This is a genomic window from Erythrobacter sp. QSSC1-22B, assembly GCF_001678665.1.
Taxonomy (GTDB): domain Bacteria; phylum Pseudomonadota; class Alphaproteobacteria; order Sphingomonadales; family Sphingomonadaceae; genus Qipengyuania.
This window is the reverse complement of the sequence record NZ_LZRP01000012.1, coordinates 1-56,555: the sequence shown is the minus strand read 5'-3', so window position 1 is coordinate 56,555 and position 56,555 is coordinate 1. Positions and strand designations below refer to the sequence as shown.

Here is a 56,555-nt window from a genome sequence, read left to right as displayed (position 1 = left end):
CCGACGTTTGCTAATGCTGTTGACTTGGGCAAACTTACAACGCCCCCACGTATCGCAGGCACGTGGGCTGGCGAGATCCATTTGCAAATTGCCGATTATGTTCAGCGCGGGTAGCAAGCGGGTCAAGTGAATCTGGCGGTCAGGGGTATCGCCCGAACTTCGATAGCTTTATTAATCTTAGGAAGTTATGACTACGTTGGCTGGCTGCCAACGGTGTCAGGATCGAGGCTAGCTGGCTCGCCGTAGGAAGGTTGCAATGGGGAACGATGCCAATCAGCGTGACCGGGAAGCGGCGCCGGAGCGACAGGCGGAAGATCACCGCTTATTCGATATTTTCTATTCATCGGGTGTGTTCGATGAGAGCGCATCGAACACGGATGCTTCCATCGAGGAAGTGGTGCAAAGTCTTCGACCGCAAGATCGTCTCAGCGTCGCGGCGGCAGTCCGGCAGATCGTGCGGCGGCATTCGGAAGAGGCGCTGCGGCGGATTGAAGACCGAATGCAGCTCGCGCAGGAGGTCGGACGCATAGGCTGCTTCGAGATCGACATGCGTGATGGGACCAGTGTCGGAACCCCAGCTTTCTTCGAGATCTACGGCCTTCCCGGTAATCGCGGCAGTTGGACGCAGCAGGAATGGCTATCCTTCATCCACACTGACGACCGCCCAGCGGTGATCGCACACCTGAAGAATGTCGCGCTGGGAGCAGAGAAGACCACGGTGGAATACCGAGTGGTGCGAGCCGATGGCGCGGTGCGCTGGACGGTCTCTCGAGCGCGTGTCGAAACCGGAGCCGATGGTCGTCAGATCCGCTCCTACGGCATCCAGCAAGATATTACCGAACGCAAGGTTGCTGAACTCGCTCTTGCCGAAAGTGAGGAACACCATCGTCACTTTGTAGAAGTGAACCCCGCCTGCTTCTGGACGGCAGATCCAAGCGGCAAGATCAGGGTCGCAAACGAGTCGGCTGCCGTTCGGTTCGGTATACCGGTTGGACTAAGTGCTGCTGTCGCGGGTCCACCGCTGGTTCACACCGAGGATCGCGCCCGAATACTGGCCGCATGGCAGGGTTCCTTAGCCAGCGGCGAGCCGTACGACGTCGAATACCGCATGCGATCGGGCAACGGAGCGTCTCGCTGGGTGCACGCGCGGGCTTACCCACGGCTAGACGACGCCGGGAAGGTCATAGCTTGGTATGGCGCAACGGAAGACATCCACGCAAGGAAGCTCGCTGAGCAGCGGATGGAGTGGGCGGCGACGCACGACTCGCTCACCGGCCTCGCCAATCGCTTTCATTTTCGGGATCGGCTCGATGCAGCGATCGACCGTTCGACCGGAAAAAGCCAAGTAGCGCTACTGCTACTCGACCTCGACGGCTTCAAACTCGTCAATGACAGCTACGGACATGATGTCGGAGACGAACTTCTCGTCGCGACGGCGCAGCGCCTGCGCCAAGTCGTGGGTCGACAAGGATTGGTGTCGCGGCTCGGCGGTGACGAGTTCACGGTTATGTTACCGCGGCTCAAGGTGGAGGCATCGCTTGCAGGCTTCGCAGAGCGAATGCTGCAAGTGCTCAACAGTCCCGTTCATTTACGCGATCTGGAAATCGAGATGCGCGCCAGCATCGGCGTGGCAGTCCATGCAAATGGCGCCACGGTCTCCGACTTGGTCAAGGACGCGGACCTGGCGCTGTACGCCGCCAAGGCGCAGGGACGTGGGTGCTGGGTGCGGTTTCGTCCCGAGCTGCGTGACCAGACGAGCTCAAATGGCCAACGGCCCCGCTAGCCGAAAGCCTGTTTTAACCCTCAGCGAACGTTCGGCATACCCCGGTATCTTCGTGGCCGAATCGAATGAATCACAGCTTCCCGGCAAAGCCCGTCTCATCCAGAACGGCTCGACTATGTCGCGAAGCGGCCGAAACGAGATGCTCGCGCGCTCATCTTTCATGCCCTGGACCTTTGCATCACGCCAGGGCCGGTCAGAATATGATACCAGGGAGGGTCAGATTCTAATCGATGACTTACGAGAGGCCAGGCAAACTGAAGGCTGGTACCAAAGAACCTTGGCGGAACGGATCGACAGAGAAGCTCAAGCGATCAAGAGGCTCGAGAAGGGCACGGGATCGGTAAAGGCACTGATCGCAACAATGACGGCGCTCGACTTTCATCTGACCGGATTGGGTGCTGGCAAGACGCTGCCCAAACAATTGCGCAATCGTCGGCGCAAGAGAGCCTGGTCGCTGGATCAGGCGGCCTTGCGGACGGGCCTTTGGCGGACGACCATAGCCAGTCTCGAGCGAGGAGTCGGTTCGGTCTCCAGCCTGCTGCGTCTGATGGCGGTGCTCGCGCCGAAAGAAAGGCGACGTGCTCCCGAGCGACCCTATTGGGGGCAGGGTGACAAGCAGGACCGGGATAGTCGTTTCACACCGCCCGACTTCATGGCCAGCATCTATGCAGCTTTCGGCGAAGTTGATCTTGACCCTTGCGCTCATGAGCTCAGCCCCGTCATCGCGCATCGGCGCATTCTCATGAGCGAGGGCGGTGACGGCCTGGTCGATGACTGGTCGGGCAGACTTGCGTTTGTCAATCCACCATTCTCGGAGCTGCTCAAATGGCTCCGCCGGGCGCATGATCAGTGGCAGGCCGACAATGTCGAGACGATCGTCTGCTGTCAATCGGCGTCCAATCGGGACCCCCTATCGGCGCGCAAAAAGGACCCCCTTGCGATGAAGCGGGTCGGTTGATGGTGGGCGCAGGTTTCGCGCTGCTGGCGGCGTAGGGAGGGCGCAGCCCGACCGGAGGCGTCAGCAGCGCGAAGGCGGTTTTCCGATTGGGTCAGCTGCGGTTTTTGAAGCGCCAGCTGTCATTGCCGGTCTCGACGATGTCGCAATGGTGCGTGATACGATCGAGCAGGGCGGTCGTCATCTTGGGGTCGCCGAAGACGGTGGGCCATTCGCCGAAGGCCAGGTTGGTGGTGATGATGACCGAGGTCTTCTCGTAGAGCTTGCTGATCAGGTGGAACAATAGCTGCCCACCGGAACGGGCGAACGGCAGATAGCCTAGTTCATCGAGCACCACGAGGTCGAGCCGGCTGAGCTGGTCGGCGATGGTGCCGACCTTCCCGATGCGGGCTTCTTCCTCGAGCCGGGTGACGAGATCGACCGTGTTGAAGTAGCGCCCTCGGGCACCGGCATGCACGACGCTGGCGGCAATCGCGATAGCCAGGTGGGTCTTGCCCGTCCCTGTGCCGCCGATGAGCACGATATTGCGCTGTCCTGGCAGGAACGAGCCGGCGTGCAGCGAACGAACGAGCCCTTCGTTGATCGGGCTGCCCTCGAACACGAAGGCGTCGAGGTCCTTGATTACGGGCAGCTTGGCCGCGGTCATGCGATAGCGGATCGAAGCGGCATGACGATGCGCGGCTTCGGCCCGAAGCAGGTCGGTCAGGATCTCGTGGGGCGTTCGCTTGCGCTGCAGCCCGGTGGTGACCGCCTCGTCGAAGGCCCCTGCCATGCCCTTGAGCCCGAGCGCGCGCATCGCCTCGATCATCTCATGCCGCTGCATGGAGGCCTCGCACCGTGTCGTAGCGCGCACAGTCCGCAATCGGCGGATGGCTGAGCTTGAGATCGACGACCACGTCCGAGGGGCGCTCGGATGGCGGTTCCCGGTATCTGGCCAGGATGTTGAGGATTACCTCGTCACTGGCGGCGCCGTTATCGAGCGCCTCGCGGACCGCGGTCTCGACCGCTTCCAACCCATCGGTCATCACAGTCGCCAACACGCGGACGAAGCGGCGGTCGGCCTCGTCGCCGCTGCCAAGCTTGCGCCGCAACCGCGCCAATGCCGGTGGCAGGTCCCAGCCCTGGAAGGGTGCGCCGTTCCGCAGGGCGCCGGGCTTGTTGGCCAGAACCGGCAGGTAATGCCAGGGATCATAGATCGTTCGGTCGCGGCCGAAGTGACGGGTATGCTCAGCGACGACCTCGTCGCCGAGACGCACGACGATGCGGTCGGCGTAGGCACGAACCTGGACGGCCCGCCGCGCCGCCTTGGCCATGACCGAGTAGCGGTTGCGGTCGAAGCTGATCAGGCAGGTGCCGGTCACGGCATGAGCGGTCTCGTGGAAGCCGTCGAACGGCGCCAGCATCGGCTGCAGCGCTGGCCGTTCGAGGTCCAGCGCATCGGCAACGGCAAGCTCCTTCTGCTCGGGATGCGCGTGCAACGCGGCCCAGCGAAGACACTCAGCCTCCAGCCACCCGTTGAGCTCCTCAATGCTGGCAAAGCGCAGACGGGGCTGGAAGAAGCGCCCTCGGATGGTCTGGACCTGGTGTTCGACCTGACCCTTCTCCCATCCCGCCGCCGGTGAGCAGGCGGTCGGCTCAACCATATAATGATCGGCCATGACGAGGAACCGGCGGTTGAACACCCGTTCCTTGCCGACGAACACGGTGGTGACCGCGGTCTTCATGTTATCATAGATGCCACGCAGGGGAACGCCGCCAAAGAAGGCAAAGCCGCGGGCATGGGCGTCAAACACCATCTCCTGCGTCTCGCGCGGATAGGCCCGGACGTAGACCGCCCGCGATGCGCACAGCCGCATGTGCGCCACCTTCACCCGCATCGGCTTGCCCGCAATCTCCACATCCTCGTGGCTCCAGTCGAACTGGTATGCCTCGCCAGGCTTGAACATGAGCGGGATGAAGGCTGGCGCGCCGTCGCCCGCATCCTTGCGGCGCGCTTCCTCCCAGCGCCGGGCATAGCGCCGGACCGCGTCGTAGGAACCCTCAAACCCCTCCCGGCGCAGCAGGTCATGGATCCGCGTCATCCGCAGCCGATCGCGCCGGTGCCGGGCCTCGTTCTGCGTCAGCAGCGTATCGAGCCGCTCCTGGAACGGCCCAAGCCGAGGCAGCGGCTGAACCGTGCGGTGATAATCGAATGCGCCTTCCGGCGCCCGGATCGCCTTACGCACCACCTTGCGGGATAACCGCAGATCGCGAGCGATCGCCTTGATCGCCTTCCCGCTCGCGTGCTTCCGCCGAATCCGAACAATCGTCTCCACAACCAACATCCCGATCTCACCACCTGGAAAACCAGGCAGTCTGCCACACCATCAGAATGAGGGGTCCCTTTTAGACGCCGATCACCCCGTTACAGGGGTCCCTTTTGCACGCCGGTCCACACTTCAAATCAACATCGATATGATCGCGGTGAGCGCCGCTGGCCATGATGCGATATGGCGCGGCCTGAGGGAGTACGGGCCGCACTCGTTGCTCAAATCGTTTGCCGCCTGACAGGATAAGCAATGGACTACATCGACGTTGCTCATGTGCAGCAACGTGGTTTATTTCTGATCTTGGCGAACGGAAATTCGGGCGTCACATCACTAACCCGTGAACAGGTTTATCAGAAGGGTGACGACAGTGCCGCCGACCAAACTGGCGAATATCGTTGCGACATAAATCTGCCTCATCGCGTTGGGTGCCAGCGTATGTTCCCACTCTGAATGGCCAGTATTAGGGTCGAGCTTGAGCACTGGCGGGGGAATCTGCCGGCGTTCTTTCGCCACCATCCTGGCCAACTTGAGCGTCTGCCGAGTGATCTCTGCATCGCCCCGCAATTCGCTGAGATACACATGCAGGTTCCCTGCTTCACGCCTGATCACGTTCAATGAGACCTCCAAATCTTTTATGGATTTGGTGAGAGTGCTCGCAATGACGAAGGGGCTCGCCGGATCCTGTAAAAGGACTTTCGTCAGCATGTGGACAATGATTGCGGCAAGGACGATCACCGAGTCACTTTCGTCAACATGCCCCACGATACCCTCCATCATGTTCTCTTCGAGAGGAGTGATGGGCTGGTCGAACAGGTCGGTCCAAAGGTCATTGAGCACGATCATGATTGCAACCTTTCCAGGATTTTGTGGTTGAATTCTCGTAGGTCCTGCTCAAGCTTTGCAATCGAGAACAGCCCCGGGCAGGAGCGAATGGCCTCCGGCAAAGTCTTGCCGTGAGTGTAGAAGGCGGAAGCAATTTCCTTGGGCAACGTAGGGATGCGGATGACCCCTGCGCGGCTCTCTTTTTGTACCTGCGGCGCGCCCAATACGATCAAATCGTCTATTCCTGCCTTCTCGGCGAGTATTCTGTATTTGATCTTCTCATCGTCAGGTGATGCGACGAAAATGAGGGTCGCAGAAGAATGGAATCGATCGCCACGAAGGATACATGTCGCTGTAATCGCCTCGCGATAAAGCGTTTGCTCGAACTCGATAAAAGCCGGTCGACTGGCGTGTTCCAAGCGAGCGTCGAAAGCATTGTCGAAGCGGTCTGGATCATCAAAAGGAAAGCTAAGGAGGTCTTCTTTTGGCAACCCCTGAAAGGCCCGGGAGGCGTTGCCGCCAATCTGCACGAAGAGGGGATTATCCACGAACAGTGCCAGCATTGAAGCTGCAGTGCTCGCCCCGACACCACCATCATAGCGGGCGATCAGAAAGCTGGGCGCCAACTCAGATTCAGGCGCCCGATTGAGCGGAAATTTCTTGAATGGCAGCGTAGTCGCCCGCTCCCTGAGGTCGAGTAGACGAGAGTAAGCCGGGTCTTGGCGGATAATGTCAGTGCTCATAGCATGTCCTCGTCTTTAACTTCGGATAGGGAAGGGGGATCGAAGCGGACCGGCCGTGCCGGGCGTGCGTCTCCGATGGGATGGGGCGTATTGCGCTGATCGCCCTCACTGAGCTCATCCAATTCCAGATGCGGACTTACTGCGATGCCTTCCGGATGCTCATGCTCGTCTTCCAAGGGACCGACCATCTCGTTCGGGGGCGTATCGTCGGCCTGCTCCCATGCGGGAGCTAAAGGCCGCTCAATCGCCCGATCGTTCTCACTGAAGAGGGTCCCGGCAGCTGCGATTGGCTCATCATCCACGGTCGAACATCTGGTTTGGGCATCTTCTATTGGGTCAGGCTCAGTTCCCGAATGTCCGCTGGGGGAGATGTCGAAAAGCGGCTCCTCCTCGCGATCATCATCCTGAGGGTCCGACTGGTTGCGATCGATGCCAGCGACGGCATAAAAGTCGACCTCTTCGTCTTCATCATCCTCATCATCTGGGTGCCCATGCCCGTTGCGACGGCTCATATCGAACGCGTCGACATCCTCGTTCGCGTCGATTTCGCCAGACGCATCCGGGGGCGACGCGCCGGACTTTTCCGCCGTGTAAACAGGATTCCCAACTTCGTTTTGAAGAACATTAACGTCGGTGCGATGCTCGATCGCAGGCTGCCGAATGGCCACCTGATAGACCTTGGTTTCAAGCCGATCGAAGTCGTCTTCCTCTTCGATTACCGGCATCCGAACTGATCGATCTTGAACTCACGACCTTGTTCAACACAGTCCCTCATCCTGCGGAGGCGAAACAGCTCTCGCTCCTTCGATGCGCGAATGTCGGCATCCCGTTCGAACCTGTCGTATTTGACGCTCATGCGCACGCCGGCCCGCACTAGCGCGTAAAATGCTTCTTCACTGTTGAGGCTCGGGCTAAGATTTTCGGCGAGCTGCGCCAGCTTTTCAATGACCCCAGGCACCCAGTCGGCGGGCGGTTTGGTATCGGCATCGGAGCTGTCGATCAGCCTGGTAACGATATCCATTTCGATCCAGAAAGGCGTCTCTTGCCTGCCCGGAATGTCCTGTCGGCGAATGAAATTCACAAGCACATGAAGCTTGGTCAGGTCCTCCTCTTTCTCCCATTGAAAGAGCTTGCCCAGGGCCACGATGTCTTCATTTCTCACCAGCTTAAAAGCGTCGGCATAGAGGTGTGCCAAGCCATCCGGTAGCCGACCATGCGCTTCTTTGAGACGAACTGCGCCCATAGCCAGGTCAGTGCTAACCATCAGATCTCGAGGCAGAAAATCGCGCGCCTTTGCCAGCAATGCCTCTGCACTCTCATCCCCCATTTGCCACGCGAGATCGATAGCGCGGGCCTCATCCTCGCTCAGGTCTCCGGTGTACCGACCATAGAAACCTGTCCGCGCCAGGACCGGCCAAGGGTTGTTTGGGTCCTCGAATTTTGGATCTTCGTGAGACGATTTAATCAGCGCGGCCAGGACATCCATCTCACTCTGACGTCGCAGCGAGATGGCAGAAGGAGTTACGCCGCGATCGATCAAGTCGTGGATAAAGGGCTCTGCAATCCTGAAAATGCCTTCGCGATTATGTTCCTCGCGACTCTTTGGCACCAGAGTGGTGGCGTCATCCTTGTCGTTCAAAAGCTCGTATTCGAGCTCCCACTGTTTGTATAACGTGAGCGCCGTCAGAGCATGCATGATTGCCGTTTCAGCCCTCGCCTTATATTTGCGACATTGCTTCCCAACCTCTTTTTTTGCCCTTTGATAAGGCCTCATATCGAGAAGCTCGCTTCTAAAGCGAGTTCTTGCATCATGAGCACGGCGGGTTAGATTTCCGCTTTCGTCTTTCTCGAAGAGATGTTCGACAGCGCTGTTAAACGCATCGAGCCTCTGCTTACTATGAAGGAATTCCTGAGCGCACAGTTTGAGCGTATCAGCGAGCAGTTTTTCTAAGGGTGTCTGTTCCATGAGACAATTCTAGGATGGAATTTCTGTAGGCCCAAGCCGGTGAGCGAATTTTTTTGCCACTTCAATTGGAAAACAGCCTTTGCTCGATGTCAGGCGTCTCAATCCGAACGAATCGGCCAAGACCATCCTGAGAGGCGTCAAGATCCAATCCGGAGCTTTATCGGTCTTCAGTTCGAAAAGACGCCCGAACGATTTTACCAATTTCATTCGGAACTAGGGTTTTCATCCATTCCAACTGGATTTTCGAATTCCGTTCGAACCCGTTTTTTTATGCGCAATACCTCAAAGTCATCCGCAGCTGCGCAGCGAACGATTTTGATGCGCTCGTTCGGACTGGAAGTCCTCCGAGTCTAGCTCGCCCAAGGGCTCGCACGTCGGCCTGGAGGCCTCCTTGGGGTGCGGCCGGGAACCGGCCTTGGGCGGTGTCGACGACACCTTGGGCAGTGGCCATCGCTGGCAGCTGGGACCTGATATCCAAAAAAATTGATTGGAAGAACGTCTGCCGTGAACCGGCAGGGGAATGGAAAAAAGAGCAGTCCGCTCGGCAAGCCTCGCCGGTTTCACCAACAGGAGAAACCGTAATGAATTTCGAACATCTAAATCCCAACATGGAGGAGCTGGCGCAGCAGCTCGAACGGGACGATCAATACCGGGTGCTGCGAGCTGTGCCCGAACCCTATTGCATGATGCCCGGCAGCGGTTCTCCGCCCGAAGGGATATGCATCGCGATCGTCGATACGGAGACGACGGGCCTAGCCCATGATGCTGATACGATAATTGAGCTAGCGATCATGCTGGTTTTCGTCGGCGATGATGGAGAGGTCACAGGGCACTTCGGGCCCTTCAGCTGGCTCCAGGATCCGCAGCGTATTCTGGACCCGCGGATCACGCTGATCACGGGGCTGGCTTCACAGCATCTGACTGGCCAGAAAATCGACGATGAGTTTGCCTGCGGACTGCTTGAAAGAGCGGACCTGATCGTCGCGCAAAATGCGCGCTTCGATGCGGGCTTTATCGAGCGACGCTATCCGCAGCTGGCGGGCCGGGCATGGGCTTGCTCTTGCAACGAACTCGACTGGTTGATGCTCGGTTACGAGGGACGCTCCCAACAGCACCTTCTGGCGCAAGCCGGATGGTTCAGTTCGGCGCACCGAGCAGCGGCCGATGTGTGGTCCCTGTTCTGGCTTCTGACCCAGCGGCAGCGTGATCCGCGTGGTGGGGTCGAGCGCACTCATCTGGCACGGCTGATCGAGGCCGCCAGGACCACCACCGTCATGATCCAGGCTGAGCGTGCTCCTTACAGCGCAAAGGATATGCTCAAGGCGCGCGGCTATTCCTGGAATCCCGATGCCCGGTTTTGGCAGCGAGAGCTCGTGCAAGGCAAGGTCGAGCACGAGCAGGCCTGGTTCTATCGATGCGGCCTCCCGACGCCCACCCTGAGGACGATTACTGCCACCGAACGCCACCGCTGAATCCCAACCCAATCGATACCTGCAAAGGGCCCGCCACCGGCGGGCCTTTTGCGTTTCTAGGAGACTTACAAATGACCGATATGATGACTTCGCTCGAGCAGAGCCTCGAGCTCCAGGCGCGCCTGTTCGCGGAACAAAACCATGACAGCGATGGCCACGGGCAGCGCACGTTCCTTGTCGCCGATTTCGAGTACCAATATGATCGCTCTGCACATGCTGGTTACTGCGTGGCAGAAGGCGCCGGGGCCGAGGAAAAAATCCGCTGGCCATTCCACCGCATCGTTGCCGCTGCATGGATCGTGCTGCGGTTCGTTCCGGGACAGGATGTCCCCGAGATAGAAGGCCCAGTGGTGCTGTCCGCAGAGACGATGGACGAGAAGGCCATGGTCACGCAGTTCTTCGATGCGCTTGCGGAAATACCGCAGGCGATCGTCACGACGTGGGGCGGGGAGACCAAGGATTTTGCTGCTCTGCGCCGCTCAGCAGTCGAACATGATCTGGCCTTGCCGCTGCAGCTGCTTGAGCTCTCTCCGTATAGCTCTCGGCGCCTCGACCTGTGCAACGCAACCTCGGTGATGGCGGACTGCGTTCACCTGCCGGAATTTGCGGCAGCGCTCGGTATCCCAGCCAAGCCGAGCCCGAGCAAATCCATCGGCAAGCTGGTCGAGACCCAGCAATGGGATCTGGTGGCGGATCAGTGCGCCGCCGATGTGCTGTCCACGAGCGCCATCGCCATCGGTCATCTCAAGTCCATGGGCATGATCACCTGCGATCGCCCGGCCGCAATGATGGCGCTGGCAGAGCAGGCGTCTGAGACGTTGCCCAAGAGCGTGTTTTGTAGCCGCAGCTTCAAACCCTGGGCTCGCGATCGCCTGCGCGCAGCAGGCCTGCGGGGCACGGTCTACCGGTCCACCTGAGGGTGACGGATTTGATGATGAAAAAAGCAGGAGGAAAACGATTACCTAGCCACGATCGATAATGCCCCGAGACGCGTCGGGACACAACCAAATCGCGTCACTCAATCGCTCGCAGCCCGCGAGCATCCAGCAGCCGCCTGTCCATGAGGACCGAGCGGCTTTTTCATGTCTGAAAGGAATACCAAAATGCCAAAGAAGAAATCGACCGGTAGTGCGCTGGTGCCCAGCACCACGCCCACGTTCTATCCGATCGCCGACACCACGATCTCGCCGACCCAGGTCTATCGCGTCCCCAAGCGCCACCCCGCAGGTGACGGGCCGTGGGCGCGCGAAGCCGACAAGATCGCATGGATTGACAAGGCCACGGGTCTTTCCTGCACCATCCTGCGCCACAGGGACGGTAGCCTGGGCGGCTATTGCGGACTGCCCGAGACCCATCCATTGTTCGCGTTCAACCATGATGCGATTCCGGCCGCGCTTAGCATCTGCGTGCATGGTGGTTTGGACTACGGTCAGGCCTGCGAGGATGGTCCCGAAGAAACCTCGGTGTGTCATCCCTCGGGTGCGAGCCGCAAAGATCATGACCCGCTTTGGTGGTTCGGGTTCCGGTGCGACCGCAGTTTTGATTACATCCCAGGGCGCAACCCGAGGGACAATGATTTGGGTGCGGAGGCTGGCAGGACCTACAAGAGCGAGGCTTATGTCTACGGTCAGACCGTTAAGTTGGCTCACCAACTCAAGTCGATTGAAAACAGCACTGGTGAAAGCGGGGTCTCGCTCGATCTTGCTCCCAGCCCGCCCGTCGGGCTCGATCCGGAGTCGAGATAATGACCGAGGATCGCACCATCCCTTACGAGCGGCGAAAGAACCCGAACCTGCCGTGGGGCTACTGGCTCACGGCAGTCGGTGAGGTCGATGGCTGGCCACCGCTTGTCGACGACGAAGGCAACCATTGGAATAGCGTGCGGGAGGCCTTCTGGGTCTCCCGCTTGGCGATGGGACGGATCACCCAGTCATCGATCATGCACCAGGAGCTGGAGTTCATGCTGGCAATGCTCTGCGCCATCGAGCGGCGGATCATTCCCATCGAAGAGCGGGCCTTGGACTTCTTCCAAAGTTGGGATCAGTCGAGGTTCTATGGCGCTTTCCTTCATGGGCAGGCGCTTCTCGAGCCAGACCCGGGGTCCGGCCTGGACACCAAGCTCGCGCCGGAAGCCCATGCAGTCATTCTTATGCTCGCTTCCACCCGCTCGCCCGAGGATGCGCCAATGCCCATCGGATTGCCGACATTGCGTGCCTATCATGGGCTCAATGCCGGCATCAATGCGGAAACCCGCAAGACCATCATCGCGGCGCAAGAGCGGGCTGCACAGACGCTCCAATATCGGTTCCAGCGTGAGCAGATCGGTCAAGCCAGCGGCATCGTGCTGGTAGGCGATGCGCTGGGACCCAACGTCCCGCTGCGCCGCAAGCTGTGGTCGACGACCCTCCCAGACCCCTACGCTCGGGACCGGATGTATCTGTGGCTGCATGAGCGCATCGATCGCTGGCCGGTATGGGGTGAACTTGCCTATCGGCGCGGAGCGAGGGCACTCAGCGAGCACCTCATGCTAGTGAAATTTTGCGACGAACCGATCGAGCTGGGATGAGGAAGGGGCGGCTGCTGCGGCAGCCGCCCCCCCTTTTTGCATCCGCATTCGCCAAACGGCACGCCAATCGCGCTCAAGCAAGGCCCTGCCTGAGCTTTTATTAGCTGGGATCTGCGAATTTCAGTCTCGCCCCTGCCCCTCTATGGTGATCCTAATCCAAATACTGTCCCTGCATAGGACAGTATTAAGATTTGTCGTTGGTATGCCTGCAATTCCGTCCCACTAGCTCCTTGTTGTCGCTCAGGAACAAACTCGACGAGAAGATCATGGTTTTGCCTCCCTCGAAACAAAAATGCCGGTCAACGACCGTCATCAGCCGCGCTTCCGCACGAAACTTTCATCACGCAAGCAGGTTCGCGCTGCCTCATGGCGGCCACCAGTCCAGAAATGGTTGTCCCAAGGCTAACGTGAATGCCCCCGTGGCACTCAATCTGAGCGTTAATATTCAATGGAATCTGACCCAGACAGGGATCGATAATTTCGCAGCGCTGCGTAACCAGCGATTTTGCCGCTGGCTGCGAACAAGATGCAAGCAGCTAAATATCGATGTGGCTCCATATTACATCTATAGTCGCGAGAAAAACCACACTCATTGGCAAGTCCACGTGCCTACGGAACTCATCGAGGAATTCAAAGATTTGGTACCGCGATGGATCACCAGTTTGGAAAGCAAGGGGAACGGTCCTCGCAAGCGCGCGGAAAATCACGAACCTGCGCCCGCAGGCACAGTACAGATTGGGCCCGTGCGCAACAGCGTTGCCCTGCGCAAATACATGCTGAAGGGCATCAATCCGCGAGATGCTTTCCGCTACGGGATCAAGAAGCCGGAATGTCAGGGTGTTGTTTATGGGCGACGCACTGGGGTTAGCCGTACGCTAGGGATGGCAGCAAGAAAGAAGGCGGGATATCGGGCTCAGTGGCCCGTATGGAAACGCGGCAATGGTCGTGTCATTCTACAGGCCGTCGCTAAAATTCCTTAGCAAAAGTTCAACCAGCTGTAGAGCTGGCAGCTCCCTTGGGTTGGTTCAAACTTTATGGTCACACAGCACTTAGAGAGGATTAGTAATTCACCTAAAATAGTCGTCATCCAAATGCGCAAAGCGCATTTGCAATTGTCGTCATCTTAAATCTAGGCGTTCATAACGTGCGCACTCGATGATTAACTCTCGGCGCTGCTCGGTAGACCCATTCCCTTTTCCGCGAGACGGGCGAGCTCCGGATGAGTGAATTGAAAAGTGGTGTCATCGTCAATCTTGCCCGATCCGCTATCGACGCGCGTGTCGACTACTCGACTACGCGTGCTTTCGGCTCGTTCAATCCTGGACAATTGCGAGTAGGATATCCCGGTTCGTTCAGCGAGAGCCCGCAAGCTGAGACGCTCATGAAGGCGTCCGGCGCGAAGAGCCAAGCCGAGATCCTGGCGGCAATCAGGCGCATGGTGGCGAGATGGACGATCGCTCGCCCCCTTGATCGCTACCACATCCCACTCAACTTCAAACAAGCCAATTATTTTGTCCAGCGTGTCGTAGGACGGCCAGCGGCAGCCACTCTCGATCCGCGAGAGAGTTTCCCGGCTGATACCAATCAATTGAGCCATCTCCGCTTGGCTAAGTCCCCCATCGCTGCCGTGAGCCAAACGATGGCGTCGAATAATAACGCCTAGATCATGACGCAGTTCTGAGAAGCCCCTCGGGAGCAGCATTTTACTTTTTTTCAAAATAACACTCCTGCGATGTGACGCTGTTGCATAACAGGTAAAGGGCATTCCTACAAGCTGGTCTATGGACCACTTACGCCCAATTGAACCTAGATCGGTTTCGCAATCAGCACTCACTGCTCCGTCCGTTACGGAGCGTGATCACCTACAATCTACAAAAGGGGTCTCAGCGGCACATGCCCAACCGCAGGTCTTAATAAATGCCGCTAGGAGGCTTGATCAGTTCTATACTCGAGAAAAGGTCGCAATTCATTGCTATCGGGTGGTCCGCAAATATTTGGGTTCGAGACACGCTCAGTTTGTTGAGCCGAGCGCGGGCTCGGGCTCCTTCTTCAGGCTCCTGCCCCCCGGAAGCATCGGATACGACATCGACCCGAAGAGCCCTGATATTATCAAGGCCGACTTTCTGAAAACTACGCTCCCATGCGTCGGTGAAATTGTCATCATTGGCAATCCACCTTTCGGCAAAAACTCTAGCATGGCGGTGAAATTCTTCAATCACGCCGCCCGCCAGGCCAAGGTTATCGCATTCATTTTGCCGAGAACGTTTCAGAAGACGTCGATCATTAACCGCCTCGATCCCAACTTCCACATTGCTCATGAAGAGTTGGTCCAGGATAATGCATTCATTTTCGAGGGGAAACCCAAGAACGTACCCACGGTCTTTCAGATTTGGGTTCGAAAAACCGAGAAGCGCGAGAAGCTGGTGCTGCCGATCGAACATTCAGACTTTGAATTCACCACGGCGGATCGCGCTGAATTCGCCATCAAGCGCGTTGGAGTCGGTGCTGGACGCCTGCACCATGACTTTACCCTTAGTCCAAATTCACACTACTTCCTCAGAGCAAACGTTGGCGGTGCCGAGGCAACTATGGGCACCCTTGATTTCGAGGCATTTACAAAGAGAACAGCAGGAAGCCCAAGTCTCTCAAAAACTGAATTGGTCGCACTGTATACGGAGAGAAAAACGTTACAATCAGACCCCGCTTTCAAAATCTTTAGGCGATTACTGCAATGGCTTCGAGACGGTCGTCTGCATCTGAAAGACAGGGTTAAATTTTGGGCCGTTCAAGCAGGACGGGTTCACTGTCACCGGCAGCTTTGTCTTCGTCGATGCAACCGAGGCTGACGGTACGGGGATTGCCCGACGAAAAGTGCCGCTGACGCCCGAACACACCGCCGGACTGGTGGGCATGTGGGAGGAGCACGGGAAGGGACGGATCGGAATCGAAGCCTATTACACGGAAGTGCAGTCGCTGGAGAACAATCCCTATCGCACCCGCTCGCGTCCCTACCTGCATTTCGGCATTCTTGGTGTGATATCGATCGGCAGAGTCAGCCTGTTCGCCAATGCCGAGAACTTGCTCGACGTGCGCCAGACGAAAAACGATCCCCTACTGCGTCGGCAAAGGGCAGCGAGCGGCGAGTGGACGGTCGACGCTTGGGCCCCCTTGTGGGCTTCATTCTGAATGGAGGTATCCGCCTGCGGTTTGGATGACACTGATGTCAGCTTTCGGGGCGCGTAGAATATCCCCCTAATGCCCGATGATGGGCGCGAAGCCGACGCTTATCGGTTTGATAAAAGGTTGGCGCCTAGACCAACCAGCATGCTGGACCACATCGAACCCTGGGCGAACTACGCCAATCGCTCATCCACCATATCGCAGGGACGCGTGACCTTGATCGCAGCGTTTGCCGACTTGGTTCACTTCCGTTCGGGCTTCGCGAGCTATGAACTGGCGGAAATTTTTGAAGCACCTGAAGACGAGGGCGAGAACGATGCTTGCCGGGATCTTGTCCGGTTGAACGCGGAGATCCTTGCAGGGAAATTCATCGCCGGCGATATCGACACCTTCGCCAGGCCGATGAACGGCGGTGAGATTACGCCGATAAAATCCGAGAACTGGGAGATCGATGACCCCATTCCCCGATTTGCAACTGGCGCATTCAATCATGATAATTGGGCCGATCCGTTAGCGCCGCTGACGCACCGAATTTTTGTCGATAGCCAGCAGTTCGACCGTTGGCTTGCGGCGCTGAAACCGCCCGGAGTTTTGACCACGCGCCAAGTCGAAGCGATCGTTGATCCGAAGGTGCGCGCAATTCGATCAGTCGCGCGCCACATGGCTAGCAACGATGATGCGCTGAAGGACGAGAACGAGGATCGGCATCCCATCGTGGCTGATCGCGCGGGGCTCGGACCTGAACTGCTCAATGTAAAAGAGGTCGCTAAATTGATCTCGCTCAGCCGCTCTTCGGTCTACGCAAAGGTGGCCGCCGGGAAGTTTCCAACACAGCTAAAGCTGGATGAAAGTGCTCGCTGGAGCAAATCCGAGGTTATGGCCTGGATTAACGAGCAGGCTGCAAAGCGCGGAAGCTAATTGCGGCGCTTGCGCCTCGGACTCTCGATGATCTCAATGGGGGGCAGCGCCCCAGCCATGATCAGAGCCGCCCATCGCTGGGCGAGTTCTCGCCGCCGGGGCATGTAGGCAGCGCGATTGTAGCGTAACTCGCTAGCGCTCATGCCTGCCGGCGTATGGGCCAGCATCAGGTCGATGATCATCCGGTCTGCAAGAAGCCGCAAATCCTGACCGAGTTCGCGCTCCGCCTGTTCGTTCAAGATGGTTGAGAAGCTGGAGCGCCAGCCGTGAGGAACGTGCCGCCCCTTGTATCCCTCACGATTGTAGAGATAGCCAATCGCGTTCTCGCTCATCGGTTTAACGCCAGAGGTCGCGCCGGGGAACACAAAGCGAGTGCGACCGGTGAGAAGCCGCACCGCACGCAAGGCGTCCACCGCTGCCCCTGACAACGGAACCGGATGCTCGAAAGCCTCGTCGCTGCGCAGGTGCAACTCCTGCTTTATCTTCGCGGCCGGCACCACCCATGTGGCATTGTCGATATCGCTGCTGGGCTTTGCCCAGTCGACGCCCTTGATATCATCCCATTCGATATTGCGGATCATGCCTGGGCGCTGTGCAGTCAACGCTAGGAAGCGAGCGGCCAGTCGGGTCACTGGCGATGCCCCTGCTCGATCGATATCGAACATCATCGCGCGGATCGCATCCTCGCTGAGCATTGCCGGATATCGTTTGGACGGAGGAAGCGGCGCCAGAGCCTCGTTGATATCGACCGCCGGGTTTTCCAGCTTGGCGCCATGAGCATTGGCATAGCGATAGACAGCAGCCACGCGCTGCTTTGCCCGACGGGCCGTCTCGATCGCTCCGCGCTTTTCAATCTTGCGCAGCACTGCGAGGAGCAGCGGCTTGTCGATTTCGTCCAGCGGCATGGCACCGAGATCAGGGAAGATGTCGCGCTCGAGGCTGGTGATCACGTCATTCGCGTGCACCTCCTTCCAACGTGGCAACTGAAGGGCGTGCCACTGTCGTGCAGTATCTTCGAAGGTTTGTTGTCCATCACGACCAGCAACCAGGCGGGAGCGTTTCATCGAATGGCGTGGGTCCCGCCCTCCCCGCAACATCTTGCGGGCATCATCGCGTATGCTCCGTGCATCGGCCAGCGAGACGTCAGGGTAGCTACCGATTGTGAGCAGCAGTTCCTTCTTGTCGAAACGGTATTTGAAGCGCCAGCTTTTGTGGGCCTTGGTCGAGATGTGAAGGTAGAGACCGCCGCTATCTGTAAGCTTGTAAGCCTTGTCCCTCGCGCCAGCGGCGCGCACGGCTTTATCCGTAAGCATCCAATACCCCCAATCGGGATTTTTCTTACCCCCGATCTACCCCCACTTGCTTCTGGCTAGGGGTGGATCGCTCTGGACGGGATAGGACAAGGAAATGTCGGAATTGTAAAGGTTTGCACGTCGCTTTGGACTGCTCTGGACTGCCTGAAACAGGTTAGTGGCGGAGACGGAGGGATTCGAACCCTCGATACCCGGTTGGGTATGGTTCCTTAGCAGGGAACTGGTTTCAGCCACTCACCCACGTCTCCGCACAGGACGCATCACGGCTGCGAGGGGCGCGCTATAGCCAGAGGTTTGCCTGCCTTCAAGGGGCTTGGCACCGGCGGGTGCGATTAGCGTCTGGGCAACCGATGCGACTCGATTCGACCTGTTTTGGATTCGGTTCATCGCTCACTCATTGCCGCCCGGCGATGGAAGGATTCTTGTCGATTTGCCGATTTACGCCCGCAGGGAGGGGCGCATCATGACCAGACCCGCCAGCCTTGCCCGCCGCCTCACCGCAACCGCCACCGCTGCCTTGGCCGCGCTCGGACTGTTCGCCAGTCCGCTTTCTGCGCAGGTCGAGAGGGTCGACCCGAACGAGGCGTTGCAATATCCGATCGATGGCGACCTCGAAGAAGCGCCGGGCGACCAGTCGGTGTACGCCGAGCCGCAGCCAACCGCCCCCGCCACGACCTATCCGCCTACAAACGATACTGGTGCGGAAACCGCTGTGGCGCCCAACTGGAGCGAGCCTGCGCCGATCACGACAGGCACCGACTATTACGACACCGGCCCTGCGACGAACACCGCGGAAACCCCACCTGTCGTCGCCAATGCCGAGCAAACCTATCGCGAAGACGATCTGATCGGTGCCGCACAAGGAGTATTTGGCGACGGCGCGCAGGGCGTCGCCTCGCTGATCCGGCGACTGCTTGCCGATCAGGGCGAGCCCAATGCCTATATCGTGGGGCGCGAAGCGAGCGGGGCTTTCATCGTTGGTGCGCGCTACGGCTCTGGCACGCTCTTTCACAAGGTCGAAGGCGAGCGGCCTGTCTACTGGACCGGCCCGTCGATCGGTTTCGATGCCGGCGCCAATGCCGGGAGCACCTTCGTCCTCGTCTACAATCTTTATGACAGCGAGGAATTGTACGAGCGCTATCCGGCGGGTGAGGGCCAGCTCTACGCTGTCGGCGGGATGACCGCCTCCTACATGCGCAAGGGCGATGTGGTGCTTATTCCGATCCGGGTCGGGGCCGGGCTGCGGCTGGGCATCAACGCCGGTTATATGAAGTTCTCCAAGAAGCAGCGCTGGCTACCCTTCTGACAGCTGCGGGCAACAGGACGTGCTTGCCCGAGCGATAGAATCGCTGGGGGCTTGGCAGGCGTTTTCCTGTTGCCGGGTTCCATCGCTGTGGGCATGGACGCGCCATGCTCGAAAAGCTCCAGTCCCAACCCGCCGATGCGCTGCTCGCGCTGATCAAGATGCACGCCGACGACGAACGCGAGGACAAGATCGACCTCGGCGTCGGGGTCTATCGCACTGGCGACGGGGCCACTCCGGTTTTTGCCGCCATCAAGGGCGCTGAGACCAGGCTACTCGAACAGCAGGATTCCAAAAGCTATCTCGGCCCCGAAGGCGACATGGGCTTCGTCCAGGCGCTGATGCCCTATGTCTTCGGCGAGAATGCAACGATGGGCGGCCGCATTTCCGGGATGCAGACCCCGGGCGGCACTGGCGCAGTCCGCCTCGCGCTCGCACTGGCGCAGCGCGCCGGGGCGACGCGGGTTCATCTGGGCATCCCGAGCTGGCCCAACCACGCCCAGATTCTCGAGGATTTGGGTCTGGAGGTTGCCGCGTTCGACCACGCCAATGCCGATGGCAGTGCCAATCTCACCGCGCTTATCGCGGCAATCAACGGCGCTGCGCCGGGCGATCTGGTGTTGCTGCATGGCTGCTGCCACAATCCCACCGGGATCGACTACTCGCCCGAGGATTGGGGTGTCATCGCCGAGGCGCTCGAACGCAATGGCGTGCTGCCGCTGCTGGATATCGCCTATCAGGGGCTGGGCCGCGGACTGGACGAGGATGTCGCCGGAGTGCGCAGCGTGCTCGCTGCAGTGCCCGAAGCGCTGATCGCCTATAGCTGCGACAAGAATTTCGGTCTCTATCGCGACCGCGTCGGCGCGTTCTACGTGATGGCGCAGGAAGGTGGATCGCTCGACACGATCCTGTCCAATGCCAATGCGCTGGCGCGTGCAACCTGGTCGATGCCACCCGATCACGGCGGCGCGGCAGTGCGGATCGCGCTACGCGACCCCGATCTGACACAGGAATGGCGGACCGAGCTCGACTCCATGCGCGAGCGGATGCGCGAGGTACGACTGCAGTTGGCCGCGGCCGACGGGGATGCCCCGGGCCTCAATCTTGCTGCGTTGACCGATCAGCACGGGCTGTTCGGAATGCTGCCGCTGGATCGCGACCAGATCGTCGCCCTGCGCGAAGACCATGCAATCTACATGGCCGGCTCGGGCCGCATCAATATCGCCGGGCTGCACGACGGCAACATCGCCAAGTTCATCGCGGCGCTGGCAGAAGTAACGCAGCGCTGATCCGCAATCGCGGGACCGAGCGAGGCTACCCGATCCGTTTGGCGCATGGCTCGGTTGCCAGACCTAGTTCTGCAGGCTTTGCATCCGCTTGAGATAGCGCGCCAGTACATCGATCTCGAGATTGACCATACTCCCTTCGGCGAGGGTTCCCAGCGTGGTGACCTCGGCCGTATGCGGGATGATGTTGAGTGCGAAATCGCAGGTTCCATCGGGCCGGTCGCGGACATCGTTCACAGTCAGCGAGACTCCGTCGACAGTGATCGAGCCCTTGGGGGCGATAAAGGCGGCGTATTCGGCGCGCGCGCGGATTGCCAGCCGGGTCGATCCGCCTTCGGTTCGCGCCAGCTGGACCGTGCCGCAGGTATCGACATGCCCCGTCACCAGATGGCCGCCGAGTTCGTCGCCGAGCCGCAGGGCAGGCTCCAGATTGAGCTGCCGCCCCTCCTGCCACATCCCCGGAACGGAGCGCGACACGGTTTCCCCCGAGACATCGACCGCGAACCAGGCGTCTCCCGGCGTCCCACCGCGCTCGACCACGGTCAGGCAGATACCCGAACAGGCGATCGAGGCGCCGATACCGATCGTCTCGGGATCGAAGGGGCAGCCGATCGTTACCCGTCTGTCGGCCCGATCCTCGACGCTGGAAATGGTGCCAAGGGCAGTTACGATCCCGGTGAACATGGCCGTGTCTCCTTGCGCCATCTGGCGCCTCGATAGCAGATTTGCAGTTGCTTGCCGTGGTCTGGGCAAGCCGATTTCAATCGCGTTGGTAAGCTTCGCCATCCGCGCTGCCAAGCGCAGGAGAGGATGAAGCTAACGAGTCCGCGCGAACCCTTCATAGCTGTCCTGGCCGAGATTACGGCGTTCGACCACAGTCCAGCGGCCGTGCGCCTCGGCCAGATCGGCCAGACCAAGGTCCCCGATCGCGGGCATTCCTTCGCCGATCAGGATCGGTGCGCGGTAGATGTCGATCCGGTCGACCAGATCGGCAGCCAGGAAGGATGCCGCGGTCTGCCCGCCGCCCTCGATGTAGAGATAGAGCGTGTCGGGAAGCTCCGCGATGTGCTGCGTTGTGGCGATGGTCCGAACTCCGTCGATGGCGCGCGAGGTCAACACCACCGGCTCGGGACTGCAGCCTTCGAGACCGGGCAGGCGGACATCGAGCCGCGGCTTGTCCGCGCGCCAGGTTCCGCCGCCCACGAGGATCGCATCGGCGCGTGCCCGGCGTGAATGGACATGCGCGCGCGCCGCGTCGCCGGTGATCCAGCGACTCGCCAACGAGGGCAGCGCGATCTTTCCATCGAGCGACAGCGCGAGCTTGAGCGTGACATGGGGGCGACCAAAGCGAGCCCGGGTAAGGTAGCCGGCCAAGCTTTCGCGAACGAAGGCCAGGTCGACGAGTTCGGTTGCGATACCTTCATCGCGCAGCCGGGCCAGGCCGCGGCCAGCGGTGCGCGGGTCAGGGTCTTCGCAACCCGTTACCAGCCGGGCAATGCCAGCCTGCAAGAGCAGATCGGCACAGGCAGGGCCGCGATCCGAGCGGTGGGCGCAGGGTTCGAGGGTTACGTAAGCGGTTGCGCCACGAGCAGCGGCCCCGGCCTGCGCCAGCGCTATCGCTTCGGCATGGGGCCGCCCGCCCGGCTGGGTCCAGCCGCGCCCGACGACGGCGCCATCGTTGACGATTATAGCGCCCACGGCAGGGTTGGGGCGGCTCGACGGGCGTCCGCGCAACGCCAGCCGCGCGGCGGCCATCAACCAGGGAGCGTCACTCGGTTGAAGTGTCAACCGCGCTATCCGCCTGCGTATTGGTCTGTGGGTCGGTCGGGACACCAGCCTGTTCGAGCGTGCGAAGCTGCTCGGCCTCTTCGCGTGCCCGGTCTTCGTCGATCTGGCGCTCCATCGCGTCCACGTCGATCCCGCTGGCGCGGCCCAGAGCGCGGTACATATCACGCACTTCGGCCTCACGCACGGCCAGCTCGGCCTCCCAGGCGTCCTTGAGGCGCTGGTTCTCGAGGTTGGACGCGATGATTTCGGCTTCGCTGCGGCCATCGGCAAAGGTGGAGATAAAGGACACCTGCGGCGGCGTGGGCGGGCCGATCACCTGTTCCTGGGTCACCCAGTACATCAAGGTAAAGGTGCTCAGCAACGATGCCCCCAGGATCGGCCAGCGATAGGGGTTCGGGCGTTTGAATTCGCTCCAGAAATCCTGGGCGCCGCCGACCGGATTGAGACGCGATGGAATAGGCATGGAGCGCAAGATAGGGGGTCCTGCACGAAGTTACCAGTCGGCTTTGCCCGGGCTGCTGCGCAGTCGGGGGCGGTTAGCCAAAATCGGCGTAGAGACCGCGGCCGTGCGCTCTCAGCCAGCCATCGGCCGCTTCCAGATCGTCCTCGTAGATATTTCGCAGCAGGCCGTGAAACCCCGGGCTGTGGTCGAAATGGACGAGATGCGCGGTTTCATGCGCGACCACCGAACGTCGGATCGTGTCGGGGGCCTGCACCAGCCGCCAGTTGACCCGCACCACGCCGTTGCTCGAGCAACTGCCCCAGCGCCGTTGCGCGCGGGTCAGCCGCAGATCGGGCGCTTCGAGTCCGGCACGGCCGCAGTAATCGACGAGGTCTGCGCGCATCAGTCGCACCGCCTCGGCTTCGAGCCAGCGTTGCAATCGTTGTGACTGCGTGTCGCCTGGACCGCCGAGCCGGATCGCGCGTTCTCCCAGCGCAGGCTTTCGCGGGGCATCCTCGGTCCAGCGAATTTCGATCTCGTCGCCGCGATACCGGATCGTGCCGCGCGCAATCGGGTCAGACGTTTCGGGTACCTTGGCGAGCTGCGCTTCGAGCCATTCGCGGCGGACTGCGGCAAACGCCACCGCATCGGCACTGCGACACCAGCGCGGCAGGGTGATCCGAACCGCGCTGCCATCGGGCGCAAGCCGCAGCGTCAGGCGCTTGGCGCGCGGATGGCGGTTGAGCGCGATGGGCAGAGTGCGGCCCGACAATTCGATCGTCTGCGGCGCAGCGGGTTTGGCGGGGCGATGATAGTCGTCGCGCAGCCACTCGATCATGCTTGGTCGTCCCAGCGATCCCCGGCCTCATCGTCCCATTCGACCACATGGTGTTCGAGCGGACCGGCATCGATCTCGCTGACCACGCGCCCGGCTACCGAAACGCCCGCGCGGACCACCGCCTCGCGATCGCCCGAGAGCAGGTAATGCCAGTCGGGCAGCGGTCGACCTTCGGCGCGGCGGCGATAGGCGCAGGTCGATGGCAGCCAGGGGACGTTGTCGACGATCTTGAGCGTCAGCCGCAGGCAGTCTGGTACGAAGCTTTTGCGGTTGCGATAGTCGCTGCAGGTGGCGCTGGCGCAGTCGAGCAGGCGGCAGGCGACATTGGTCTCCTCGATCCGGCCGGTGTCCTCGTCCTCCATCTTGTGCAGGCAGCAGCGGCCGCAGCCGTCGCACAGGGCCTCCCATTCCGGTCGGCTGAGTTCGGCCAGTGGGCGCTCCCAGAAACGCTCCCTCAGCGCACCCATTTGTCCAGCTCCTCGGCCACCGCCTCGGGTCCCAGATCGGTCGGCAGGATCGCCAGCGGATCGCCGGTGGGGCCGAACAGGTAGGTGTAGCCCAGATGATCCATCAGATAGCCACCGCCCGGCTGCACCTCGCCCTTGGAAAAGGTGGTCCCGAAATCGCTGGCGACCTGCTTGAGAACGTCGGTTTCGCCGGTCATGCCGATCAGCCGCGGGTGGAAGCTGTCGGTGAATTCGCGCAGCACCTCGGGCGTGTCGCGTTCGGGATCGACGCTGATGAAAAGCGGTTGCACCTGCGCGCCGCGCTCCGGGCTGTCGTCCTCGAAGCGCTTCAGCCCCGCCATCGCGCGCTGCACATCGGTGGGGCAGATGTCGGGGCAATAGGCATAACCGAAATAGAGGATCCGGTACTGGCCGTCGAAATCGCTCCAGCGGACCGTCTCGCCGGTCTCGCCGGTCAGTTCGAAGGGGGCGCCGATCGCCGCGCCCTTGAGCGGCGGTTCGCCCGGATCGACGGCCGTGCCTGCGGAATCGCAGCCGGTCAGGGCAACGAGCAGGAGCAGCGGGGCGGGGAGGGCGAACGACAACGCTTTGCGGTGGGCCATGGCGTTGCAATTCATGCTCTGCTAACGCTTCCGGCACAAGGGCTGTGCCCTGTGCAAATGCGAAAAACATGCGAGGTTGGTCAGGTGAAGCTGCGGTTCGGAACGAGATACGGATTGGCAGGGGCGCTCGCCGGGGCGCTGCTGGCGGGGCCGTTGGCGGCGCAAAACTTTTCCGAGGGGTATGAATTTCTCAAGGCGGTGCAGGACCGCGAGGGCGCGACGGTCACCGAAATGCTCAACCAGCCAGGGACGGTGATCGCCAATTCGCGCGACATCACCAGCGGGCGTACGGCCATGCACATCGTTGTCGAACGCCGCGACCTGACCTGGATCCGCTTTCTACACAGCAAGGGTACCAACCCCGACATCGCCGACAAGAAGGGGATCACCCCGTTGCTGATCGCTTCCAACCTCGGTTTTCTCGAAGGGGTCGAGGCGCTGCTCGAAGCGGGCGCGCGGGTCGACCAGAGCAACGCCGCGGGCGAGACCCCGCTGATTTCGTCGATACACCGGCGCGATGTCGGCATGGTCCGGTTGCTGCTCGACAAGGGCGCGAATCCCGACCGCAACGACAATTCCGGCCGCTCGGCGCGCGACTACGCAGCGCTGATCGTTGGTGGCACCCAGATTATGGATGCCATCGCGCAAGCCGATGCGGAACGCAGCGATGACGCGCAGGCATCCTACGGACCGAGCTTCTGATGATGGCCAGCAACGCTCCTAATCACGCGGTGGACCCCAACGAGATGACGCTCGACGAACTGCGGCTGCACCTTGCGCCGTTGCTCGCCGATGCGGCGGTGTTCGACGGCTGGAACGACACTGCGCTCGCCATGGCGGCGCGGCAGGCGGGGGCGGATGTCGATGTCGCGCGGTTGGCATATGATGGCAATGCGATGGATATGATCGCTGCGTGGATCGAAACGATCGATACGGCGATGGCCGATGCGCTGCCCCCGGCGGCGCAGGCGCAAATGAAGATCCGCGAACGCATCCGCAGCCTCGTCCAGTTCCGTCTGGATGCCGTGGCGGGGCGCGAGGAAGCGCTGCGTCGCGCGATAGCGATCATGGCCATGCCGCAAAATGTCGCCAGCGCGCTTCGCACCGGCTGGCACAGCGCCGATGTCATGTGGCGTCTCGCCGGCGACACGGCGACGGATTACAACCACTACACCAAGCGCGCCACGCTTGCCTCGATTTACGGGGCGACGCTGGCGGTGTTCCTCGACGACGAGAGCGACAACAAGGCCGAGACTCGCGCCTTCCTCGACCGCCGGATCGACGGGGTGATGCGGTTCGAGAAAACCAAGGCCAAATGGCTCCATTCCGATCGCGATCGCTTCAGCGTGACCCGATTTCTCGGCCGGTTGCGCTACCCGGCGCGTTAATCCGCTATTGATAATCGTTTGCAATCGCCACCCGTCTCTGGCAGCGCGCCGCGATGACATTGGACGGACTCGAATACGACAGGCCGGCACGGATCGTCGCGGTCGCCTGGGAGCGGCTGGCGAGCGACGAGGCCAAGCGCCTGCGCGCGCTGGGTGTGGATGAGGGCGCCGAACTGGCGGTGATCCATCGCGGGGTCTTCGGCACCCGCGATCCGCTGGCCCTGCGGCTGGGCAATATGACCATCGCACTGCGCCGCTCGCACGCCCTGGCGATAGAAGTCGAACTGCTCGACGGCGCCTCGCACGAGGCAGCAGCATGAGCCGGCATCGCACCGCCGCGCTGGTCGGCAATCCCAACTCAGGCAAGAGCGCGCTGTTCAATGCACTGACCGGCGCGCGCCAGAAGATCGCGAATTATCCCGGTGTCACGGTGGAGCGCAAGGCGGGCCGACTGACTTTGCCGAGCGGCGAATCGGTCGAACTGCTCGATCTGCCCGGCTCCTATTCGCTCGATTCGGCGAGCCCCGACGAGGAAGTGACCCGCCAGGTTGTCGAAGGCAGCTTCGAGGGTGAGAAGGTCCCCGACGTTATCGTCCTCGTGCTCGATGCCGCCAATCTCGAACAGCATCTGGTGTTCGCTCAGGAAGTGCTCGAGCTCGGTCGTCCGACGGTGGTCGCGCTCAACATGGTCGATCTTGCCGAACGCGACGGGCTGACGCTCGACCCGGCGGCGCTGTCCGCCGCGCTGGGCGTTGCGGTAATTCCCACCGTCGCGGTGCGGCGTAAGGGCATCGCCGAACTGGGCCAGGCGATTGCCGAGGCGGAACGCCACGCCGATGAAGAGCTGCAACGCCCGTGGCATCTGACGCTGCCCGAGCGGCGGCTGTCGGCCAAACACATCGCGCGCGGTGCGATCCTGTCCAAATCGACCAGCCACACCGTCGCGAATGGTGTCGACCGGGTGCTGCTCAATCCCTGGGTCGGCCCGCTGATCCTGTTCGCGCTGCTGTTCGTGGTTTTCCAGGCGGTGTTCGCCTGGGCGACACCTTTCGCCGATGCACTGGAAGGCGTGGTCGGCATCTTGAGCGGCTGGGCCGGCGCGCTCCTGCCCGAAGGCCTGGTGCGCGATTTCGTGACCGAAGGCGTGCTGGCGGGCGTGGGCTCGGTGGTCGTGTTCCTCCCCCAGATCGTGATCCTGTTCTTCTTCATCCTGTTGATGGAGGCGAGCGGCTATATGGCACGCGCGGCCTTCCTGATGGACCGGATGATGGCTGGTGTGGGTCTGTCGGGGAAGAGCTTCATCCCGCTGCTCTCCAGCTTCGCCTGCGCAATTCCCGGGATCATGGCGACGCGCTCGATTTCCGATCCCAATGATCGGCTGACCACCATCCTGATCGCGCCGCTGATGACCTGTTCGGCGCGGCTTCCGGTCTATGCGGTGATCATCGCGGCGTTCATCCCCCAGACCAGCGTCGGGCCGGGCATCGGTCTGCAGGGGCTGGTGCTGTTCGTGCTCTATCTGGCGGGCATCGTCGGTGCGATGGTGGTGGCGCTGGTGCTGCGCGGCACGGTGGCCAAGGGCACAGCGAGCGGGTTCATCATGGAAATGCCGCGCTACCAGATGCCGCGGCTGCGCGATCTTGGCATCGGCTTGTGGCAGCGCGCCTGGGTGTTCCTGCGCCGCGCCGGCACGATCATCTTCGTCGCCACGATTGCACTGTGGGTGCTGCTGAGTTTCCCCGAGGCAGAGCCGGGCGAGAGCCAGCTCGACGCCAGCATCGCGGGCACGATTGCCGATGGCCTTCACCCCATCCTGGCCCCGATCGGGTTCAATCGCGAGATCAGCCTTGCCATCATCCCGGCGATGGCGGCACGCGAAGTTGCCGTCTCGGCGCTGGCCACGACCTATGCGGTCGAGGCCGAGAACGAGGATCTGGCCGCCGAGGGTGTGACCGAGCGGATTGCCGACCTGTGGACCCTGCCCACCGCGCTGGCCTTCCTCGCCTGGTTCGTCTTCGCGCCGCAATGCCTATCCACGCTCGCGGTCGCGCGACGCGAGACCAATGGCTGGAAATGGCCGATCTTCATGGTCGTCTATCTGTTTGTGCTGGCCTATGTTTTCGCGGGGCTGACCTATTGGGGCGCGGTGGCGCTGGGCTGGTAGCGCACTCGGGTCGCTGCTTCTCGGTCGCGCTGTCTTGAGTCCCCGGATCTATCCGCATTGGTGTGCCCATCCGCACTGGCGAGCGGTGGCCGCTTTCGTTAGGCCCTGACGGGAACAGACAAAGGACGCGATTCGATGGCCGGTAGCCTCAACAAAGTCATGATCATCGGAAACCTCGGGCAGGATCCCGAGATCCGCAGCTTCCAGAACGGCGGCAAGGTCGCGAACCTGCGCATCGCGACCAGCGAGCAGTGGAAGGACAAGAACACCGGCGAGCGCCAGGAGCGGACCGAGTGGCACACGGTGGCGATCTTCTCCGAAGGGCTGGTCAATGTAGTCGAGAGATTCCTCAAGAAGGGCAGCAAGGTCTTCGTCGAAGGCAAGCTGCAGACGCGCAAATGGCAGGACCAGAACGGTCAGGATCGCTATTCGACCGAGATCGTGCTGCGCGGTTTCGACGGTACGCTGACCATGCTCGATGGCCCCGGTGGCGCTGGTAGCGGTGGCGGTTCTGGCGGCGGCGGCGGACAGCGCTCGGGCGGCTATGGCCAGGGCGGCGGCCAAAGCGGCGGCCAGTCCTCGGGCGGCGGCGACAATTGGGGCAGCGGCTCGGGCGGCGGGTCCGACGGAAGCTCTGGTGGTGGAAGCTCGGGCAGCTCGGGCGGCGGCTCGAACTACGACGATCTCGACGACGACATTCCCTTTTGATTCACCTCACCTGGGATTCACTCCGCGCTGGCCGCGCTCAGTCCTGCTTGAGCGCAGCCAGCGCGGCAAAGGGCCCGCTCGGCGCCGCGTCCAGCAATCCCGCCTTCTCGCGCGTGGCCCCCGCAGCGGGACCCTCGGCATAGGGGTCGATGGCAAGGCCGAAGCTCTGTGCGATCGCCTCGCCCAGATCGAAGGACTGGCCTTCGTAATAGATGTCATCGGGTTCCGCGGCGTCGAGTTCGATCTCCTCCTCGGGATCGAATTCGGGCTGCTCGCTGGCGGGGACGAAGCGCATCGCAAGCGGTTCCTCGACCCGGTTGCGAAAAGGTTCGCCCGAGATCGCACAAAGCTGCTCGATCGCCGCAGTCAGCCGCCCCTTCGCGACCACGATCCTGCCCTCCGGCGCAAAACGCATTTCCGCCTCGATCGAGTGCACCGCCTCAATTCCGAAACGGCGCGCCAGCGCGGCGCGTTCGGTCTCGTCGGCGGTGACCTTCAGCGGCTCGCGCGGCAGGCGATCGAGCTTGACGATCCGTTCGAACTCGCCGGCGATGCTCATGGCATGGTGCCTTCGAGCAGGCGATCGGCATCGGTGGCGGCCAGCCTGGACTGCAGCGCCAGCAGGCGATCCGCGAGGAGTCCCGCCAGAGCGTCGTCCTGCAGTGTGACATTGCGCCGTGCCGCCGAGGCGAGCGCATCGGTCCGCGCACCGGGCTCCAGGCCCAGCGCGGCGCGATAGGCGCCGATCCGGCCCCCCAGCGTTTCCATCAGTCTGCCGATTTTCTTGCCGACCATCAGATCGCCCACGCCGGACTGGCGCAATTGTCCATCCATATCCTCGACGAAGAGTTCGGTAAGCAGCCCGGTCTGGGCCGCCAGCATGCGATCGTTCTCCATCCGCAGCAGCACCAGAGCGAGCGCTGCGGTGATCATGTCGAAGCGCCCTTCCAGCGTGTCGTCCACGCCGCATTGGGCATACCATTCGGGTTCGCGCGCGATTTCGACGGTGCGATGCCACAGCGGGCGCAGGGCTTCGCGCGGATCGGGACGGGTGCGGAAGAGGCGGGAAAGAAAGGTCATTGGGCTCCGGATCGGCAGAGGTTTCGTCACCGCCATGTTCAGCGGCCATGTTCAGCCGCCATGTTCAGCGGCAATTCAAGCCGCGACTCTCAATCGCGGCCCTGTAAGCCCTTCGCCTCCCATCCGAGGCTCGCGCATTGCAAGCGGGCGGATGGCGGCTTAAGGCGTGCGCACGATATATAGGAAGCGCGGCGGCTCCGGCCAAGCCACGCTACGGCAATTGGAGTTCGAGTGAGTCTCATGCGCGCAAACGGTCGCCTCGCCTGCAAGGCATTTCTGGTCGCGGGCACGGTGTTCGCCCTTTCGGCCTGCACCTCGATTCGCGAACCGCGCGGTTATATCGTCGACGGCTCGCTGCTGGAGGTGATCCAGCCCGGCATCGACAATCAGCGTTCGGTCGAGCAGACGCTCGGTCGTCCGACCTTCACCAGCCAGTATGGCGAGCCGACCTGGTATTATGTTTCCAGCACCACCGGACGCCGTCCTTTCGTGCGCCCGACGATCCAGCAGCACTCGGTGCTGGCGGTGAAATTCGACACGGCGGGCAATGTCGTCGCCTCGGATCGCAGCGGGATCGAGCAGGTCGTCTATCTTTCGCCCGAAAGCGATCAGACCCCGACACTGGGCCGCGAGCGCAGCTTCCTCGAAGATCTGTTCGGCAATATCGGCACGGTCGGTGCGCCGGGTGCCGGTGGCGGCGCCGGGCCGGGCGGCTGACGCCCTGACCTTCGGTATCGCGCTTGACCGCGCTGGCGCGCTCCCCATATCGACCGCATGGCTGACACAGATTCTCGTCACGGGCTGACCCCGTGGCATTCCACCACCATCATCGGCGTTAAGCGCGGCGGTATCACGGTCATCGCCGGGGACGGACAGGTCTCGATGGGCAACACCGTGATGAAGCCCAATGCCAAGAAGGTCCGCCGCATCGGCGCCAAGGACGATGCCGGGATCGAGACCGTGGTCGCTGGGTTCGCCGGGGCGACCGCCGATGCCTTCACGCTGTTCGAGCGGCTCGAGAAGAAGCTCGATAAGTACAACGGCCAATTGCTCCGTGCCGCGGTCGAGATGACCAAGGACTGGCGGATGGACAAATACCTTCGCAATCTCGAAGCGCTGATGATCGTGGCGGACAAGGACAACCTCCTGGTCCTGACCGGCAATGGCGATGTGCTCGAACCCGAAGGCGGGATCGCGGCGATCGGCTCGGGGGGCAATTTCGCGCTCGCTGCCGCCAAGGCGCTGTCCGATTACGAGGACGATCCCGAAAAGATCGCGCGCAAGGCGATGGCGGTGGCCGCGGATGTCTGTGTCTTCACCAACGGCAACGTGACGCTCGAGACCGTCTGAGCACTCGTCCTATTCCGCGCCTTCCCCATGGCGCGAATCCAAACGGAAAACTGTCGAATCTATGATCCAGGCTCTTACCCCCAAGGCGATCGTCGCCGCGCTCGACGAGCACATCATCGGCCAGAAGGAAGCCAAGCGCGCGGTCGCCGTCGCGCTGCGCAACCGCTGGCGCCGCCAGCAGCTCGGCCCCGAATTGCGCGACGAGGTGACGCCCAAGAACATCCTGATGATCGGCCCCACAGGCTGCGGCAAGACCGAGATCAGCCGCCGGCTGGCCAAGCTGGCGGAGGCGCCCTTCGTCAAGGTCGAGGCGACCAAGTTCACCGAGGTCGGCTATGTCGGCCGCGATGTCGAACAGATCGCCCGCGACCTGGTCGAGGAAGCGATCCGGCTCGAGAAGGAGCGCCGCCGCGAGGCAGTGCGCGAAGCCGCCAGCGAGGCGGCGATGGACCGGCTGCTCGTCGCGCTGGTTGGCGACAATGCTTCCGAAGCGACCCGCGAGGCGTTCCGCGAGCGGATCGTCCAGAACGCGATGAACGACACCGAGGTCGAGATCGAGGTGCGCGATGCACCCAGCAAGTCGATGGACATCCCCGGCATGCCGGGCGGCGTCGGGATGATCGACCTGTCCGACATGCTCGGCAAGGCGATGGGCAAATCCGCCGCCAAGCGGCGCAAGCTCAAGGTCCCCGACGCCTGGGACAAGCTGGTCGAGGAAGAGGCCGAGAAGCGCATGGACCAGGACGATGTCGCCCGCGTCGCGCTGGAAAATGCCGAGACCAACGGGATCGTTTTCCTCGACGAGATCGACAAGATCGCGGTTTCGGACGTCCGCGGCGGTTCGGTCAGCCGCGAGGGCGTCCAGCGCGATCTGCTGCCGCTGATCGAGGGCACCACTGTCGCGACCAAATACGGGCCGATGAAGACCGACCACGTGCTGTTCATTGCCTCGGGCGCCTTCCACGTCGCCAAACCGTCGGACATGCTCCCCGAACTCCAGGGTCGCCTGCCGATCCGGGTCGAGCTGCGCGCGCTGACCGAGGCCGACTTTGTTCGTATCCTGTCGGAAACCCGCGCCAATCTGGTCGAACAGTACAAGGCATTGATCGGAACCGAGGGTGTGGTCCTCGACATTCACGACGAGGCGGTGGCCGAAGTCGCCAAGATCGCCGCGCAGGTCAACGAGAGCATCGAGAACATCGGCGCACGGCGACTGCAGACGGTGATGGAGCGGCTGCTCGAGGATATCAGCTTCGAGGCCGAGGAGCACGAGGGTGAGACGATCACGGTGGACGCCGCCTATGTCCGCGAACGTCTCGACGAACTCGCGGGCGACAAGGATCTGAGCAAGTATATCCTGTAGATTGGCGCCGTGCCGCCGTTCGCCGAGCGGTTATTGCGTTTGGCAGAACGGCCGTCCACGACCATTGCGCTCGGGCCGGGGCGCGTTAGGGTGCGGTCCCATCAGACGTTCTGGAGGGGGACCCGCCATATGTTTCGCAATTTTCTCGCCGCCGGTGCAGCTACGCTTGCTCTGGCTGCCGCCATGCCCGCGTTCGCGCAGTCGCCCGGCGATGGTGCCGCCGCGCTCTCCGCTCCGGAAATCGAATTCACCGAATGGACGCTCGACAACGGTCTGCGGGTGATCGCGATCGAGGATGGCGGCACCGCGCAGGTCACCACCTCGCTGTGGTATGAAGTCGGCTCCAAGCACGATCCCGAAGGCCGCAGCGGGTTCGCGCACCTGTTCGAACACATCCTCAGCCGCAAGACCGAGAACATGCCCTACAACATGATCTACGGGCTCACCGCGGATGTCGGCGGAACGCGCAATGCTTCGACCGGCAGCGACCGGACCAATTATTACGAGACCGTCCCGGCGCAATATCTGGAGACGATGCTGTGGACCCACCGCGAGCGCATGTTCAAGCCGGTGATCGACCAGGACGTGTTCGACAAAGAGCGCGACGTCGTGAAGGAGGAACTGCGCCAGCGCGTGCTCGCTCCTCCCTACGGCCGCTTCGCGCGCTTCGTCCTTCCCGAAAACAGCTATGATGTCCTTCCCCAGCGGCGACCGGGGATCGGGTCGATCGAGGAACTCGATTCCGCGACGCTCGACGATGCCCGTGCCTTCCACCAGGCCTATTACGGACCCGATACCGCAACGCTGATTGTCGCGGGCAATTTCGAAATGGCGGGCCTGCGCGCGCTGGTTGACGAGTATTTCGGCGACATTCCCCGCCGTGCCGACCCAATCGACCTCGCCATCGCCACGCGCGAACCGCAGCGAACCAGCCCGCGAAGCTTCGTTGCCACCGCCCCCAACGTGCCGTTGCCGGTCGCTGGCACGCTGTGGAAGGCGCCGGGCTCAGGCCATCCGGATTCGGCCGCACTCGACGTGCTCGCTGCGATCATGGCACGCGGCCAGAACAGCCGTCTGTATGATTCGCTGGTCCGCAGCGGCAAGGCGGTGGACCAGTCGATGTTCTATTCCGAAAGCGAGGAAGGCGGCTCTGTCGCTGGCTTCGCGATCACCAATCCGCAAGCCGATGTCGACGAAGTCGATGGGATCCTCAAGGCCGAGTTCGAGCGAATCCGCACCCAGCCGGTGAGCGATGCCGAGCTTGCCGAGGCCAAGAGCGAATTGTTCTCCGATTCGCTCAGCCGTCGCGAGACCGCGCGGGGGCGTGCCTTTGAATTGGGCGAGGCGCTGGTCTCGACCGGCGATCCGCGCGCCGCCGACAAGCGGCTGGCAGCGATCGCGCAGGTGACTGCGGCAGACGTCATGCGCGTCGCGGCGCAGTGGCTCGACCCGCAGGCGCGTGTCGACATGCGGTATGTGGCGGGCGAGGAAAACCCGGCGGCCTATGCCAATCCGGTTCCGATGCCTGAATTTATCACTCTGCCCCCTGCCACCGGCGAGCCGCTGGCGGTGCTGCCCGATGGCGCGCGCGAGGCACCGCCTGCAGCGGGCTCGACCCCTTCGGTAGAGGCACCGCGGATTGTCGAGCGCACGCTCGCCAACGGGATCGAGGTCGTCGCCGCACAGACCGGGGATGTCCCGATCGCGACGATGACCGTGGTGGTTCCCGGTGGCTCGCAGAGCGATCCGCGCGCCAAGGCCGGGCTTGCCAACATGGCCGCGAGTCTTGCCGAGCAGGGTACCGCGACGATGAACGCGCAGGAAATTGCCCGGAGGCTCGAGAGCCTCGGCGCAAGTTTCTCCTCCAGCGCGGGTTCGGCGGGGTCGTTCTTCAGCCTGACCGCGCCGGTCGCCAATATGGAGGCCGCAGGACGGGTCCTCTCCGAGGTGATCCGCAACGCTTCCTACCCGGCCGATGCCTTTGAGCGCGAGCGCAAGCGCGGTATCGATGGCCTGCAGGTCAGCCTCAAGGATCCGGGCGAACTGGCGCGGATGGTTTCGCGTCCGGTGCTCTACGGCGATGCGCCCTACGGCAGCGTCCCCGGCGGGACGCAGGCCAGCCTCGCCGCGATCACGCGCGAGGATCTGCTGGAGCATCGCAATCGTTATTGGCACCCGGCGCGCACGCAGGTGATCGTCAGCGGCGGGATCGCGGCAGATCAGGCAGTCGCGCTGACCGAGACGTTGCTGGGCGACTGGCAGGTCGCCACTACGCCGCCCGAGGAGATCGCCAATCCGACCGGGGCGGGGGAGCCGGTGCGTACGGTGGTGGTGAACATGCCCGATGCCGGCCAGGCGGCGGTCTATGCCGGGATGCGGGCGCCTTCGCGCACCGATGACGACTATTACGCCATCGAACTGGCCAATTCGATCCTCGGCGGCGGCTCGAGCGGGCGGTTGTTCGAGGAAGTGCGGACCAAGCGTTCGATCAGCTATGGCGCGGGCAGCGGGTTGGGCAGGGATATCCTGATCGCATCCTCGCAAACGCAGAACGCGACCGCCGACGAGGTGGTCCAGGTCTTCCTCGACGAGTTCGACCGGCTGGGCAGCGAGGCGATTGCTGCGGATCTGCTCGACCGGCGACGGCTGTTCCTTGGCGGCGGCTACGCCCGCAGCCTGGAGAGCTCCGCAGGCTTTAACGCCATCGTCGCCAATCTGTTGCTCGACGGGCTCGAACCCGCCGAAGCCGCGCGCTATGCGGAACGGCTTGGCAATGTCTCGCCCGAGGCGGCGGCCAAGGCGGCGGAGGATTATGTCGGTGCGGACAAGGCGACGATCATAGTGGTCGGCAAGGCCGACGAGTTCATCGACGATCTGCGAGCGATCCGCCCCAATGTCGAAGTGATCCAAGCGGCCGATCTCGACCTGTCGCGACCAGACCTGATCGGCGCAGCGCAGTAATCAGTCGGCGGGCGTCGCGGTAGCGGGGGCGGTCGGGGCTTCGGGACGACGTTCGGCCGCCTGGCGCTGCCACATCTCGGCATAGAGACCGTCGTGGCGCAGCAATTCGCCGTGCGAGCCGGTCTCCGACACGCGTCCCTGATCGAGGACGATGATCCGGTCGGCGCCGGCGATGGTCGAGAGGCGATGCGCGATGGCGAGCGTGGTGCGGCCTTGCGACACGCGCTGCAGCGTTTCCAGGATCTCCTGCTCTGTGCGTGAATCGAGCGCGCTGGTCGCCTCGTCGAGCACCACGATCGGCGGGTTCTTGAGCAGGGTGCGGGCGATGGCGACCCGCTGCTTCTCGCCCCCCGACAGCTTGAGTCCGCGCTCGCCCACCTCGGTGTCGAACCCCGCGGGCAGGCGCTCGACAAAGGGCAGGATCGCGGCATCGCGCGCGGCCTGTTCGATCTGCTCCGCGGTGGCGCCTTCCTGACCATAGGCGATGTTGTAGCCCACGGTGTCGTTGAACAGCACGGTGTCCTGCGGGACGATGCCGATCTGCGCTCGCAGGCTGTCCTGACGGACCTTGGCAATATCCTGCCCGTCGATCAGGATGCGCCCGCTTTGCGGATCGTAGAAGCGGAACAACAGCCGCGCGATGGTGCTTTTGCCCGCGCCGGAGGGGCCGACAATGGCCAGCGTGGTCCCGGCGGGCACCTCGAAGCTCAGCCCGTGGAGGATCGTGCGATCCGCATCATAGCCGAACACGACATTGTCGAAGGTCACCGAGGGACGGTTGACCACCAGCGCCGGGGCGCCGGGCACATCCTCGACCTCGACTCCGGTATCAATCAGGTGGAACATCTGCGCCATGTCCACCAGCCCCTGGCGGATCGTGCGATAGACCACGCCGAGCAGGTCGAGCGGCCGGAAGAGCTGGAGCAGGTAGGTGTTCACGAACACCAGATCGCCCACGGTCAGATCGCCGCGGCTCCAGCCCCAGACGCTATAGGCCATCGCGCCGGCCATCAGCGCATTGGTGATAAACGCCTGGGTGATGTTGAGCAGGCCAAGCGAGGTGTCGGACTTGATCGCGGCTTCGGAATAATCATGCGCCGCCCGGGCATAGCGCTGCTCTTCCCGGTACTCGGCGCCGAAATATTTGACCGTCTCGTAGTTCAGCAGCGAGTCGACGGCGCGCGACAGCGCGGTGCCGTCGAGATCGTTCATCTCGCGGCGCAGATCGGTACGCCATTCGGTGATCCGTTGGGTGACGAAGATATAGGCCACCACCGCCACGGCCGTGGCGGCAACCAGTCCGAGCCCGAAATTGAGGTAGAAGATCACCCCCACCGCGATCAGCTCGATGAAGGTCGGGGCGATGTTGAACAGCAGGAAGTAGAGCATGGAATCGATGCTCTTGGTCCCGCGCTCGATGATCTTGGTGACCTCGCCCGTGCGGCGCGACAGGTGAAACCGCAACGACAGCCGATGGAGCCGCTGGAAGACGTCGACCGCGAGGTTGCGGGTGGCTTCCTGCCCGACGCGTTCGAACACGATGTTGCGCAGGTTGTCGAACACTGTGGCGGAGAAACGTCCCAGACCGTAGGCCAGCACCAGCGCCAGCGCGACCATCATCGCCTCGTTGCCCGGCGTCGACATGGCATCGACTGCGCCCTTGTAGGCGAAGGGCAATGCCAGCATCACGCCCTTGGCGAGCAGCACCAGCAGCAGCGCGATCGCGATCCGCACCCGCAGCTGCGGATTCTCGCGCGGCCAGAGATAGGGAAGGAACCGCCGCAGCGTCGCCCAGCTCTCGGCGTCGCGCGGGGTGCTGGAATTTATCGTATCGGGAGGCATCGCCCGCCCATTTGGGGCCGCGGCGCGCTTTGCACAAGCGGGCCTGCCCGGTCATCGCATCGCCGGGTCGCGATACGCTAAGGAGACAGGTTCCCTCTCGCGAACCCACTCGCTCGCGAACCATCGGGCAGATCGAACAGGATGCGACGCTCGGCAAAATCGATCGCCACCCGGTCGAACGCGCGCAGGCTCTGCATGCCGAGGATCAGTGCGGGCCTGTCGTCGAGGCCGAGCTGGGCGAAGACCGGGCTTTCGGCATAGCCGATTGGTACCCGCTCCATCCTCAGCCCACCGATGCGCAAGACATCCGCGACGGCCAGATCGCTGCGCAATTCGAAGCCGTGGACGTCGGTGGTGAGCAATTCGTCTTCCTGGCGCGCCCCCAGCCGACGGCGCAGCGCGGCGTTGCCGTGCGAATTGGCGGCGCCGGTATCGATGATGACCGCGGTGCGCACTCCGTCGATCCGCGCGTCGGTAATAATCATTTGCCCAAGCTTGCGTCGCGCCCTGACGACGATCTCATAGCCCGAGCAGCTGGCATCGTGGGCATCGCTCACCGAGATGCGGTTCTCGCGAAAATCCATCAGAACCCGCAGGTTCTGCAAGCTGTCGAGGCCGAGGATGCCATCGGCACCCACATGGCGGGCGTCGAGCAACGGCGCGGTCAGCCCGTCGAGCCGCCGGTTGGCGAATTCCAGCCCGTCGAGCTCGATCGTCTCGACCATGCGGCTGCTGCCCATTGCGACCAGCATTGCCTGCCCCGTGGGGACGAGTTGCAGCCGGTCGGTCACGCGCTTCGTGATTACCGTGGCCTGCGCTCCGGTGTCGATCAGGAAGCGGAACGGCCCTGCGCCGGCGATCGTGACCGGAACGGTCATCCGCAGATAACGATCGAGCGCGATGGCGAAGTCTTCGGCCGGGGTCGTATCGTCGGGGAGGGCCAATTCGAGAGGGGCCTGGTGCGCCTTTGCCTCTGCCTGTGCCCGCACCTGTGCGGGCGTCGCTAGCGACAGCGAAACAGCGAATGCAATGCCCGCCGCCCGGGGGATGAAATTCTTTCGCGCCATTACGCCTCTCCTATGCATTGGATAGACCACGCGCGGATGGCGAAAAAACGGCCAAATCGGCTTGTCGATCACACTATGCCGGGTCGCAATGCACTGGTAGATGCGCGCCACTATGATGAGAGCATCGTCTCTATGACCCTCCAGATCGTCGTGCTGGCGCATAACGAAGAACGGCTGATCTCGCTGTGTCTCGACAGTCTGCCGCTGGGCGAGGCCGGGATCGCAGTGGCGGTTGTGGTCAACGGCAGCAGCGATGGCACCGCGCAGATCGTCCGCAGCTACGCCGATCGCGGCGTTCGGCTGGTCGAATATGACCAGGGCGGCAAGGCGCGGAGCTGGAACCGCTTCATGCTCGACGAGGCTCCCGAGGCGCAGTACTACCTCTTTGTCGACGGCGATGCGCAATTGCTGCCCGGAACCGTCCGGGCGCTGGTGGGCTGCTTGCGCGAAAACCCCAGCGCCAATGCCGCTGCGGGCATGCCGCGCAACGGGCGGCGGGCCAGGTATTACCGCCGCATGCTGGTCGAGGATCATGGTCTGTTCGGCGATTGCTATGCACTGAGCGGCGATTTCGTCGCCCGGTTGCGAGCCAGCGGGGTTCGGTTGCCCGAGGATCTGATCGGCGACGACAGCCTGATCGCGGCGCTGGCCAACAACGATCTGGGCCGCGACGCGGACCGCCGCGAGGATGCCGTTGTGCCGTGCATTACAGGGGGCTTCGTGTGCGAGCCGACCGCGCTTACGATCCCTGGACTAATCCTGCAGGCGCGCCGGATGGTCAATTACTCGGTCCGTCATTTCCAGAACCGGATTATCAGCGCGCTGATGCAGAGCGATGGGCCTGCCGCGCTCCCTCGGCGAATGGCCGACCTCTATCCCGAATGGCTGCCCGGGATGGGCCCGCGGCTCAACCCGCTGTGGTTTGAATTCGATCGCCGGGCATTGGCGCGGATGCGGGCCGCTGCCTGATCATGGCCCAGCTCTCTTCGACCACCTTGCGCCAGCCAAACCAGATCACCGCGGAATAGGTCAGTGCCCCGGTCGCGGCCATCGCTGCCAACCGGAAGGGCGCGGGCCAATCGGGGAGCACGGTCTTGAGGGCCAGCACCGCCACCGCCATCGCCGCGCAGCCGACGATCGCTGGCCAGATCGACCCGAACCACTCCCATGCACCAACACCGGCGATCGGAAGCGTCAGCGTTAGGGTGAAAACGAGCAGCAGCGGCGCTGCCACCCACCACGCCTGGACCAGACCGAGCGCTCCGTAATCGACTCCGATCAGAAAACCGGTGGTGAACACCACCGCACCCACCAGGCTGGTATAGACGTCGATCCGTGGGCGACCGGTAGCATTGGTCGCGGGTGCGCAGATGATCTCGAGCGAGCGCAGCGGCATAATCAGCGCCAGTCCGGCGACGATCGGTGCCATCGGCATCCATTTCGAACCGAACAGCGTCGCGATCGCTTCGGGTGCGGTGAGCGCGAGCCCGATATAGATTGGGCCGGTCAGAATCGCGACGGTCCGCACGGAACGCAGGAAATAGGGGCCCAGGCTGCGCCCGGCCTTGTGCAGCTCCGAATAGGCGGGGAACGCGACCTCGTTGAGCGGCGGCAGGAACCGGCCGGTGACGATCAGGGTTAGGAACAGCGCCTCGGCATAGAGGCCAAGTTCGTAGGGATCGAACAGGCGACCGGCGATGAAGATGTCACTCTGGCTCTGGACGATCCACAGCATCTGGCACAGCGTCATTGCGCCGCCATAGCTGACCATCGCGCCAGCGCCCTTGAAGTTGAACACCGGCATGGTCAGCGGCCAGGCGGCAACCGTGACACCAACAGCGCGGACCGCAAAGGCGATGATCGGGGCCCACACCAGCGCCCACACTCCAAATCCGTACCAGGCCATCCCCAGCGCGGTGAGCGCGCCAAACACCGAGGCGATGATATTGGCGAACGCCTGGGTGCGGAACGAAAGCTCGCGCGAAAGCAGCGCGCTGGGCAACGCAATGAAGGGTGTCGTCAGGAACAGCAGGGCCTGGATGTAGAGCATGGTCTCAATCAGGGGCTCGCCATAATAGAGCGCGGCATAGGGCGCGATCAGGATCTGCAGGATGGCGAGCCCAAAGTTCAGTGCAAGCAGCAACGCAAAGGCCTGACCGATATCGCGTTTGCCGATCGATTCCTGCTGGATCAGCGAATTGGCAAATCCCCAGCCGTTGAGGAAGGCCAGCGCGGCGAGCACGACCTGGCTCATGGCGAAGAGCCCGTAATCGCTCGGATCGAGCAGACGCACTACAAGGAGTGTCGAGCCCCAGGTGATGATCTGCGCGACGACCTGGCTGCCATAGCGCCAGGCAAGCGCGCTGCGCACGCGGGTAGCGAAGCCTTCGGGGGCTGGTCCCGCCGGATCGGGCGCTTGTCCTGCTTCATGATGCGCGCCGCCGGGGCGCTGGTCGGTGCCGTTCATAACCATGCGATCTAGAATCGAAAGGTTATGAAAGCGAGACGGCAAGCCGCAGATTCGGATTCGGGTCCTGCCAGAGGTGAATCGGCCAATTTGCGCCTTTCTCCAGAGGCCGGGCCCCTGTCTGCCCCGGTTTGACCCCATTGAACCCCATAAGAGGGCCTCCCACATGACGCTTTGGGGACAGGGTGAAACCCGCGGGTTTCTGCGGTTTTTTCGCCCTCACGAAATAAAATTGCAAAAACCCGTTGACCCGAATCGAAGGTTCCCATAGATGACCTCTCACCGGAGCGAAGCAGCCCACTCAAACGGGTTCGACGCTCTGGTCGCCAACATAAACGGATAGCCGGTCCCCCGGTGCAAATCGGGGATACCTTCGCTGTCCGCTTTTAATGTTGAGCGGCTCTTTGACATTGTTGATTTTTGATGAAGGGACATGTGGGCGACGGCGCCCGGTCCGGGGGTTTTAAGGCTCCGGATACCGGTTTAACTATGCCGATTGCCACATCCTTCGCAGGTCACAGCCTGCGTTGCGATGATGCATGTTCATTCGTATCCATTACGTTTGATGTGCAGGTATCGGCTCCTTGAAGCTCTTGTCTGTTCGGATAGCGGGTTTCGACCCGTGCCGGATAGGTGAGTGACACAAACTTGAGAGTTTGATCCTGGCTCAGAACGAACGCTGGCGGCATGCCTAACACATGCAAGTCGAACGAGACCTTCGGGTCTAGTGGCGCACGGGTGCGTAACGCGTGGGAACCTGCCTTTAGGTTCGGGATAACAGTTGGAAACGACTGCTAATACCGAATAATGTCTTCGGACCAAAGATTTATCGCCTTTAGATGGGCCCGCGTTGGATTAGGTAGTTGGTGGGGTAAAGGCCTACCAAGCCGACGATCCATAGCTGGTCTGAGAGGATGATCAGCCACACTGGGACTGAGACACGGCCCAGACTCCTACGGGAGGCAGCAGTGGGGAATATTGGACAATGGGCGAAAGCCTGATCCAGCAATGCCGCGTGAGTGATGAAGGCCTTAGGGTTGTAAAGCTCTTTTACTGGGGATGATAATGACAGTACCCAGAGAATAAGCTCCGGCTAACTCCGTGCCAGCAGCCGCGGTAATACGGAGGGAGCTAGCGTTGTTCGGAATTACTGGGCGTAAAGCGCGCGTAGGCGGCTTATCAAGTCAGGGGTGAAATCCCGGGGCTCAACCCCGGAACTGCCTCTGAAACTGGTAGACTAGAATACTGGAGAGGCGAGTGGAATTCCGAGTGTAGAGGTGAAATTCGTAGATATTCGGAAGAACACCAGTGGCGAAGGCGACTCGCTGGACAGTTATTGACGCTGAGGTGCGAAAGCGTGGGGAGCAAACAGGATTAGATACCCTGGTAGTCCACGCCGTAAACGATGATAACTAGCTGTCCGGGCTCTTAGAGCCTGGGTGGCGCAGCTAACGCATTAAGTTATCCGCCTGGGGAGTACGGTCGCAAGATTAAAACTCAAAGGAATTGACGGGGGCCTGCACAAGCGGTGGAGCATGTGGTTTAATTCGAAGCAACGCGCAGAACCTTACCAGCCTTTGACATCCTAGGACGACTTCTGGAGACAGATTTCTTCCCTTCGGGGACCTAGTGACAGGTGCTGCATGGCTGTCGTCAGCTCGTGTCGTGAGATGTTGGGTTAAGTCCCGCAACGAGCGCAACCCTCGTCCTTAGTTGCCATCATTTAGTTGGGCACTTTAAGGAAACTGCCGGTGATAAGCCGGAGGAAGGTGGGGATGACGTCAAGTCCTCATGGCCCTTACAGGCTGGGCTACACACGTGCTACAATGGCATCTACAGTGAGCAGCGATCCCGCGAGGGTTAGCTAATCTCCAAAAGATGTCTCAGTTCGGATTGGACTCTGCAACTCGAGTCCATGAAGGCGGAATCGCTAGTAATCGCGGATCAGCATGCCGCGGTGAATACGTTCCCAGGCCTTGTACACACCGCCCGTCACACCATGGGAGTTGGATTCACCCGAAGGTGGTGCGCTAACCTGCTTGCAGGAGGCAGCCAACCACGGTGGGTTCAGCGACTGGGGTGAAGTCGTAACAAGGTAGCCGTAGGGGAACCTGCGGCTGGATCACCTCCTTTCTAAGGATTGGTACGAAAGCGCCGGAGCTAGTCTCCGGAAGTGCTTCGCACCTTTTCAAAGAAACATGCCGTCGTCCTCATGTCCTTTCATCACTGGAGAAACGCTGATCGTAAGATCCGCGTTTGCGCCTGAGCTGGCTCACGCCGCCCGCGGCTTGCCATTCGCAAGAATGGCAGCCTGCTTGGTGACGGGATGGGCCTGTAGCTCAGTTGGTTAGAGCGCACCCCTGATAAGGGTGAGGTCAGTGGTTCGAATCCACTCAGGCCCACCATCCTTTTGGCTATGGGGCCTTAGCTCAGCTGGGAGAGCACCTGCTTTGCAAGCAGGGGGTCATCGGTTCGATCCCGATAGGCTCCACCAGCCAAAACATTCTCCAGGATGAAACGAAAAAATATTCGGACCGAGGTTTACCTTTGGTCCGGTAGTGAGAGGATTTGCCTCTTGCGTCTTTGACATTGTGAATGGGTTTTTAAATCGATGCCGTGGCGGTATCGTCGTAAGGGTTTGCGGCCTTCGGGTCATAGAACCGCGCGATCGATATCATCACAAAATCAATTACAATGATTATCTGGCTGAGATAATCCTCCATGCCGTCGCAAGACGCGCAGCCGTTATGCAGGGCTGTCGTTGATGGTGTGGATTCTCAAGCGTGAGGTAAGAGCATTTGGTGGATGCCTTGGCATGTACAGGCGAAGAAGGACGTGGCACGCTGCGATAAGCGTCGGGGAGATGTGAGCAATCTTTGATCCGACGATTTCCGAATGGGGGAACCCACCTTCACCATTTCTTCCAGTCTTCCTTCGGGGAGGCCGGGCGAGGTGGATAAGGTATCACTAAGTTGAATAAAATAGACTTGGTGAAGCGAACCCGGGGAACTGAAACATCTCAGTACCCGGAGGAAAAGACATCAACCGAGATTCCGTTAGTAGTGGCGAGCGAACGCGGACCAGGCCAGTGCCTTTCATTAAATTAGCAGAACACTTTGGGAAGAGTGGCCATAGCGGGTGATAGCCCCGTATGCGAAAATGATTTGAAAGGACTCGAGTAGGGCGGGACACGTGAAATCCTGTCTGAACATGGGGGGACCACCCTCCAAGCCTAAATACTCGTACATGACCGATAGCGAACAAGTACCGTGAGGGAAAGGTGAAAAGCACCCCGATTAGGGGAGTGAAATAGTACCTGAAACCGAATGCTTACAAGCAGTTGGAGCCTCCTTGAGGGGTGACAGCGTACCTCTTGCATAATGGGTCAGTGACTTAATCTAACATGCAAGCTTAAGCCGTTAGGTGTAGGCGCAGCGAAAGCGAGTCTGAATAGGGCGACTGAGTATGTTGGATTAGACCCGAAACCCGGCGATCTAGGCATGACCAGGTTGAAGGTGCAGTAACATGCACTGGAGGACCGAACCGTTTAATGTTGAAAAATTATCGGATGAGTTGTGTTTAGGGGTGAAAGGCCAATCAAGCCGGGAAATAGCTGGTTCTCCGCGAAATCTATTGAGGTAGAGCGTCAGATGTATGCCGATGGGGGTAGAGCACTGGATGGGCTAGGGCTGCGCGAGCGGTACCAAACCTAACCAAACTCCGAATACCATCGAGACTTGTCTGGCAGACAGACGGCGGGTGCTAAGGTCCGTCGTCAAAAGGGAAACAGCCCTAACCTACAGCTAAGGTCCCCAAGTCATCACTAAGTGGGAAAGCATGTGGGAATCCCAAAACAACCAGGAGGTTGGCTTAGAAGCAGCCATCCTTTAAAGAAAGCGTAACAGCTCACTGGTCTAATTAAGGGTTCCTGCGGCGAAGATGTAACGGGGCTAAAGTGATGCACCGAAGCTTAGGGTTTGGATCTTCGGATCCAAGCGGTAGCGGAGCGTTCCGTAAGCGGATGAAGCCGAAGGGTAACCGACGGTGGACGTATCGGAAGTGCGAATGCTGACATGAGTAGCGATAAAAAGGGTGAGATGCCCTTTCGCCGAAAGACCAAGGGTTCCTGCGCAACGCTAATCGGCGCAGGGTGAGCCGGCCCCTAAGACGAGCCCGAAGGGGGTAGTCGATGGGAACCACGTTAATATTCGTGGGCCTGAAGATGTGTGACGGATTGTGGAAGTTGTGTGTTCTTATTGGATTGAGCATGCAGCCAAGTGGTCCCAGGAAATAGCCTCTTCATATAGACCGTACCCGAAACCGACACAGGTGGTCAGGTAGAGTATACCAAGGCGCTTGAGAGAAGTATCCTGAAGGAACTCGGCAAATTGCCTCCGTACCTTCGGAAGAAGGAGGCCCTCTCACTGGGCAACCAGTGTGGAGGGGGCACAGGCCAGGGGGTAGCGACTGTTTATCAAAAACACAGGACTCTGCTAAGTCGGCTTCAAGACGACGTATAGGGTCTGACGCCTGCCCGGTGCTGGAAGGTTAAGAGGAGGAGTGCAAGCTCCGAATTGAAGCCCCAGTAAACGGCGGCCGTAACTATAACGGTCCTAAGGTAGCGAAATTCCTTGTCGGGTAAGTTCCGACCTGCACGAATGGCGTAACGACTTCCCCACTGTCTCCAGGATATGCTCAGCGAAATTGAATTCTCCGTGAAGATGCGGAGTACCCGCGGTTAGACGGAAAGACCCCGTGCACCTTTACTGCAGCTTCAGAGTGGCATTAGGAAAGAGTTGTGTAGCATAGGTGGGAGGCTTTGAAACTTGGGCGCCAGTCCAAGTGGAGCCATAGGTGAAATACCACCCTGCTGTTTTCTGATGTCTAACTTCGCACCGTTATCCGGTGTAAGGACCCTCTGTGGCGGGTAGTTTGACTGGGGCGGTCGCCTCCTAAAGAGTAACGGAGGCGCGCGATGGTAGGCTCAGGACGGTTGGAAACCGTCTGCGAGAGTGCAATGGCATAAGCCTGCCTGACTGCGAGACTGACGAGTCGAGCAGAGACGAAAGTCGGTCATAGTGATCCGGTGGTCCCTCGTGGAAGGGCCATCGCTCAACGGATAAAAGGTACGCCGGGGATAACAGGCTGATGATTCCCAAGAGCTCATATCGACGGAATCGTTTGGCACCTCGATGTCGGCTCATCACATCCTGGGGCTGGAGCAGGTCCCAAGGGTTTGGCTGTTCGCCAATTAAAGTGGTACGTGAGCTGGGTTCAGAACGTCGCGAGACAGTTTGGTCCCTATCTGCCGTGGGCGTCGATTGTTGAAAGGAGTTGCCCCTAGTACGAGAGGACCGGGGTGAACATACCTCTGGTGTACCAGTCATTCTGCCAAGAGTGCCGCTGGGTAGCTATGTATGGACGGGATAACCGCTGAAAGCATCTAAGCGGGAAGCCTCCCTTGAGATAAGCAATCTTCGAACCGTCGTAGACCACGACGTTGATAGGCTGGGTGTGGAAGCGCAGTAATGCGTGAAGCTAACCAGTCCTAATAGTTCTTTTCGCGCTTGATGAATCCCACCATCATCGACAGCTCTGCCGCAAGGCAGGATGTCCTGATGTGGAGGATATCGAAAGCCGGATAACGCCCGTCGTATCCATTGGATGCGGCATGCATCGATTTAAAAACCCTCATTCGTTCCGCCTGCTTCATTGCTTGGTGGCCATAGCGTCTGTGACCCACCCGATCCCATCTCGAACTCGGCCGTGAAACCGGACAGCGCCGATGGTACTAATGCTCAAGCATTGGAAGAGTAGGTCGCCGCCAGGCATTGTAGCAGGCGGGACGAATGAGGGGACCCATTCACGTTGTTAAAGGGCTGTCCCGCGGGGCTGCCCTTTTTCGCGTCTCTACGATCGCTGCGATCATGGATGCGTGCAGGCTCCGAATTCATGAACTCGGACGCCCGGGGTTGTGACGGTCGTACCGTCCGATCCCAGCCCTCGGCCCCTCGGGGTCCGCGTGGCTGAACCTGGTATCGCGGGGTGGAGCAGTCCGGTAGCTCGTCAGGCTCATAACCTGAAGGTCGTTGGTTCAAATCCAACCCCCGCAACCAGTAACTACCTCAAATCGTTATCCTAAGTCGCCCCGCTGCTTACAGTGGGGCTTTTTGCGTTTGCAAGTGTAAGCAAATAGGAAGCAGATGGGAGGCCTCGCCGAGTTAACCTCAATGCACCGGATATTTGGGATGGGCCCGGAGCGCGCTGACGGATTCCAGGCTAGGGCCGCTGCCTCTCGGGGTTCGCAGGTGGTCAGCTTTGCCCCCAATATCGGCCATTAGAGGCTGCAGCCGGATCGCCTGAAAGCAGTCATTGAGGTCCCACCGGAGTAATGTCGGCTTTTCGTCGACGCGCGGCCGCTCGCACCCTTTCTCTTGTCCTGGCCAATTCTGGCCATGGAGAAAGACGATGACATATTCGCACTTAGATCCCGCCATGCAAAACCGCGTGGTTTGGAATGCCGGCAAGACGGTTGGCACCAAGCGACCGCTAACCCAGAAGCAGATATGGGCCGTCCGATTCTTCCTCGACAGGGAGGAAAGGCTTCGAGGAAAGGCTTCGAGATCGCGCACTCTTCGATCTCGCCTTCGACAGCAAGTTACGAGGCTGCGATCTCGTGAAACTGAAGATCGGCGACCTCATGGCCGGGACCGAAATCCGCACCCGCGCTCTTGTCATCCAGCAAAAGACGGGGCGACCGGTTCAGTTCGAAATCACCGCTGACGCTCGCGGCAGCCTTGCCACGTGGCTTCAGCGACGGGGCGGGACAGCCGATGATTTTGTCTTTCCCAGTCGTCTGGATCGCAGCCGCCCCATGAGCACGGGCCAGTATGCCCGGCTCGTAGACGAATGGGTCGCAGCCATCGTACTGCGGCGCAAGGACTATGGCACGCATTCGATGCGGCGAACGAAGGCTGCAATGATCTATCGGGCGACGGGCAACTTGCGCGCGGTGCAGATACTGCTCGGCCACACGAAAATCGAGAACACCGTTCGGTATCTGGGTGTAGATGTGGAAGACGCGCTCATTCTTGCGGAGCGCACCGAAATCTGACGACCAATGCGGCCATCGGGTATTGCCCGGTGGCCGCTATTGGGGGCAAAAAAAGATCCGATAAACTGCCTGAACTGGGGTGGTTTTGCGACGGTCCGCTACTGGATGCAGATCACAGCTAAACCGCAGTCACGAGCTTTGTAGCATCCCAAAAACGAGCATTCCCGCAACGGCAGGCACATTGTAGGCAGCATGCAGAAGCACGGCACTCCCAAGACCGAGGTAGATCCTCGCAAAACCCCAAAGCCAAGCGCAAATCACAATGGGAAGCGTTGATAGAACTACGACGGGGGGAGAATCGCTGGTTACATTCTGAAAATGCAATACTCCGAACAGAAGGCCTTGCGTCCAGTATAGGTATGGGAAGGCCCGTTCGAAATGCGGCAAACGCTTACCTGAATCGATCGGTGACAACACTTTAAACCCAATCAGCCCAATGACGGCCAGCCCCAGCTGGAGAATTATTGCCGAAACCGATAACAGCCCGCCGACGAGTTGAATGATGCCAAACACAAGCGCAACGAACAGCGCGCTGCCGACGACGGAGCGCCACGTCCCCGACAACCAGCCTCGAAACATGACCTCCTCGATCAAGGGACCGAGAACGATCACCGCCAGCACGATGGTTGCAATCGAACCTGAAAAGACCTGCTGAAGCTGGCTGCCGGGTGCAGCCTCGGCCATCAGAAAAAGCGGCAACGCTGCAAAGGCAAACATTGCAGTGACAGCCAGCGAGAGGGCCAGCAGGCTTGCTCCAATCGCCAAGGGTGACAATGGCAGCTGGTCTTCTTTACTGACGGAGGGCCTTGGTCTCAGTAGAAACAAAAAGAAGGATCGCGCCACGGAGATCAACGCCTCCCAGGCTTCGGTCATTGAAAATGTCGCTGTCGGTTTCAATTGTGGGTCACTTGCGACTGGACCTCCATCCCGTTCGAGCAATGTCTCCGATCAAGGTCGGTTTTGCAAATTTGAAATGACCGCTCATAGATCGGCACAAGAAATTCCGCTGTTGGCGAAATTCAGGCCATAGCCGCCTGACCGGTTCCAGGGGCGCGGCATAGCATCGGTAACGGCGTGAGATGGGGTGGTTTAGCGACGGTCAGCTTAGGGCGGTGATTGGGACATAGCGGACGTTGTGATCCAACCGACAACTGCTCGCCCTACCGTAGAGGATAACTGACCCTGAACCTTCGTTTTGTTAGTGGTCAGGCAATCAATTTATCGGTGCTCTTCAATCAAATCGACCAACATCTCAATCGCACTTTCGGTTACCCATTGCCCACCACTTCCGGTGAGGATTACGACACCTGCGTTGTGCTTTGGTGAAAAGACATAAACCGAAGCGAACCCGTCGAGATCACCATCATGAAGATAGAACGGCCCCTCTGGATGCGGGAGAATTATCAGGCCTGATCCGAACGCTGCCTGTCCGAAACCTTGGCGCAAGCTGGCCGTCGTGACATCCTTGGTCAGGATCAGAGGGCCAGCAGTTCTACCGGTTTTAAATTCGCGATATGCCTTCATCTGCGCCGCCTGCAGGTTTTGAAGGTCATGCACGGTGGAATAGATTGCGCTGCCTGGGGACGCCTTACCCATGATGTAGGGCAGCACCGCTTCGCTACGATTTCGCTTGTTATAGGCCGTAACAAGCCGTGATTTCTGCGCGTCGTTCAGGGTCACCACCGTATCGGGCATATCATATGGCTCGGTGACATATTGTCGCAGCAACGCATCAAAATCCTGGCCAGTGACGATCTCGCCCACCAAGCCCGCAACCGCATAGCCGCAACTTGTATATTCGAAAGTATCGGGGGTGCGGCCGCTCATATCAATGGCGTTAAGATCAGCTACCAACTCGGTTCGCGTGTAGCCGCTTTGCACCACTTCGCCTTCCGCCCGATTACGATATACGGTGCAGTCCTTGTCGGTGATGCCCGAACGATGCTGCATCAGTTGGACAAGCGTGATGGAGCCAAGTCGCTTCCGCGCATCTGCGGTCAAGAGAGGAGAAAGATACGTGGCAATGGGTCCCTTCGGATCTAGCCTGCCGTCGACAATCAGAGATTGGATAATGATTCCGGTCAGTGTCTTCGAGAGCGAGGCAGTCTGATAAATTGAGTCATCGCCTACCAGCGTGCCAGATTCACGATCGAGGGCCCCCGAACTAGCGCTGGCTATTGCACCTTGATAGATGACACCCGCTGAAATGGCCGGAATATTTTCCTGCTCCGAGATTTCGCTGATCTTGCGCTGTAAGTCGTGCGTGATGCCTTCGGAATCGGAGATTGAGCTTCCTTCAGAAGATGTGATCTGCATCGATTGAGAAACTTCATCGGAACTCTGTGTCGATGTGCATCCTCCCAGAGCCAACACCAAAAAAGCCATCGGACCTGCTGCAGTATATTTCATATTTCTCCCTTTTAAGATTTCTGGCTTGGTGTATTGCACATGTAATACACAGGCGCAACCCTAGGTGGAATTGCTTCATAGCCTCGCGTCGCTGGCGAACGTCGAGTTCCAAAAGTGAAAAGTTTTGGATGTGAATGGCCGCCTTTGGGTCGTGAGCCGACAGGCAGGAAATCTCAACGATCTGGAAAAGCCGCCTTTCAGCCAGCGACCCATAAGCGGTCAAGGGATGGAAATTCTCGTTCACCAAAACCGGCTGTTCGTTTTCCGTGCACCTTTGGGCGGCACTAGGGCCGAATGCTGAAAGGCAACTTCTGGCTGGGAAGGCATTGTCCATAACCACGCGGGTCGGCAAGAACTCGTCCTTCTCTGCCTAGGCAGGGGTCGGCTTAGGCTCGGGTACAGTGGGCGCGCGTAGCGGCGTCCAGATCGTCTGGAAGCGACCGGGCCGAACCGTCAGCGGAACACCGAAACGAGGCCCAATTTGTCTCGTTTCCTGTCGGACGGCGGGGTCCTAGAGCTTGAAGAACGAGAACTGTTTTGTCTCGATCCAGACCTCATCCTCGGGCCAGCTGCCTTTTCCGCCCGACCAAGCAGTTTCGTAGAGCGCTTCGGGCTCGACCTGTTCGTCGGCGATCGTCGCGTTGCAGACGATGCCGGTCAGTGTCGAGCGCATATCGATGCTGAGCTCGTCGTCGCCGATCGGGGTCAGCCACGGCTCCTTGAAGGAACGCCGGAAGGAAAACCACGCGCCTGTGCGGTGGAGCGGCTCGCCATTCACCACCATCCGCTCTTGCGCCCAGCCGATCCAAGCAAAACCGTTGTCGACATCAACGAGGTGATTTCCGATCCGATACCGCCATCGCTGACCACGCATTTTCATGGCCTTAGCGTGCCAAATCGCCGCTCGGCACGCAAGGTCTTGGGGGGCACGGGAGACGGGCGTTTACCGGACGCGGACTGACTGTTTGTCAGGATTTGTGCCGAAAGCTGCCCGTAGGCAAACGACCCAGTTGCGGACATTCGGGTGATAGGGAATAACCGTTGCGCCAGAGATTTAGCGGCCCGCGGTTGTAGTTCGTTTGCGCAACCCGGTATGGATTTTGGCGAAGATCCGGGGAAGAGACAGTGGATGATTGCAGTGATCGACCATAAATCGATTGGCGGAACGCGGTGCTGAAGACGGTCGCCGCTTTGATGGCAGTTGCGATGCTTGCCTCCTGCTCTCCGCTAGGCACATTTAATGCGATAGTCCCACAGGACCGAGGCGCTACAGCGGTCGAGCGTGGCTCCGCATATGGCACTCACCCGCGCCAGCAGCTCGACTTGTATCGGCCGAAAGCTTGGCGCGCCGGGCAGGCAGGTTTGCCGATCGTCGTCTTCCTTTACGGCGGCTCCTGGCAGGAAGGGGGCCGGGGAGGTTACGAGTTTGTCGCGCGAGCTTTCGCCGATGCAGGTTTTCTTGTGGCAGTTCCCGATTATCGGCTGGTCCCGGAAGTTCGCTTCCCGGCCTTTCTCGAAGATTCCGCGGCTGCCGTGCGCTGGGTGCGCGCCAACGCAACTCGCTTTGGAGGAGACCCCGACCGGATCGTGATCGTCGGCCATTCGGCGGGAGCCTACAACGCGGCCATGCTGGCGCTGGACGATCGCTGGCTGGGCGAAGATCGGCAGGCGTTGCGAGGGCTGGTGGGATTGGCTGGCCCGTATGATTTTTTGCCATTGGATACTGCGGTGACGGTCGATGCATTCGGTCAGGAGCGGGATCTCGAGAGCACGCAGCCAATAAGCTTTGCTTCCGCCGGGGATCCTCCGGCGCTGCTGCTGCATGGCGATCGCGACACCACCGTTTACCCTCGCAACAGCGAGCGACTGGCGAGCATTCTTCGCGCCGCAGGCGTCGAAGCGCAACTGAAGCTTTACCCCGACCTAGGTCACGTCGGAATCATCACCGCTTTGGCACGGCCTTTCCGAGGACGAGCACCGGTGCTCAACGACTCCATCACGTTTGCACGTGAGGTCACCACCGACCAAAGTCGGGGGCCGTCCGGAAGTCAGTGATCCACAACGCAGGACACCCTTAGCTCGTGCTGTTTCGCTCGGGCGGCTTACCGAATGGACCTTGGATGTTCGGCCCAAAAGCACCTCGACTGTAAGCCGTCTGTCCACTTCCCGTCCGGAGATTCGAAAACCCACCTTTCCGCAAACGATCCACTTGCGGACGCTATCCATCGTGGCCATTCTCAACGCGATCAACTGTTCGGAGAGCGGCACCGATGAGCCTATCGCTTTATGAGAAAGTCTGGTTCATCGCCGGAATTTCGTTCGTCGCTTATCCGATCGGCGACATCCTTGGCTATTGGGACATTAAGGCACCCGTGGTGCTGCTGTGGTCGGGTTTGCTCCTCTTGACCGGCTGGAAGGTCGGAAAGAGGATTTAGGTTCTCCCCCGCTGGCCGTTCCCCACATCCGACATCGCTGAGTTTCGCGAGCGCTGCTGCTAGCCCGATTTCCACCCCAGTTCACGACGTTCCCGGTGGCTCGTCCCGACCCTGACACAAGTCAGGCTGCTATCGCCGGATTCTCACGAAAACCTGCCTGTCGCGTGCAGACCCAGTAGCGGACAAGCAGCAGATCCGCGGATAGCTCAACCTGTTCGGCAGAGGGGCTCTTGCTCATTCAGTCCAATCGCGCGGCCGTCTGGCACTTCCAGACCTCGCAAGCGGCACAAGTGCGAGTCGAGTTCCCTTGGCAGCAACAGCCTGTCCAGACGGATCCCCGCGATACCCAAGCTAATCCAACGAATCCGGCCGCGCAGCTTCATTTCTTCGCATTCGACGATGATCTGGTCATCGGGCAAAAAGTCGCAACTACCGAGCCCGCTTATGCGGCACCCCTCGCTGGATAGCTCGATTATCAAGCCCCTGGCCTGACTTCCGTCCAGTAGCCTTTGCAGACAAATCGATTGTCTAACAGCGAAGCGCTTGTGCCCGCGCATTGTCATTATCATCGTCGTCCCCTCGCAGCACTCTCGGACACGGATCGGTTGATTTGGTTTAAGAGTGGTTTATTTCCCGAAGTCAGACAAAATGAAGCCTTTTCTGTCGGCAGTGCGGACCAGCGGCGAATCTTTTCGCTCTGTCTGTCGATCAGCTGGTGGTGTCTGTTTTCCACCCCAGTTCACGCCGTTCCCGAGGGCCATCCTCAAACCCATCACCAGTCAGGCAGCTTCGGCCATGATTTCGCCAAGAGCGGAATTTCTCGTGCCGACCCAAAAACGGTCATGGAATAAAATCTCTCGTTCACCAAAACCGGCCCTTCGTTTTCCATGCAACTTTCGGCGGCATCTGGGCCCCAAGCCGCCGTTCCGCTATTGTCGGTCCGAAGCGAGCTCCCGCCGTTCCGAGATCGAGCCTATCGCAGAAGTCCGACCCAATGAGCGGAAAAGCTTATCCGCCTTGTCGAAATTCGGCTGATTTCATTTGAGCTAGCTGTGGGGCAGACCGGCACGTCAGCATCGCGCAGTTACGTTTGGGCTGGCGGGCTGCCGCCGCGCGTAGTCACTACTCAATCAAAAGATACCAGCCGTCGCTTATCTTCGTCCCACAATACGAGCCGTAGGGTGCCTAGCGTCTCAAGCGCGGTGAATCGGTTCATGCTGCTCAAGTGTGGGAACGTAATCAGCACCTCGGGAAGCCGATAGAAGGGGATTCGGCTGGCCAAATGATGAACGTGATGAATGCCGATGTTGGCGGTGAACCACCGCAGCACGGGCGGGAGTTCCAGGTAGGAGCTGCCCCGCAATGCCGCATCGTGAAAGGACCAGTTGGCGCTGTAGTCCCAATGGGCCTCTTCGAATTGATGCTGGATATAAAACAGCCATACGCCCACCATCGCGGCGATCAGCAGCACGGGCAGAAGCGTCAGCACGACAACGCTGGTGCCGAAGTGGTAAACGAGGACGGCCAGCAGCAGGGCAGTTGCAATGTTTGTCGCCATCGCGCTGACCCAATAAATCCTTCCAGCTTTCATAAGCCCGATCGGGAGCCGATGACGCAACAGGAACAAATACGCCGGGCCAATTCCGAGCAGGACCAGGGGATGGCGATAAAGGCGGTATCGCAACTTTCCGACGCGGCTAAGGGCACCGTATTCACGAACGGTGAGGGTATCAACATCTCCAAAGCCACGAGCATCCAAATTGCCCGTGCCTGCATGGTGAAGCGCATGAGAACGCCTCCAGCATTCGTAGGGAGTGAACGTAAGCACACCGAGCGCTCGGCCGAGCCAGTCGTTGCTGGCCCTTTTCTTCAAGAAAGATCCGTGTCCGCAATCATGCTGGATCAGGAAGAGTCTGAGCAAGAAGAGGCCAGCGGGCAAAGTAAGGGCAAGCGCAAAGAGATAACCGGCTTCGACCGCTACGAGCATCAACCCACACAAAACCAAGAAGGGCACCAGGGTGATCGCTAACTCGAATGCGCCTCGCCAAGGGCGCGGGGCCACGAAGGCCTTCATCTCTCGAACTAACTGCCGAGGATCGATGGGCGTGGTTTCCGAGCTCGTAATGCACTCTGTCGGCTCATCGTTGAGAAGATCGTGCGCCGGGGCGCGTGCCCCGTCACTTTCGCCACTAAGGCTTAGCATTTCCTGATCCTACGGGAGGTTGGTTTCGAAGCACTGAACAGTCCGCGAACGAGACCGTTCCGATAGCAAAGGTTTCGAGCGGGTTCAGACGATACGGGCCGTAAGCCTTTGTGGACCTTACCCTCAGGCGCAAACTTGCGGAGATGGGCCGCAAGCGGACTGTTTGAAATTGGGGTCCAAAACGTTGTTAGCGGACTGTCGACATACTCTGAGCATCCCCACGTTCCATCTAAGCAAATTGGAAATCAGGGAAGCCGCGATGGGGCGCAGAAATTTGCGAGCACCGCGCGGTGGTCTGAACCATTGTCAGGCAGGACTTCGAATGATCTCAGGTCTAGTTCTCCTTTGAGCATGAGCTGGTCGAGCGGCCATCCCGGTAGAAGTTTGTCGGCAGGAAAGGTCGGATATGTTCCGCGTCCGATCCGGGGATCGCGCCAGTCGCCCACCGCACGGAACTTGGTGGTTGTGCGAGACCAGGGCACGTCGTTGAAATCACCCATCACAAAGGCATCAGGGAGGCGGTCTGGTGTCTGGATGCCTGCGTTGACGATATTCTCGTCTCGCGTCTCGGTATCCCACCCTGGCAGTGGCGGCTTTGGATGAAGACCGATGAACTCGATGGGCGGCGAGCCGTCCGGTTGCAGCGTGGCGTAAAGCGTCGGAGTGTCGCGATGGGTGTTTTCAACGACATTCGATTTGAGCACCGGCAGGCGCGTCGCGAAGACCAGGCCGAATGCTTCCGGCTGCGGTTGCCTTTGAACATGGCCATATTGGGCTAGAACCGGCTCCAAGGCGTCGATCCACGGCTGGTCGGTCTCCATGAGGAACAGCAAATCGGGATCGTAGCGACGCAGCTACTGGATCATCTTTGCATATTGCTTGTTCTTGACCTTCACATTGGCGGCCATGGCCGAAAAACAGCGGGGATCGTCACCCGTGGCTGAAGCCTCGGCAAGCTCCAGCTGTGTTCCCGCCAAGCCCGAATACGGCCAGATACGCCCGACGTTGATGCCGATCACTAGAGCGAACATCGCAACGGTCGCCCAGCGCCAACGCGGCCCCACAAAGATTGCGATAACCAACAAGAGCGCGGCGATATACGCCATGGGCTCACGCACGAGGTCGATCGTTCTGATGAACCACTGATCGCTCGGGATCAGCGAGACGAGAACGGCTATGAGCAACAGAGCTGCTATGAGGAACAGAACGGCGGCTAATTTTCTCATACGGTCTTCGGCTTCCCTTTGGGCA

The 56,555-nt window shown here is 60.6% G+C and carries 50 protein-coding genes, 4 tRNA genes, 3 rRNA genes and 1 pseudogene; 32 read left to right on the top strand and 26 right to left on the bottom strand.

The window, feature by feature from the left end:
* Positions 1–256 precede the first annotated feature (256 nt).
* Complete coding sequence (locus A9995_RS14890) at positions 257–1,783, top strand: sensor domain-containing diguanylate cyclase (RefSeq protein ID WP_067614431.1); 1,527 nt, start codon at positions 257–259, stop codon at positions 1,781–1,783.
* Positions 1,764–2,741, top strand: coding sequence for a DNA N-6-adenine-methyltransferase (locus tag A9995_RS14885; protein WP_067614429.1), 978 nt, complete (start codon positions 1,764–1,766; stop codon positions 2,739–2,741). The genes A9995_RS14890 and A9995_RS14885 overlap by 20 nt, the downstream gene beginning before the upstream one ends.
* Before the next feature lie 91 nt (positions 2,742–2,832).
* On the opposite strand, the gene istB is transcribed toward A9995_RS14885, so the two are convergent.
* The 6 genes from istB to A9995_RS14855 all read right to left on the bottom strand — a co-directional run bounded on the left by istB (position 2,833) and on the right by A9995_RS14855 (position 8,578).
* Complete coding sequence (istB, locus tag A9995_RS14880) at positions 2,833–3,561, bottom strand: IS21-like element helper ATPase IstB (RefSeq protein WP_067614427.1); 729 nt, start codon at positions 3,559–3,561, stop codon at positions 2,833–2,835.
* Entirely contained in the window at positions 3,548–5,062 is a 1,515-nt protein-coding gene (gene istA, locus A9995_RS14875; protein WP_067614426.1) for an IS21 family transposase, read from the bottom strand. The genes istB and istA overlap by 14 nt, the downstream gene beginning before the upstream one ends.
* Before the next feature lie 315 nt (positions 5,063–5,377).
* The gene (locus A9995_RS14870) at positions 5,378–5,890 is read right to left on the bottom strand and encodes a hypothetical protein (protein WP_067614425.1); all 513 of its coding nucleotides are present in this window, start codon (positions 5,888–5,890) and stop codon (positions 5,378–5,380) included.
* Positions 5,887–6,612: a hypothetical protein gene (locus tag A9995_RS14865; RefSeq protein WP_067614423.1), complete on the bottom strand. Its 726-nt coding sequence runs from the start codon at positions 6,610–6,612 to the stop codon at positions 5,887–5,889. Before A9995_RS14865 ends, A9995_RS14870 begins: the two co-directional genes overlap by 4 nt.
* Positions 6,609–7,337 carry a hypothetical protein gene (locus tag A9995_RS16825; RefSeq protein WP_145917000.1) on the bottom strand — a complete coding sequence of 243 codons (729 nt, stop codon included), beginning with the start codon at positions 7,335–7,337 and terminating at the stop codon, positions 6,609–6,611. The genes A9995_RS14865 and A9995_RS16825 overlap by 4 nt, the downstream gene beginning before the upstream one ends.
* Positions 7,328–8,578, bottom strand: coding sequence for a hypothetical protein (locus tag A9995_RS14855; protein WP_145916999.1), 1,251 nt, complete (start codon positions 8,576–8,578; stop codon positions 7,328–7,330). Before A9995_RS14855 ends, A9995_RS16825 begins: the two co-directional genes overlap by 10 nt.
* Before the next feature lie 581 nt (positions 8,579–9,159).
* On the opposite strand from A9995_RS14855, the gene A9995_RS14850 reads away from it, so the two are divergent.
* The 5 genes from A9995_RS14850 to A9995_RS16820 all read left to right on the top strand — a co-directional run bounded on the left by A9995_RS14850 (position 9,160) and on the right by A9995_RS16820 (position 13,596).
* Positions 9,160–10,050: a 3'-5' exonuclease gene (locus A9995_RS14850; protein WP_067614417.1), complete on the top strand. Its 891-nt coding sequence runs from the start codon at positions 9,160–9,162 to the stop codon at positions 10,048–10,050.
* Positions 10,051–10,121: 71 nt separating this feature from the next.
* Positions 10,122–10,967: a hypothetical protein gene (locus tag A9995_RS14845; protein ID WP_067614415.1), complete on the top strand. Its 846-nt coding sequence runs from the start codon at positions 10,122–10,124 to the stop codon at positions 10,965–10,967.
* 186 nt (positions 10,968–11,153) lie between these two features.
* Positions 11,154–11,795, top strand: a complete 642-nt coding sequence (locus A9995_RS14840; RefSeq protein ID WP_067614413.1) for a hypothetical protein — start codon at positions 11,154–11,156, stop codon at positions 11,793–11,795.
* The gene (locus A9995_RS14835) at positions 11,795–12,616 is read left to right on the top strand and encodes a hypothetical protein (RefSeq protein WP_067614411.1); all 822 of its coding nucleotides are present in this window, start codon (positions 11,795–11,797) and stop codon (positions 12,614–12,616) included. Before A9995_RS14840 ends, A9995_RS14835 begins: the two co-directional genes overlap by 1 nt.
* A 419-nt stretch (positions 12,617–13,035) precedes the next feature.
* Positions 13,036–13,596: a hypothetical protein gene (locus A9995_RS16820; protein ID WP_145916997.1), complete on the top strand. Its 561-nt coding sequence runs from the start codon at positions 13,036–13,038 to the stop codon at positions 13,594–13,596.
* A gap of 179 nt (positions 13,597–13,775) precedes the next feature.
* Here the strand turns inward: A9995_RS16820 and A9995_RS17695 are convergent, their stop codons facing one another.
* Entirely contained in the window at positions 13,776–14,318 is a 543-nt protein-coding gene (locus A9995_RS17695; protein ID WP_369815862.1) for a helix-turn-helix domain-containing protein, read from the bottom strand.
* 277 nt (positions 14,319–14,595) lie between these two features.
* Between A9995_RS17695 and A9995_RS16230 the strand changes: the two genes are divergently transcribed.
* The 3 genes from A9995_RS16230 (at position 14,596) to A9995_RS16225 (ending at position 16,714) form a co-directional block, all read left to right on the top strand.
* Positions 14,596–15,462: an SAM-dependent methyltransferase gene (locus A9995_RS16230; protein WP_199797280.1), complete on the top strand. Its 867-nt coding sequence runs from the start codon at positions 14,596–14,598 to the stop codon at positions 15,460–15,462.
* Positions 15,463–15,487: 25 nt separating this feature from the next.
* Positions 15,488–15,802 carry a hypothetical protein gene (locus A9995_RS14820; RefSeq protein ID WP_067614405.1) on the top strand — a complete coding sequence of 105 codons (315 nt, stop codon included), beginning with the start codon at positions 15,488–15,490 and terminating at the stop codon, positions 15,800–15,802.
* A gap of 138 nt (positions 15,803–15,940) precedes the next feature.
* Complete coding sequence (locus A9995_RS16225; RefSeq protein ID WP_168157418.1) at positions 15,941–16,714, top strand: AlpA family transcriptional regulator; 774 nt, start codon at positions 15,941–15,943, stop codon at positions 16,712–16,714.
* Here A9995_RS16225 and A9995_RS14810 read toward each other — a convergent pair.
* Together A9995_RS14810 and A9995_RS14805 are read right to left on the bottom strand one after the other, a co-directional pair.
* Complete coding sequence (locus A9995_RS14810) at positions 16,711–18,027, bottom strand: integrase arm-type DNA-binding domain-containing protein (protein WP_067614403.1); 1,317 nt, start codon at positions 18,025–18,027, stop codon at positions 16,711–16,713. The genes A9995_RS16225 and A9995_RS14810 overlap by 4 nt on opposite strands.
* 158 nt (positions 18,028–18,185) lie before the next feature.
* Positions 18,186–18,275, bottom strand: a tRNA-Ser gene (locus tag A9995_RS14805).
* Between the two features lie 215 nt (positions 18,276–18,490).
* Between A9995_RS14805 and A9995_RS14800 the strand changes: the two genes are divergently transcribed.
* Together A9995_RS14800 and A9995_RS14795 are read left to right on the top strand one after the other, a co-directional pair.
* A complete protein-coding gene (locus A9995_RS14800; RefSeq protein ID WP_067614401.1) occupies positions 18,491–19,333 on the top strand; it encodes a DUF1134 domain-containing protein in 843 nt (280 codons plus the stop codon).
* A gap of 104 nt (positions 19,334–19,437) precedes the next feature.
* Positions 19,438–20,619 (top strand): aromatic amino acid transaminase, encoded by a 1,182-nt coding sequence (locus tag A9995_RS14795; RefSeq protein WP_067614399.1) that lies wholly within the window; start codon positions 19,438–19,440, stop codon positions 20,617–20,619.
* A 63-nt stretch (positions 20,620–20,682) separates the two neighbouring features.
* Here A9995_RS14795 and A9995_RS14790 read toward each other — a convergent pair whose 3' ends face one another.
* From A9995_RS14790 to A9995_RS14765, 6 genes are all read right to left on the bottom strand, one after another.
* Positions 20,683–21,300, bottom strand: a complete 618-nt coding sequence (locus tag A9995_RS14790) for a riboflavin synthase (protein ID WP_067614397.1) — start codon at positions 21,298–21,300, stop codon at positions 20,683–20,685.
* A 132-nt stretch (positions 21,301–21,432) separates the two neighbouring features.
* The gene (ribD, locus tag A9995_RS14785; RefSeq protein WP_067614395.1) at positions 21,433–22,371 is read right to left on the bottom strand and encodes a bifunctional diaminohydroxyphosphoribosylaminopyrimidine deaminase/5-amino-6-(5-phosphoribosylamino)uracil reductase RibD; all 939 of its coding nucleotides are present in this window, start codon (positions 22,369–22,371) and stop codon (positions 21,433–21,435) included.
* Positions 22,372–22,384: 13 nt separating this feature from the next.
* Positions 22,385–22,867 carry a hypothetical protein gene (locus A9995_RS14780; protein WP_067614393.1) on the bottom strand — a complete coding sequence of 161 codons (483 nt, stop codon included), beginning with the start codon at positions 22,865–22,867 and terminating at the stop codon, positions 22,385–22,387.
* Positions 22,868–22,940: 73 nt separating this feature from the next.
* Positions 22,941–23,684 carry a M48 family metallopeptidase gene (locus A9995_RS14775; RefSeq protein WP_067614391.1) on the bottom strand — a complete coding sequence of 248 codons (744 nt, stop codon included), beginning with the start codon at positions 23,682–23,684 and terminating at the stop codon, positions 22,941–22,943.
* A complete protein-coding gene (locus A9995_RS14770; protein ID WP_067614389.1) occupies positions 23,681–24,151 on the bottom strand; it encodes a YcgN family cysteine cluster protein in 471 nt (156 codons plus the stop codon). The genes A9995_RS14775 and A9995_RS14770 overlap by 4 nt, the downstream gene beginning before the upstream one ends.
* Positions 24,139–24,753: an SCO family protein gene (locus tag A9995_RS14765; RefSeq protein ID WP_233998247.1), complete on the bottom strand. Its 615-nt coding sequence runs from the start codon at positions 24,751–24,753 to the stop codon at positions 24,139–24,141. The genes A9995_RS14770 and A9995_RS14765 overlap by 13 nt, the downstream gene beginning before the upstream one ends.
* An 84-nt stretch (positions 24,754–24,837) precedes the next feature.
* Here A9995_RS14765 and A9995_RS14760 point away from each other — a divergent pair, with 84 nt between their 5' ends.
* The 5 genes from A9995_RS14760 to ssb all read left to right on the top strand — a co-directional run bounded on the left by A9995_RS14760 (position 24,838) and on the right by ssb (position 29,013).
* Complete coding sequence (locus A9995_RS14760; RefSeq protein WP_233998246.1) at positions 24,838–25,455, top strand: ankyrin repeat domain-containing protein; 618 nt, start codon at positions 24,838–24,840, stop codon at positions 25,453–25,455.
* Positions 25,456–25,457: 2 nt separating this feature from the next.
* On the top strand, positions 25,458–26,141 hold the full coding sequence (locus A9995_RS14755; protein ID WP_067614449.1) for a COQ9 family protein: 684 nt from the start codon (positions 25,458–25,460) through the stop codon (positions 26,139–26,141).
* A gap of 53 nt (positions 26,142–26,194) precedes the next feature.
* A complete protein-coding gene (locus A9995_RS14750; protein ID WP_067614383.1) occupies positions 26,195–26,461 on the top strand; it encodes a FeoA family protein in 267 nt (88 codons plus the stop codon).
* A complete protein-coding gene (locus A9995_RS14745; protein ID WP_067614381.1) occupies positions 26,458–28,305 on the top strand; it encodes a ferrous iron transporter B in 1,848 nt (615 codons plus the stop codon). The genes A9995_RS14750 and A9995_RS14745 overlap by 4 nt, the downstream gene beginning before the upstream one ends.
* A gap of 135 nt (positions 28,306–28,440) precedes the next feature.
* Positions 28,441–29,013 carry a single-stranded DNA-binding protein gene (gene ssb / locus A9995_RS14740; protein WP_067614379.1) on the top strand — a complete coding sequence of 191 codons (573 nt, stop codon included), beginning with the start codon at positions 28,441–28,443 and terminating at the stop codon, positions 29,011–29,013.
* 37 nt (positions 29,014–29,050) lie between these two features.
* On the opposite strand, the gene A9995_RS14735 is transcribed toward ssb, so the two are convergent.
* Both A9995_RS14735 and A9995_RS14730 read right to left on the bottom strand, forming a co-directional pair.
* Complete coding sequence (locus A9995_RS14735; protein ID WP_067614377.1) at positions 29,051–29,572, bottom strand: DUF177 domain-containing protein; 522 nt, start codon at positions 29,570–29,572, stop codon at positions 29,051–29,053.
* On the bottom strand, positions 29,569–30,093 hold the full coding sequence (locus tag A9995_RS14730) for a ubiquinol-cytochrome C chaperone family protein (protein ID WP_067614447.1): 525 nt from the start codon (positions 30,091–30,093) through the stop codon (positions 29,569–29,571). Before A9995_RS14730 ends, A9995_RS14735 begins: the two co-directional genes overlap by 4 nt.
* A 240-nt stretch (positions 30,094–30,333) precedes the next feature.
* Here A9995_RS14730 and A9995_RS14725 point away from each other — a divergent pair, with 240 nt between their 5' ends.
* From A9995_RS14725 to A9995_RS14710, 4 genes are all read left to right on the top strand, one after another.
* Positions 30,334–30,810 carry an outer membrane protein assembly factor BamE gene (locus A9995_RS14725; RefSeq protein WP_067614375.1) on the top strand — a complete coding sequence of 159 codons (477 nt, stop codon included), beginning with the start codon at positions 30,334–30,336 and terminating at the stop codon, positions 30,808–30,810.
* A 57-nt stretch (positions 30,811–30,867) separates the two neighbouring features.
* A complete protein-coding gene (gene hslV, locus A9995_RS14720) occupies positions 30,868–31,443 on the top strand; it encodes an ATP-dependent protease subunit HslV (protein ID WP_067614373.1) in 576 nt (191 codons plus the stop codon).
* Positions 31,444–31,504: 61 nt separating this feature from the next.
* Positions 31,505–32,806 (top strand): ATP-dependent protease ATPase subunit HslU, encoded by a 1,302-nt coding sequence (gene hslU / locus A9995_RS14715; protein WP_067614371.1) that lies wholly within the window; start codon positions 31,505–31,507, stop codon positions 32,804–32,806.
* Positions 32,807–32,935: 129 nt separating this feature from the next.
* Positions 32,936–35,767, top strand: coding sequence for a pitrilysin family protein (locus A9995_RS14710; protein ID WP_067614369.1), 2,832 nt, complete (start codon positions 32,936–32,938; stop codon positions 35,765–35,767).
* Here A9995_RS14710 and A9995_RS14705 read toward each other — a convergent pair whose 3' ends face one another.
* Both A9995_RS14705 and A9995_RS14700 read right to left on the bottom strand, forming a co-directional pair.
* Positions 35,768–37,609: an ABC transporter ATP-binding protein/permease gene (locus A9995_RS14705; RefSeq protein WP_067614367.1), complete on the bottom strand. Its 1,842-nt coding sequence runs from the start codon at positions 37,607–37,609 to the stop codon at positions 35,768–35,770. It abuts the gene before it with no gap.
* A 77-nt stretch (positions 37,610–37,686) separates the two neighbouring features.
* Positions 37,687–38,676, bottom strand: coding sequence for a retroviral-like aspartic protease family protein (locus A9995_RS14700; protein WP_067614365.1), 990 nt, complete (start codon positions 38,674–38,676; stop codon positions 37,687–37,689).
* A gap of 132 nt (positions 38,677–38,808) precedes the next feature.
* Between A9995_RS14700 and A9995_RS14695 the strand changes: the two genes are divergently transcribed.
* A complete protein-coding gene (locus A9995_RS14695; RefSeq protein WP_067614443.1) occupies positions 38,809–39,645 on the top strand; it encodes a glycosyltransferase family A protein in 837 nt (278 codons plus the stop codon).
* Here A9995_RS14695 and A9995_RS14690 read toward each other — a convergent pair.
* Entirely contained in the window at positions 39,584–41,143 is a 1,560-nt protein-coding gene (locus tag A9995_RS14690) for a lipopolysaccharide biosynthesis protein (protein WP_168157417.1), read from the bottom strand. The genes A9995_RS14695 and A9995_RS14690 overlap by 62 nt on opposite strands.
* A 644-nt stretch (positions 41,144–41,787) precedes the next feature.
* On the opposite strand from A9995_RS14690, the gene A9995_RS14685 reads away from it, so the two are divergent.
* The 7 genes and pseudogenes from A9995_RS14685 (at position 41,788) to A9995_RS14655 (ending at position 48,257) form a co-directional block, all read left to right on the top strand.
* Positions 41,788–43,276 (top strand): 16S ribosomal RNA (locus tag A9995_RS14685).
* A 195-nt stretch (positions 43,277–43,471) separates the two neighbouring features.
* Positions 43,472–43,548, top strand: a tRNA-Ile gene (locus A9995_RS14680).
* Between the two features lie 13 nt (positions 43,549–43,561).
* Positions 43,562–43,637 (top strand) — tRNA-Ala (locus A9995_RS14675).
* A gap of 284 nt (positions 43,638–43,921) precedes the next feature.
* Positions 43,922–46,715 (top strand): 23S ribosomal RNA (locus A9995_RS14670).
* A gap of 143 nt (positions 46,716–46,858) precedes the next feature.
* Positions 46,859–46,973 (top strand): 5S ribosomal RNA (gene rrf / locus A9995_RS14665).
* The 16S, 23S and 5S rRNA genes sit together here with 3 tRNA genes alongside, the layout of an rRNA operon.
* Positions 46,974–47,182: 209 nt before the next feature.
* Positions 47,183–47,259: transfer RNA gene (locus tag A9995_RS14660), tRNA-Met, on the top strand.
* A gap of 352 nt (positions 47,260–47,611) precedes the next feature.
* Positions 47,612–48,257 (top strand): annotated as a pseudogene (locus tag A9995_RS14655) (tyrosine-type recombinase/integrase).
* Positions 48,258–48,386: 129 nt separating this feature from the next.
* Here the strand turns inward: A9995_RS14655 and A9995_RS14650 are convergent.
* The 3 genes from A9995_RS14650 to A9995_RS14635 all read right to left on the bottom strand — a co-directional run bounded on the left by A9995_RS14650 (position 48,387) and on the right by A9995_RS14635 (position 51,540).
* Positions 48,387–49,130 (bottom strand): type II CAAX prenyl endopeptidase Rce1 family protein, encoded by a 744-nt coding sequence (locus A9995_RS14650; RefSeq protein ID WP_067614363.1) that lies wholly within the window; start codon positions 49,128–49,130, stop codon positions 48,387–48,389.
* Between the two features lie 345 nt (positions 49,131–49,475).
* The gene (locus A9995_RS14645; RefSeq protein ID WP_082992781.1) at positions 49,476–50,666 is read right to left on the bottom strand and encodes a serine hydrolase; all 1,191 of its coding nucleotides are present in this window, start codon (positions 50,664–50,666) and stop codon (positions 49,476–49,478) included.
* A gap of 511 nt (positions 50,667–51,177) precedes the next feature.
* Complete coding sequence (locus A9995_RS14635) at positions 51,178–51,540, bottom strand: hypothetical protein (RefSeq protein ID WP_168157416.1); 363 nt, start codon at positions 51,538–51,540, stop codon at positions 51,178–51,180.
* A 449-nt stretch (positions 51,541–51,989) separates the two neighbouring features.
* Here A9995_RS14635 and A9995_RS14630 point away from each other — a divergent pair, with 449 nt between their 5' ends.
* The 3 genes from A9995_RS14630 (at position 51,990) to A9995_RS17430 (ending at position 53,952) form a co-directional block, all read left to right on the top strand.
* A complete protein-coding gene (locus tag A9995_RS14630; protein ID WP_233998245.1) occupies positions 51,990–52,721 on the top strand; it encodes an alpha/beta hydrolase in 732 nt (243 codons plus the stop codon).
* Positions 52,722–52,936: 215 nt separating this feature from the next.
* On the top strand, positions 52,937–53,101 hold the full coding sequence (locus A9995_RS17125; protein WP_168157415.1) for a hypothetical protein: 165 nt from the start codon (positions 52,937–52,939) through the stop codon (positions 53,099–53,101).
* 524 nt (positions 53,102–53,625) lie between these two features.
* Positions 53,626–53,952 (top strand): hypothetical protein, encoded by a 327-nt coding sequence (locus A9995_RS17430; protein WP_145916994.1) that lies wholly within the window; start codon positions 53,626–53,628, stop codon positions 53,950–53,952.
* 275 nt (positions 53,953–54,227) lie between these two features.
* Here the strand turns inward: A9995_RS17430 and A9995_RS14620 are convergent, their stop codons facing one another.
* The 3 genes from A9995_RS14620 to A9995_RS14610 all read right to left on the bottom strand — a co-directional run.
* Positions 54,228–55,088: a fatty acid desaturase gene (locus A9995_RS14620; RefSeq protein WP_233998248.1), complete on the bottom strand. Its 861-nt coding sequence runs from the start codon at positions 55,086–55,088 to the stop codon at positions 54,228–54,230.
* Positions 55,089–55,549: 461 nt separating this feature from the next.
* Positions 55,550–56,158 (bottom strand): endonuclease/exonuclease/phosphatase family protein, encoded by a 609-nt coding sequence (locus A9995_RS14615; RefSeq protein WP_145916993.1) that lies wholly within the window; start codon positions 56,156–56,158, stop codon positions 55,550–55,552.
* Positions 56,159–56,555, bottom strand: a 397-nt coding sequence (locus A9995_RS14610) for a hypothetical protein (RefSeq protein ID WP_233998244.1), incomplete at its 5' end; no start/stop codon positions are given.

Bases quoted from the DNA above. Each gene is read 5' to 3' on its own strand.
- A9995_RS14725 (WP_067614375.1), top strand. From the start codon at position 30,334: ATGCGCGCAAACGGTCGCCTCGCCTGCAAGGCATTTCTGGTCGCGGGC.
- A9995_RS14780 (WP_067614393.1), bottom strand. From the start codon at position 22,867: ATGCCTATTCCATCGCGTCTCAATCCGGTCGGCGGCGCCCAGGATTTC.
- A9995_RS14855 (WP_145916999.1), bottom strand. From the start codon at position 8,578: ATGGAACAGACACCCTTAGAAAAACTGCTCGCTGATACGCTCAAACTG.
- A9995_RS14620 (WP_233998248.1), bottom strand. From the start codon at position 55,088: ATGCTCGTAGCGGTCGAAGCCGGTTATCTCTTTGCGCTTGCCCTTACT.
- A9995_RS14690 (WP_168157417.1), bottom strand. From the start codon at position 41,143: ATGAACGGCACCGACCAGCGCCCCGGCGGCGCGCATCATGAAGCAGGA.
- A9995_RS14755 (WP_067614449.1), top strand. From the start codon at position 25,458: ATGGCCAGCAACGCTCCTAATCACGCGGTGGACCCCAACGAGATGACG.
- A9995_RS14885 (WP_067614429.1), top strand. From the start codon at position 1,764: ATGGCCAACGGCCCCGCTAGCCGAAAGCCTGTTTTAACCCTCAGCGAA.
- A9995_RS14845 (WP_067614415.1), top strand. From the start codon at position 10,122: ATGACCGATATGATGACTTCGCTCGAGCAGAGCCTCGAGCTCCAGGCG.
- A9995_RS14735 (WP_067614377.1), bottom strand. From the start codon at position 29,572: ATGAGCATCGCCGGCGAGTTCGAACGGATCGTCAAGCTCGATCGCCTG.
- A9995_RS14645 (WP_082992781.1), bottom strand. From the start codon at position 50,666: ATGAAATATACTGCAGCAGGTCCGATGGCTTTTTTGGTGTTGGCTCTG.
- hslV (WP_067614373.1), top strand. From the start codon at position 30,868: ATGGCTGACACAGATTCTCGTCACGGGCTGACCCCGTGGCATTCCACC.
- A9995_RS16825 (WP_145917000.1), bottom strand. From the start codon at position 7,337: ATGCCGGTAATCGAAGAGGAAGACGACTTCGATCGGCTTGAAACCAAG.
- A9995_RS14775 (WP_067614391.1), bottom strand. From the start codon at position 23,684: ATGATCGAGTGGCTGCGCGACGACTATCATCGCCCCGCCAAACCCGCT.
- A9995_RS14745 (WP_067614381.1), top strand. From the start codon at position 26,458: ATGAGCCGGCATCGCACCGCCGCGCTGGTCGGCAATCCCAACTCAGGC.
- A9995_RS14765 (WP_233998247.1), bottom strand. From the start codon at position 24,753: ATGGCCCACCGCAAAGCGTTGTCGTTCGCCCTCCCCGCCCCGCTGCTC.
- A9995_RS14810 (WP_067614403.1), bottom strand. From the start codon at position 18,027: ATGCTTACGGATAAAGCCGTGCGCGCCGCTGGCGCGAGGGACAAGGCT.
- hslU (WP_067614371.1), top strand. From the start codon at position 31,505: ATGATCCAGGCTCTTACCCCCAAGGCGATCGTCGCCGCGCTCGACGAG.
- A9995_RS14840 (WP_067614413.1), top strand. From the start codon at position 11,154: ATGCCAAAGAAGAAATCGACCGGTAGTGCGCTGGTGCCCAGCACCACG.
- A9995_RS14770 (WP_067614389.1), bottom strand. From the start codon at position 24,151: ATGGGTGCGCTGAGGGAGCGTTTCTGGGAGCGCCCACTGGCCGAACTC.
- A9995_RS17695 (WP_369815862.1), bottom strand. From the start codon at position 14,318: ATGCTGCTCCCGAGGGGCTTCTCAGAACTGCGTCATGATCTAGGCGTT.
- A9995_RS14865 (WP_067614423.1), bottom strand. From the start codon at position 6,612: ATGAGCACTGACATTATCCGCCAAGACCCGGCTTACTCTCGTCTACTC.
- A9995_RS14835 (WP_067614411.1), top strand. From the start codon at position 11,795: ATGACCGAGGATCGCACCATCCCTTACGAGCGGCGAAAGAACCCGAAC.
- A9995_RS14790 (WP_067614397.1), bottom strand. From the start codon at position 21,300: ATGTTCACCGGGATCGTAACTGCCCTTGGCACCATTTCCAGCGTCGAG.
- A9995_RS17125 (WP_168157415.1), top strand. From the start codon at position 52,937: ATGAGCCTATCGCTTTATGAGAAAGTCTGGTTCATCGCCGGAATTTCG.
- ssb (WP_067614379.1), top strand. From the start codon at position 28,441: ATGGCCGGTAGCCTCAACAAAGTCATGATCATCGGAAACCTCGGGCAG.
- A9995_RS14750 (WP_067614383.1), top strand. From the start codon at position 26,195: ATGACATTGGACGGACTCGAATACGACAGGCCGGCACGGATCGTCGCG.
- istB (WP_067614427.1), bottom strand. From the start codon at position 3,561: ATGCAGCGGCATGAGATGATCGAGGCGATGCGCGCGCTCGGGCTCAAG.
- A9995_RS14705 (WP_067614367.1), bottom strand. From the start codon at position 37,609: ATGCCTCCCGATACGATAAATTCCAGCACCCCGCGCGACGCCGAGAGC.
- A9995_RS14890 (WP_067614431.1), top strand. From the start codon at position 257: ATGGGGAACGATGCCAATCAGCGTGACCGGGAAGCGGCGCCGGAGCGA.
- A9995_RS14650 (WP_067614363.1), bottom strand. From the start codon at position 49,130: ATGACCGAAGCCTGGGAGGCGTTGATCTCCGTGGCGCGATCCTTCTTT.
- A9995_RS14795 (WP_067614399.1), top strand. From the start codon at position 19,438: ATGCTCGAAAAGCTCCAGTCCCAACCCGCCGATGCGCTGCTCGCGCTG.
- A9995_RS14800 (WP_067614401.1), top strand. From the start codon at position 18,491: ATGACCAGACCCGCCAGCCTTGCCCGCCGCCTCACCGCAACCGCCACC.
- A9995_RS16225 (WP_168157418.1), top strand. From the start codon at position 15,941: ATGCTGGACCACATCGAACCCTGGGCGAACTACGCCAATCGCTCATCC.
- ribD (WP_067614395.1), bottom strand. From the start codon at position 22,371: ATGGCCGCCGCGCGGCTGGCGTTGCGCGGACGCCCGTCGAGCCGCCCC.
- A9995_RS14850 (WP_067614417.1), top strand. From the start codon at position 9,160: ATGAATTTCGAACATCTAAATCCCAACATGGAGGAGCTGGCGCAGCAG.
- A9995_RS14870 (WP_067614425.1), bottom strand. From the start codon at position 5,890: ATGATCGTGCTCAATGACCTTTGGACCGACCTGTTCGACCAGCCCATC.
- A9995_RS14695 (WP_067614443.1), top strand. From the start codon at position 38,809: ATGACCCTCCAGATCGTCGTGCTGGCGCATAACGAAGAACGGCTGATC.
- A9995_RS14635 (WP_168157416.1), bottom strand. From the start codon at position 51,540: ATGCGTGGTCAGCGATGGCGGTATCGGATCGGAAATCACCTCGTTGAT.
- istA (WP_067614426.1), bottom strand. From the start codon at position 5,062: ATGTTGGTTGTGGAGACGATTGTTCGGATTCGGCGGAAGCACGCGAGC.
- A9995_RS14710 (WP_067614369.1), top strand. From the start codon at position 32,936: ATGTTTCGCAATTTTCTCGCCGCCGGTGCAGCTACGCTTGCTCTGGCT.
- A9995_RS14700 (WP_067614365.1), bottom strand. From the start codon at position 38,676: ATGGCGCGAAAGAATTTCATCCCCCGGGCGGCGGGCATTGCATTCGCT.
- A9995_RS14730 (WP_067614447.1), bottom strand. From the start codon at position 30,093: ATGACCTTTCTTTCCCGCCTCTTCCGCACCCGTCCCGATCCGCGCGAA.